Below are 57,671 nucleotides of genomic sequence, written 5' to 3' on the forward strand. Positions count from 1 at the left end.
GTAAAATGACCCAGCCTAAACCCCATAAAATAAACGGGATCATGACGAGATACGGCACGAACATACTGGCTGCCAACTCCAACGCTAAATGACTTCTTGCAGAAAGAGGCTGACTGACCTGAATTTGATAATGTTCTGTTGGTAATACATACATACGCCACACCCCTTGCGTGGTGGAGCGGTCATAAAAACCTGCCTGATCTACATTATGTAATAACAAATTGAACTGATGTTGGGGTTGTTCCTTTTTTTTCCAGACATCAATAAACAAATCTTCTTCATGATAGCGTTTATGAATATCAAAATGACTTTTGATAGGCGCGGGATCATGTGCGACGATCCGTTCCGCAAGGTTCTGCATTTGAGCATCAAGAATTTCATCCAGTTCACCCAATGAAATCCAGTATGCCGTTGCAATTAACACGCAGCCTAACAGTAAACTAAACCCCGAAACAAAGATCAGTAATCTTTTCTTTAAAGATGTTTGTGTTGACATTGCGTGCAGTTGCTGCATAAAACCCTAATCCAATTTGCCTAAACGATAACCCATACCACGAATTGTGCGGATAAAATCCTTACCCAACTTTGCACGCAAGTGATGGACATACACTTCAATAGTGTTGCTATTCACTTCACTATCGAAGTCATACAGCTTATCTTCTAAATTGGCTTTGGAAAAAATCTTATTCGGATAACTGACCAGTGGCACCAGAATTGCCCATTCACGATTGGAAAGCTCCAACTCCAATCCATTCAGTAAAGCAATATGTTGCTCTACATCTAATACAAGATCACCATAACGAAGTACCAACGTTTCACTTGCTGGTACTTCGTGGTTAGTGCGACGTAATAAGGCTTGAATGCGTGCTAAAAGCTCCACAAACTCATAGGGCTTAACCAGATAATCATCTGCGCCCTGATTCAAACCATCTACCCGATTCTGCACCTGATCCCGTGCAGAAATAATCAAAATGGGTAAACTCGGAAAACTTTGACGGATTTTTGCCAACACCTGCATACCATCCATCATCGGCAAGCCTAAATCTAATAGCACGACATCAAAACTTTGCTGCTGTAGAAGCTTTAACGCATCTAAGCCATTATTCACCCATTCCACTTGATAATCATGCAATTGCAACAATGTCTTGCTGGATTCTGCAATCATGAAGTCATCTTCGATCATTAAGATTGTGGTCATTCTGCTTGTCCCGGCTTATGCCTTTCCATCTGGATTGGTTGCACATTGTTTTAACATATCATTTTTATCATCAATCACTTGGGTTTTAATTTCAAGCATCGACAATAAGGTTGGGAATAAATTATCCTGACTACGAAGAGCTTGTTTTTGCTGCTGTAAACAACTGACTTCAGTTGCATTATGCTGTTGCCATGCAGGTGAGAACCACATGATCATTGGCACATGAGTTTGCTGAATTGGAGCAATTGCATATGGTGCACCATGCAAATACATACCGCTTTCACCCGTAGACTCACCATGATCGGATAAATACCAGAATCCAGTTTGATAATTTGGCACATCTTTGATGGTCTGAATGACCTGATTTAAAACATGATCTGTATACACAATGGAGTTGTCATAACTATTCAACAATTCATCTCGGCTACAACCTTGAATGGCATTGGTTGAACACATTGGCTTAAAGGGTTGGAACTGCTCCGTAGAACGTTTGTAATAAGCTGGACCATGACTTCCCATCTGATGTAACACGATGAGTTGTGGTGTCTTATCTTCGGCTGGAATGCTCGCCAAATATGACTTCAAGCTATCCACTAAGACCTCATCCTTACACTCACCTTCAGCATCACACCATTTTTGTTTTAATGGTGCTGGAATTTCAAACTTATGCACACGGTCACAAGTACCTTTACACCCTGAGTTATTATCAATCCACGTCACCTTATAGCCTGCACGCTGTGCAATATCGAGTAAACCTTCACGGTGACTTGCCAATCGCTCATCATAATCCTTACGCGGCATTCCAGAGAACATACATGGCACTGACACTGCTGTTGCTGTACCACAAGAGCTAACTTGTGCAAAACTAATCACATTCTGCTTAGACAATTCTGGATTGGTATTTTTGGTATAGCCATTCAAAGAAAAACTCTCAGCACGTGCTGTTTCACCAACCACCAATACCATTAATTTTGGTTGTGTTGGCTTACTGGTATTAATAACTCGATGTGCATCAGTCCCATAAGTCACTAAGGGTAAATTTTCTTTTGGCGCTTTCTTTTTATAATACGATATAAACGATGCAATCATGTTTTGTGGCGAAATCATCCCTTTCAAATCTCGGTTTCCACGAAAAATGGCTGCAAAATCAACGTAAAATACAAATAATAGACTACAAACAATTGCAATAGAAACAACTGAAGCAATGCCTTTCTTCACGATTTGACGCAGAATAGGCTCTGGTTTGAATTTAACCATTAAAATGGCAATGATCGGTAAAACCGTCATTCCCAAAGTCCACACCACTAAATGCCATGACCATGTATCCTTTGCTTCAGAAATATCTGTCTGCATCAAATTCTGGATCTGATCTGGAGTAATTAAAACACCCAAACTGCTCACCGCATAAGATGCAAAGCCCCCAATAAATACCAATGCAATTGCAATCGGTTTGGCTGTCCATTTCCAGTTCAAAATTTGAAAAAGGAATGTATATGCAGCAACCAACACACCAACTGAAGCAGCAATGAATAAACTAGACTTTATGCCTGTATGTGGGGTAAGCGATTGCATTCGCTCATAAAATGGCACATTTAAAACAGCGGCTAACCATATTGCCAGCAATAGGTTAAACGTGAGTAAAGACATCGATTTTATTTTAAATTTCTGTAGTAACATAACCATCACAATCAAAAAGAAAAATCCTAGCTTTGCTAAGATATAAATTAAAACTTAAACCTGACTTAAAATAAAAAAAGGACGCCGCTTTTGCACCGTCCTTTTGAATTGTTTTTCTAATTAAAATTAGAATTTGAATTCTAAGCCTGTACCGACTACAGGTTGTTTAGTTTCTAAATCACCACGTTCAAGTGTTAAATAACCACCGTAACCATATAACTTCACTTGCTTGCTGAAAGCGTAGTCTACGCCCGCCATAATTTGGTCAGCATCGTAGTCATCTGAGTTGTCTTTAAAGCTGGTCGAGTTCGCACTGTACTGTGCTTTGATAGTCCACGCTTTTGCAGATGGAATGTTATATTCCGCACCCACTAACCAACCATCTGACTTATCAATGTTTGCTGCACGTGCAATTTGTGTAGCTCCATCAGTATCAGAGTTTGGCTTCTCTTCTACTTCAGAAGTTTGATACAGCGCTTTTAATGCCAAGCTGTTGTCGAGCACATTTAAACGACCAATCGCACGTAACGTATTTGCTGCTGCAAATGCAGTATTTGCACCCGTAACACCACTACCCACTTCGGGATTAGTTGCGTTTGTCATACCACGACCTGCAAATGTCGTTGGAACCGCTTTATCGTATGCAACACCCGCCACAAACATTGAGCTGTCATAGACTAAAGATGCTGACCAAGTATCACCTAAACCACGACCCGCTGCTTTAGAAGCACCATTGCCTTTTGCAATGCCACTGTCTTCACCAGTTGCAAGTAAAGCATTAAATTTGATTGCACCTGTAGGTAATGTCAGTGCTGGCGCTTCATAGACTACAACATTTGCAAGACGAGTCTCACCCGTCATAATGCCGGTGATGTCTGCTTTATTTGCAACATAGTTGTTAAACGTATCTACAACACTAGAAAGCTGTTTTAATGGAGTATCATGCGTACCTACTTTCACAGTCCCTAATTTGGCATCTTTTAAACCTACATAACGGTTACGTGCAGACCAATCAGTCCCTTCACCATCTGCGTTAAATGCCCATTCAGCCAAATACACAGCGCTTAAGCGGTCATTTAATTTTTCATCACCTTTTACACCAAGGTAAGAACTGTTTGAACTGACTTCTACGACATCTTTATCTGGAGTACCTGACTTATTGTCTTCTGGTAAATAGTCCACACTCGCATCAATCTCACCATAAAACGTTGGTGCCGCAAAAGTTGAACCCGCTAACAAACTTAAAGCAATCGCTGCTGCAATTTTGGTTTTCATTAATCATTTCCCTGGTGTTAATTTTGTTACAAATATTACATTGCAGTCACATATTACAAAAGGATTAAATTTTTATTTATATATATGTTTTAATACTTTAGGCTAATAACAACCAAACAACTGAATTGTAAGATTATTTTTCACAATCCACCCATCGAAAAATTGTAACAAGGCAGAAAATTGCTATAAAAACGATCAAAAATAGATAATTTGCATAGCCTAAAGCATCACCAACCACGCCACTGACACTGTATAGAATTCCGCTTACCGTTGCCATAACCGCAACCTGAAAAGTGAAATCTGTAGCCGCATACTCAGTACGACTATATTGCATGATCAAGGTTAACATCATCACCAGCAACATAGCGGAAACTGCATCTTCCGCAGCATTAATGGCATAAATCACGATAGACGCTACCGTCTGTTGCTGTTCATATTGATAAGCTAACCAAGCATAAGCCGCTAAAGACATAATTTTAAGCCAAGAAAACAACCACAATGCTTGAGCGCGGCACATTGTTCTCAATAATACTCCAGCTACACCCGCCCCACACAAGGCTGCTATTGCCCCCAATATGGTCACATACACACCTATTTGACTAAAGCTCAAACCCAAATCGACCATTAAAGGTTTGAGCAGAGGCCCTGCTAATCCATCTGCCACTTTAAAGGTCAATAACACCCAAAACCACCGCCATAACACAGGACTGCTGCGGTAATACTTTAAATATTGAGCAATCGCTTTGCTTTTCTGTCGCCATGAAGTTGAGGGCTGATGCATCACCTGAACTTGTGTAGACTCCCGATACAACCATACGGGCAATGTATTCAGTAAGACCAATCCCGCCAACAGCAAAAACGTCGTCTGCCATTCAAACCCATCTAACATCCAGAGCATCGCACCGCCACCGACAATAAACCCCAAACGAGAACCTATCACTTGAAAGGTGTTACCCCAGTGTTGCTGTTCAGATTTTAAAATACGAACGGCTAGTCCATCTGTTGCAATATCCTGCGTCGCACCTACAAAGTTCAAACTCAGTAAAACAATAAAAAATAAGAATAAATATTGAGGTTCATTCAAGGTATGAATAGGTAAAAATGACAGCACAATCAATACAATGACCGTGAGCAATTGTGTCGGAATAATCCAACTTCGATAATGCCCACGCTGATGACTACCTAATCTGTCTATCCACGGTGCCCAAAGGATTTTGATTGACCATGGCAACATTAATAAGCCAAAACCACCAATATGCGCCAATGACACCCCTTCTGCACGTAGAATGACAGGCAGCGCATGTGTCATAAATCCCACAGGCAAACCCTGCGCCCAATATAGAGAGAACAGCAATAAATAAACATTTTGTGCAATAGGCATAAGCCGTAATCCTACGATGGGTTCTTGGTGCACTGCGGTGAGCATTTTTGCACATCGAAGCTCACATTTTGCCAATGAAGCCATTATTTCGAAAGCGTAATATCAAGAAAAACCAAGAATATTTGTCAGGATGACAAGCTCATGTCCGCTTCATATTTTCCTGTGCTACCGCCCCACGTTCCTAAACGAGGCACAGCATTGAGCAAGCGATTTTTCCGACAGCTCTTTCTCGCACAAGGCTGGTCTTTTTCTGGTGAATTTCCCGATTTACCCAAAGCAGTTGCGATTATTTCCCCCCATACCTCCAATATCGATGCATGGCATGGCTTTACTGCACTATTGGGTTTAGGTATTCAAATTACCGTATTCGGCAAACATACGCTGTTTAATACCCCACTGAAACCACTATTAAAATGGATTGGCGTAATTCCTGTTAATCGAACTTCGCCACAAGGGCTAACTGAGCAAATTATCCAAATCATACAAGCGAAAGAGCAAATTTGGATTGGTATGGCGCCAGAAGGAACACGAAAAAATGCCACTAACATTAAGAGTGGTTTTTACCACATCGCAGTCGCTGCGAATATTCCAATTGTCATGTTCGCCTTTGATTATGAAGAGAAAACCATTCGTTGTTTAGGTGTCTTTTATCCAAGCGGTGACTTTAGTCAAGATTTACCGAAAATTTTAGCCTGTTATGCAGGACAATTCTCTGCAAAAAATCCTGAATGGCTGGCAAAACCGTTACAAACTCTCGTCAAAAAGTGACTGGAAATATGTGTCAAAATTTGATCTGATATGCGCAATTTTCATCCTGTTTAGAGTGCAATGTCTCAGCTACGCTTTTTTCAATATGGCCTGATTGGCTTACTCGGTTTTACCCTTGCGGGCTGTGATAAAGCAGCAACCAAACCACCTGTAACCACTCCCATCAAGGCACGTGAACCCGTTATCGCAATTGCTCTCGGTGGTGGTGGTGCCAAGGGTTTTGCACATATTGGCGTACTTAAAGTGCTCGAATCGCATGGCATTAAACCCAAAATTGTCACTGGTACCAGTGCAGGGAGTTTTGTTGGCAGTATTTATGCCAGTGGCAAAAGCCCTTATCAGCTGCAACAGCTCGCACTACAATTACAAGAGTCCGATCTGCGTGACTTGACCCTAAACAGCCAAGGCATTGTGTTGGGGCAAAAACTACAGAACTATGTCAATAAAAATGTCGGCAATCAGCCCATCGAAAAATTTCCGATACGCTTTGCTGCGGTTGCAACTCGCTTAGACAATGGCAAAAAAGCTGACTTTATTTCAGGTAATGCAGGTCAAGCCGTTCGTGCATCCTGCAGTATTCCAAATGTCTTTGTCCCTACCACTATTCGGGGGAGTAAATATGTTGATGGTGGCTTGGTTAGCCCGATTCCTGTGACTACGGCAAAAGCCATGGGTGCAGATATTGTCATTGCAGTCGATATTTCTGCCCGCCCCGTTGGCAATAAACCGCTGAATATGTGGGGTTTACTGGATCAAACCATTAATATTATGGGGCAACAAAGTATTAATACAGAGTTAAATCAAGCCAGTATTGTAATTCAACCTAAAGTTGGGCATGTCGGAACTTTAGATTTAAAAGCCAGCAATGAATCCATTCTTGAAGGTGAAAAAGCAGCACAACTCAAAATTAAAGCGATTGAAACGGCTATTAGTAACTTTAAGAAGTCTCCCGCAGCATTTAAACCTGCACCGAAGGCAAAATTCTAAATAAACACTTTTTTAATATTCATCATCTTAGACATCTGTTACAGTGAATAATGATACCTTTGTAAGCACTATTCACTAACACAATACACGAGTAGATGTATGGAATTTGTTTTTGAACCGTGGCACTGGTTTGTCCTCGGTGTTTTATTAATGCTGTCTGAATTGATCCTTCCTGCTTTCGCAGCGTTGTGGTTTGGGATTAGCGCCATTTTGGTGGGTATTTTATTGTGGATTTTTCCTGCCCTCGACTCAACAGCACAATTGGTGCTGTGGATGATTCTGTCCATCCTTTGCACCATCGCGTGGTTTAGATTCATCAAACCTCTCTCCATTGATAAAACTAAAGCAGGGCTTTCACGCGAAGCAACCATTGGTCAAATCGGAATGGTCATTCAAGTCAATATGGAACATGAACAAATCCGCGTCAGATTTCCAATGCCAGTTTTAGGCTCTGATGAATGGAACTGCCGCACTCTCTCGAGTGTGAATGTTGGTGATCGGGTACGTGTAGTCGATATTCTGGGGAATGATCTTGTGGTACAGCCACATCGTCCAAATCATGACAATCAATAAAAGCGAGTAAAACTATGTCAGCGGGATCTATTATTGTTATTGCGTTGTTGGCTTTTGTCGGCATCACGATTTTTAAGGGGGTGCGTATTGTTCCCCAAGGCTACAAATGGATTGTGCAACGTCTAGGTAAATACCATACGACACTAAATCCTGGTCTAAACTTTGTTATTCCATATGTCGATGAAGTGGCTTATAAAGTCACCACCAAAGATATTGTTTTAGATATTCCCTCTCAAGAAGTGATTACCCGTGATAATGCCGTATTGGTCATGAACGCGGTGGCATACATTAATTTAACTACGCCTGAAAAAGCAGTCTACGGGATTGAAAACTACACATGGGCGATTCAAAACTTGGTGCAAACCTCGCTTCGCTCTATCGTAGGCGAAATGGATTTAGATGATGCACTTTCTTCACGTGACCACATTAAAGCGAAACTCAAAGCCGCCATTTCTGATGACATTTCAGATTGGGGGATTACTTTAAAAACTGTTGAGATTCAAGATATTCAACCTTCTCAGACCATGCAGTCAGCGATGGAAGCTCAAGCTGCTGCTGAGCGTCAACGTCGTGCAACCGTAACCAAGGCAGATGGTGAAAAACAAGCGGCCATTTTAGAAGCCGATGGTCGACTCGAAGCCTCACGTCGTGATGCAGAAGCACAAGTGGTACTCGCAGAAGCCTCACAACGTGCGATTGAAATGGTCAGTTCAGCCGTGGGGGATAAAGAAATTCCTGTTGCCTATTTATTAGGTGAACAGTATGTGAAAGCCATGCAAGAGATGGCGAAATCCAATAATGCCAAGACAGTAGTTTTACCTGCTGATGTTTTAAATACTATTCGCGGTGTCATGGGTCGTAACAATTAATCCGACAGATGATATCCCTTTGCATTTCAGCAAAATAGGCAGTTTATGACTGCCTATTCTTTTTTTTAGAACAAAAAACTCAGAAAACTTTGTGAATTTATGTTTAAATCCCGCGCTTATTTTTAGGATATTGTTTGCTTTTTGTAACTATTTTAACAAAAAGCGGAAATTCCAGTTTGTGATTTAACTCCCAAGGATAAGCGTATGAGTTCACTGAATCCGACCTTAATCACTTTTTTCTTTTATATCATTGCCATAGTTTTTATTGGCTTGATGGCTTACCGTGCGACCAACAATTTTGATGATTATATCTTGGGTGGTCGTAGTCTAGGAAGTTTTGTGACTGCACTTTCAGCGGGTGCATCTGACATGAGTGGTTGGTTACTCATGGGTTTACCTGGTGCAATCTATTTATCAGGTTTATCTGAAATGTGGATTGGTATTGGTTTAATTATTGGTGCTTGGCTTAACTGGCTATTGGTCGCAGGACGTTTACGTGTGCATACCGAAGTGCAATACAACGCACTAACCCTCCCAGACTATTTTTCCAATCGTTTTAATGACCATAAAAAAGTCCTACGTATTGTCTCTGCCTGCGTGATTTTAATTTTCTTCGCGATTTATTGTGCTTCTGGCATGGTGGCTGGTGCACGATTATTCGAAAACATGTTTGGTATGTCTTATACAACTGCGCTTTGGGTCAGCGCGATTGCAACCATCAGCTATGTATTTATTGGTGGTTTTCTTGCTGTAAGCTGGACAGATACCATTCAAGCCACCTTAATGATTTTTGCCCTCGTACTCACACCTATTGTTGCTGTACTCAGCTTTTCTGATACGCAACAACTGACCATGGCTCTTGAAGCTGCTCGCCCTCAAGCAATGAATTTATTTGGTGACTTGAGTACAGTAGCCATCATTTCATTAATGGCTTGGGGTTTAGGTTACTTTGGTCAACCGCACATTCTGGTACGCTTTATGGCAGCAGATTCGGTGAAATCAATTCCAAATGCTCGTCGTATTGGTATGGCATGGATGACCTTCTGTTTAGGCGGTGCGGTGGCCGCGGGCTTCTTCGGGATTGCCTACTTCCAACAACATCCTGAATACGCTGCTGTTGTCAGTGCCAATCCTGAAACCGTATTCATGGAGTTAACCAAAGTTCTGTTTAATCCATGGATTGCGGGGATTGTACTTGCGGCAATTTTGGCGGCTGTGATGAGTACTTTAAGCTGCCAATTATTGGTATGTTCTAGCACCTTAACTGAAGACTTCTACAAAGCATTTCTACGTAAAAATGCTTCGCAAAAAGAATTAGTTTGGGTTGGTCGCCTTATGGTGTTATTGGTCTCTGTTCTCGCCATTTGGATGGCTGGTAATCCTGATGCCAAAGTATTAGGACTGGTTGCTTATGCTTGGGCTGGCTTTGGTGCCGCATTTGGTCCGCTGATTATCTTGTCTTTATTCTGGAAACGTATGACGCTCACGGGTGCGCTTGCAGGGATGCTTACAGGCGCAGTCATGGTTATTGTGTGGAAGAATGCCTTTTCTGCAACAGGTATTTATGAAATTATTCCAGGTTTCATCTGTGCAACAATCGCGATTATTATGGTCAGTCTATTCAGCAAAGCGCCTGAACAAGACATTACTGATCGTTTTGATGAAGCTGATAAACTTTACAAAGCATCAAAATCATAGTCATAAAAAAACTCTATATGACCCACGGGTGATATAGAGTTTCTTGTTCATCATGGATGGTATATTTAGCTTAGAAAATACATCCATCTACTGCTTAAAATTGTCGAGCCAATAAGAATTGAGAAATTTGCTCTAATTCTTGCGCTTGCCCTTCAAAAAACTGCAAAGCTGCAAACGCTTGGTCATGCAAGTTTTGCGCATAAACTTTGGCTGGTTCTAAACCCATTAATGCAGGATACGTCGACTTATCGACCTGTTCATCTTTACCCGCAGTCTTACCGAGTTGTTCTGTATTGGCAATAATGTCTAAGATATCATCTTGGACTTGAAAAGCCAGACCAATATTTTGCCCATACTGACGTAATTGCGGAATCGCAGGATCCGTGCCCTGAAAAATCGTCACCGCTGCCATCATAATTGCCGCAGTAATTAAAGCACCCGTTTTATTACGATGAATGGTTTCTAAAGCCTGCTGATCAATTTGCTTGCCTTCAGCCTGTAAGTCTAGTACCTGCCCACAGACCATTTTTGACGAAGCTGTCGCTAGAATTTGCATTTGCTTAAGTACGATAGACGGGTCAACCGCTTCACCTTGGTCAAATAAGCGGCTACCCAAAACTTCAAATGCCATAGATTGTAAAATATCACCAGCTAAAAGCGCAGTATCTTCCCCATAAGCCACATGACAAGTCGGCTGACCACGTCGCAACTGATCATTATCCATGCAAGGTAAATCATCATGTGCCAAGGAATAGCAATGAATCAATTCTACCGCTACGGCTGCACGACGCACGGCTGCCCTATTCTGATTGGGGCGAATTGCTGCTGTGGCATAACATAAGGCTGGACGTACGCGTTTTCCGCCCAACATCACCGCATGATGCACTGCACTTTTTAACGGCTCTGGTAAAGAAAAAGCCTGTAATGCGGCAAGAAGATCTTGCTGAATCTGCTGTTGCGCTTGATGCAACGTATTATTTTGTACGTCAGTTAAAGATGACACATTTGCCTCGAGTATTTTGCTATACAGCGCCACAAAGATGCTGCATGACCATCAAAGTTCGGATTACTCGTGATTGTACGCTAAATGCGAAGCCTGCCATACACCTTGATCTAGATTTGATAAAAGTTAGTTTGATAAATCTTAATGCTATAGACGGCATACTTCATTTCAGCCAAGCAACTTAAAGTATTCTGCATTAAAACCTACTTCCACTTAGCTCAGACCGTACGTTTCCACACAATGAGAACTCTATTACTTATAAACAAGACTCATGACATCGCTGCTGTTTTGGGTAGGAATAACATTCGGTATGGGTACTATAATACACGCTATTTTTAAGCCCTTTTTTAGCACAATATAGAGCTTGATCTGCCAACTCATAGAATGAGCGAGCAAACATAAATTCCTGAGTATTCACCACACCCACTGAAATAGACAATTCATGCAAAATTTGACCACGGAAATGCTGTCCTAAAATCTCAACCGAACTGCGATAAACTTCTGCCTGCTCACAACCTTGCTGTAAGGAAAAGTTCGGCAATAAAATCGCAAACTCTTCTCCGCCAATACGATAAATATGATGTGCAACTTCAATCGGGCTTACATTGAATAATGTCCGTGCCAAAGCTTTGAGCACATTGTCCCCCAAATTTTGCCCATAGAGATCATTCATTTGTTTAAAATTATCAATGTCGATCAGCAATAGCGTTAGTTCGGATATTGTATGCTGCGTCATGCCATACAAATAATGTTTTAATTTCAAATCAAAAACACGACGATTAGATAAACCCGTTAAATGATCCTTTTCACTGATACGTCGAAGTTCTAAATGACTTGCCTCAAACTGAATTTGCTTATGCATTAAATTGGAAATATCTGAACAACATAATAAAATAGATTGTACTTCACCATTGTCACTATAATTCGGCTTCAACATGACCCAATAATAGCGACCAAACACTTGATATTCAAAGGGTTCGACTGAAAGCCCTTGTCTGAAACGTAATACATTTTGACTAAACACCTGAAAGCATGCTTCAGAAAATTGTGCGAGATTTTGTAAATACATCTGCTCAACTGAAACATCAAAACCACTTGCAAAAAAGCGATTGGCAAACAAAATATCTCCTGTAGGTGAGAGTAATGCGGTTGCCAAGGGCAAAGAATCTAACACTTCATGGGTATTAATATTTAAATTATTTTGAAGAGAATGTGCATTCATAATACATACATTTTTTTAGGTTAAAGCTACGCAAAATGCTAGCAAAAATTAGGCTCTAAACATTCAAATATAAAACGGATAGCTTATAAAAATATAATATATACAAATTTATGAATTGCTTATTCATATTTAAGCAATAACCAATAAAAAAGCCCCTATCAACAAGATAAGGGCTTTAACAATGTGCTAGAAATAGCTTATTTTAAACAATCTTCAGGCACGCGTACCCAGCCTTCCATCAATACGCGAGCACTACGACTCATAATGGCTTTTTTCACCTGCCATTGACCATTTTCCAAGATCGCTTGCGCACCCACCCGCAATGTCCCTGAAGGATGTCCAAAACGTACCGCTTCTCGTGCACCGCCACCTGCTGCTAAATTTACCAATGTTCCAGGAATTGCCGCAGCAGTACCAATCGCAACAGCAGCCGTCCCCATCATGGCATGATGCAGCTTACCCATCGACAATGCACGTACCAGTAAATCGCTATCTGCTTCGGTAATGGCTTTACCACTCGAAGATACATAGGCTTTCGGTTTGGAAACAAAGGCAATTTTGGGTGTATGTTGGCGTGTAGCCGCTTCAGCAATGTCCTGAATCAAGCCCATCTGCTTTGCACCATATGCACGAATGGTTTCAAAACACTTTAATGCCGCAGCATCACCATTAATTGCTTCTTGGAGTTCTGTCCCCGTATAGCCAATATCTTCAGCATTTAAGAAAATCGTCGGAATACCCGCATTAATAAATGTCGCTGAGAATGTCCCCACCTCTGGTACTTCTAGCGTATCCACAACATTTCCTGTTGGGAACATGGCACCACCATCTTCACCATCATCCGCAGGATCTAAAAATTCAATCTGAACTTCCGCCGCGGGGAACGTCACACCATCAAGTTCGAAATCACCTGTTTCTTGAACTTGTCCATTGGTAATAGGTACATGTGCAATAATGGTTTTTTGAATATTGACTTGCCAAATACGTACCGTACATATGCCGTTTTCAGGAATACGTGCCGCATCCACCAAACCATTGGAAATCGCAAATGAGCCCACAGCAGCGGTTAAATTACCGCAGTTACCACTCCAATCCACAAAAGGTTGATCGATAGACACTTGTCCAAACAAATAATCGACATCATGCTCAGCTTGTGTACTTTTCGCTAAAATGACGGTTTTACTGGTGCTTGATGTTGCTCCACCCATCCCGTCAATTTGTTTTGCATACGGATCTGGACTACCAATGACGCGCAGCAAGATTTGATCACGAATTTTACCCGCCACCTGTGCAGCTTCTGGTAAATCATCGCACTTAAAAAACACACCCTTACTGGTACCGCCACGCATATAAGTCGCTGGAATTTTAATTTGAGGAGCGAAAATCATTGTCCTTCTATCCTTCCTGATTCATTTTTTTAACAGATTGCTTCGTTTAAACCTTATCCATCATACTGCTTTTTATGAAAAAAAATTGTCTTGCAGGACTTAAGTATAAAAAATCAACGTTTGATCATTTTTTTTACAGCATGCAGAACGATAGAGTCATTTTTTAAATAAATCTAAACAATTGATTCATCATTCAATTTTATATGTTAAAAAAGAAATACGCATAGTGAAATGATTTGACCGATCGTTCATCTACTAGGCTAAGTGTAATCAATCCTTTACAATCCATATACATTCATCGTCGGGCTGAGAACTTTGAACAATAACTCTTCACAACTTCAGCGTGGCTTAAAGAACCGTCACATCCAACTTATCGCCATGGGTGGCGCAATTGGTACAGGCTTATTCTTAGGTTCCGCACAGGTTATCCAATCTGCAGGTCCATCCATCATTTTAGGCTATGCCATTGGTGGTTTAATTGCATTTTTAATTATGCGTCAGTTGGGGGAAATGATTGTCCATGAACCTGTTGCTGGTTCATTTAGTCATTTTGCTTATCAATACTGGGGCAAATTCCCTGGCTTCCTTGCTGGTTGGAATTACTGGATTCTGTATATTTTAGTGGCGATGACTGAACTCACCGCAGTCGCTAAATATATTAATTACTGGTGGCCTTTTATCCCTGCATGGGCTTCGGTACTGTTCTTCTTCGTTGTCATCACCCTCATTAACTTGGGTAATGTAAAGTTCTATGGAGAGTCGGAATTCTGGTTAGCAATTATTAAAGTTGCTGCCGTCATTTCCATGATTGTATTCGGTTTATATTTATTATTTACCGCAGACGCAAACTCAACGGCTTCATTTAGCAACCTTTGGACACACGGTGGATTCTTCCCGAATGGCTTTGAAGGTCTATTTTATATGTTGGCTTTCCTAATGTTCGCCTTTGGGGGGATTGAACTGATTGGGATGGCAGCAGCAGAAGCTAAAGATCCTGAAAAGACGATTCCTAAAGCCATCAACCAAGTTGTGTTCCGTATCCTGATTTTCTATGTGGGTTCATTGACTATTCTGTTGTCTTTAGTGCCTTGGAACCAATTGGATTTGGGTGGTTTGGACAAAAGTCCATTCGTGATGATTTTTAGCCAAATGGGCATTCAATGGGCCGCGCATTTACTGAATTTCATTATTCTAACTGCGGCTTTATCTGTATATAACAGTGGGATGTATGCCAATAGCCGTATGTTGTTTGGTTTAGCGGAACAGGGAAATGCGCCAAAAGTTTTCTTGAAAGTGAACAAACAAGGGGTGCCAATTCCTGCGGTATTGTTCTCGGCATTGCTCATTTTCGGTTGCGTATTGTTAAACTACTTTGTCCCTGAAGATGCGCTTGGTCATTTAATGTATATCGTTGTGGGTGCATTGGTATTGAACTGGGCAATGATTAGTTTGACACATTTAAAATTCCGTCAAGCCATGAAAGCCAGCTCAACTCTAACTAAATTCCCTGCGCTTTGGTCACCAGTAAGCAACTATTTAGTCCTGATCTTTATTGCAACTGTGCTATACATTATGTGGACGCAAGGCTTTAAAGAGTCTGTACTGATGATTCCAGTGTGGATTGTGTTAATGCTAATCTTCTTTAAAATGATTAAACCAACCAAGAGCTAAGTAACTTTGGGTTGAATTTAAAAAAGTTATTGCCTTGGCAATAACTTTTTTTTTGCTTTAAAATCAGGTACATTATTTCCACTTTAGCGCCCTTAGCTTAACTGGATAGAGCAGTTGCCTCCTAAGCGACCGACGTGGGTTCGAGTCCCGCAGGGCGCACCATTTTATGGTTTATTTTGATTTTAATTGATCTTATTAAATATCTTGTAGACTAATATTTTTACACTACAAAATTTTATATGCAAAACCTTGTACTGTAAAAATGCCCAAGATAGTCAAAAGTCTCACCGATAGTAAGATCAAAAGCCTCAAAGCAGATCCAAACCAGCACCAACGAATTTCAGATGGTTGGGGGCTTTATCTATTCATTCACAAAAATGGTTATAAATATTGGAAGTTTGACTACAGTCGCCCTTACACTAAAACACGTAATACCATTACATTAATTTTGGTATCTACCCAACGACTAGCCTTGCAGAAGCTCACATTAGAAGAGATGAAGCCCATAACCGTGCCAAACATTTAGAGAAGAGAAAAGAGATGATGCAGAGATGGGCTGATTATTGTGGAAAGATAAAAACTGATCGTAACTTTCTTTAATTTTTAGAAACAGTAATTGTTACTATCCCCTCTTAGAGTTAGTTTCGTATATTAAAATATGTTACTATTATTTCAGTAGTAACTTTTAAATTGATTAATTCTTATGAGCAAAAATACCAGTCTTGAAGTCTGTCCAATTGCAAGAAGTCTTTCAGTTCTTGGCGATGCTTGGAGCATGCTAATCTTACGAGATGCACATACAGGTTTTACTCGATTTGACCAATTTCGTAAAAGTTTAGGTATTGCTCCCACAATGCTAACGAAACGTTTGTCTGTTTTAGTTGATGAAGGACTACTTGAAAAACGGCAATATTCTGAACATCCGCCACGTGAAGAATATGTACTCACTCAAGCAGGCCAAGATTTTCTACCAGTTCTGTTTGTGATTGGAGCTTGGGGACGTAAGCATAAACCGTTTGAAAATCCTGAAAAAATGCCTATATTCCTTGATGCTAAGAATGGTACTGAAATTAAGCCTATTGTGATTGATCAAGTGACGGGAGCCGAAATTGGCACTCGAGCTATTCACCAACAAACTGAATAAAGCTAAAAAAGCACTCAATATGGGTCATACTGATCAGTTAAGGAGTTTGGTCATAAACGCCTTAACTTTTTGGTTCTTCACAACCGAGTCTTACATTTTTTAAATCCAATATTTGGAGCTCATCTATTACTTTAGATAAGCCCAAATGAGAAACTCAAAATATATTTTGAGTTCGCAAGAAAGGCATCTTGCGACGCAGTGCGCCTCACCGCAAAACTCGCCAAATACCTTTTATTGATTAATAAATTGCAGAAACTGTACTTTTCCAAAGTAGTCTTTCCTCGAACAATTGCGGATGACGTTTTCACATATCGAATAACATCATGAATTTAAAAAATAAAATGCCAGTCAATTTCTTAACTGACTGGCATGACTCAATATAAGTGCCTTTTTATACGGTTTATTTTAATGATCGATTCATGATTTTATTCGAGTACGCTGCGTCGCATACGTTCCCCAACCACTGCGTAAAACTGACTTGATAAATGCCCATAAGCCACTCTCTTTAGGTTTGGGTGCTTTACCTTGAGCAATACGGTTAAGTTGTCGGGTGTACCACAGCACTTCCATAATTCCAAGATGATCGATTTTTTTAATGCCAGTCTTAATCGGTTGAACCTTTTGTTTGCTATTGGTTCCTGCTAACAAATATTTTGCTGCATCTGGATCTATTGCCATAAGCCTTGCAATTCCGACAACATCAAATGCATTAGATTCTAACGCTTGATTCATTCCCTCCGCACTTCTAAAGCCACCTGTAACCATTAATGGTGTTGTTACACGCTTTCTCACTTTTTCAGCAAAATCAATAAAAAATGCTTCACGCGCAATGGTTGAAGATTTCTGCGGTGCTTTAGCTACACCAGACTCATAAGTACCACCTGAAATTTCAATCAGGTCAATCCCTGCGGCTGCTAATGCCTTAATGACCTCTAAAGAATCCTCTTCAGTAAATCCACCCTTTTGGAAATCAGCGGAGTTGAGTTTTATGGCAATTGGAAAATCTGCACCGACCTGTTTTCGTATTTCTGTATAAACGGACATTAGAAATTTACGACGCTTTTCAGGTGTACCACCCCACTCGTCAGTTCTTAAATTGTGTAATGGTGATAAGAATTGATTAATCAAATATCCATGTGCAGCATGGATTTCAACACCACTGAATCCAGCCTTTTTACATATCACTGCACTACGACCAAAGCGTTGAATAATCTCTATGATCTCATCATGAGTTGCTTCATCGGGAGTCGCAAATAAAGATTGCATTTCAGCCCCAAATGGCACAGCCGATGCAGAAATATTACGGACATTTAATCCTTTTGGTGATTGTTTCCCCGGATGGTTGAGTTGCGCCCACAATTGTGAACCTTGCTCGGTAACGCATTTCGCCCACTTCTTTAAACTTTCAAAATCACGCTCATCTTCAATCACAACATTGCCAGGCTCACCTAAGGCACGTCGATCAATCATAATGTTGCCCGTGATAATCATGCCAATCCCTGATGATGCCCAACGCTGATATAGCCGAACATGTTTTTCGTTTGGATTATTGGAATAACTGGCTAAAGTTTCACTGGTTGCAGCCTTCGCTAACCGGTTTGGAATGATGACACCATTCGGTAAAGTTAAAGGCTGATTCAAAAGATTCGTTTTTAATTGCAGATGAGTCATGGCTTATCTCACACAGTTAAAGAGGGTTTTGAATGGGGTTGAATAAAGTCCACTAAACTTTGAAACTACATCACATCCACAAAATTTCCGGTAATGACAAGGTCTTGTGTTTTAAGTGCAGTTAGAAACGTATTGACACTATCTTTCGCTGACAACACGGCAAAACCCGTACTACCTGTTTTAAAGGTAAAGGTAAAACTTGGAGATTTAGTTTGTCCTGCGTGAGAACTTATCTTGCCATTTTTGACTTCAAAATAACGCCCTTCACCACTTGCCGTCTGGATTTGGAATGTGACATTTTTATCGTTCACATAAGCCGCACATTTCGGATTCTTTTTTACCGCACGCTGCATGAGCTTGGTCAGTATCCACAGCAATAATTTAAATTTCATCATTTTTATCTTCTTGATTCATCAAATTGAATGGACCGAACTCATGGGCATTATTCATCTAAAAACTGTATTGCATGTTTTACGAAGCGTTCAGGGTACTGAAATTGGGCACCATGTCCTGCATCTGGGTAAATAAACAGCTGTGCATTTGGAATATTCAGTGCCATCTGATAGGCATTGATGGTCGGAATCATCACATCATCCACACCATTGAGGATAAAAGTAGGCTGTTTAATCTCACGTAAATGTGCAAATGGGTCTTGTTCATCAAGCTTCGGTAAAAAGTGCATATTGGCTTCAATCTGAGCCTGCATTACGTCGACTGAACTTGCTGGATCCTGATCTTTACGCTCATGACGACGTTGCCAAAAATCACGACCTGCTTGAATTGCTTTTGGTGATCGACCAAAGAATAAAAATAAAAAGTCCTCTTCGGAAGGCACTGCACTGGTGGCATGTTTCAAGACCAAAGCAGGGACATCTGGATCATCACCGCGTGGTTTTCCTCCTCTTGGGCCTGTACCCAAAAGCATTAATTTTCTGACCAGTTCAGGGTGACGACGTACTAAATCCTGTGCCTGAAATCCTCCCAATGAAAAACCAAGTAGATCCACTTGGTTTAAACCCAATGCACGAATCACTGCGGCAGCATCATCAGCCATATCTTCAATGCGAGTACGTGGCTGACCTGTGGATGAAGCGACACCGCGACCATTAAATAAAATAACTTCTCGCCCTGCTGCTAACCCATCTGTAATCAATGGATCCCAATTGTCCAAACCGCCTCGGAAATGCTGAAGAAAAAATAAAGGCGGTTGCTGAGTGTCTGGATTCCCCCAGCGACGATAGGCAAATGTTGCTCCATCAACTTCTATAAACTGGGTTTCAGCTGTTTGATGTGTAATTGCAGTCATCTTCATTGTCCTCATTTAAATATCTGATTGGGTCTAAATTTATTTAGCCAAGAACGTGAGCGTTTGTTTTACAAAATCTTGATTAAACTGAAAGATCCCACCATGTCCTGCATCTGGATAGATAATGAGCGAGCTATTTGGGAGGCGTTTTGCTAAGTCGTAGGTATTCACTGTTGGAACCATACGGTCATGATCACCATTGGCAACTAACACAGGTTGTTGAATCACAGAAAGGTCAGCAGGTTTTTTACTTCCCCATTTTTTGAGTGCTTTAAGCTGAGCACGATAGGCAGAAAGCGTGATTTCTTTATCACGCTTTTCAGTTCGTTCATTAATACGTTGAATAAACTGTTTTGCAGCAGCTTTACCGTTGTCTGTCCGAGTAAAAAATAAATAAACTTTAGGATCTTGGCGAGTCGTCATACCACGGACTAAATCCCAATTTGAAACTCGCCCTACTGTACTGATTCCTATCCCACCTGCGGGGCCAGTTCCCGATAAAATCATTTTACGAATCAAGTTTGGCTGTTTTAAAACAATCTCTTGCGAAATCATGCCGCCCATTGAAAAACCAAATAAATCGACTTTTTTAAATCCTTTTGCTTGAATAAAAGTAATGGCATCATCTGCCATTTGTTCAATCGACTGGGCAGGTTCACCCGTAGAAGCACCAACACCACGGTTATCAAAAACCACCACGTGATGTTTCGCGGCAATACCATCAATGATTCTTGGATCCCAATTGTCTAAGACAGCAGCCAAATGATTGAGAAAAATGACAGGCGTTCCACCATTTTGTTGACCATATTCTCGGTAAGCGAAGTTAACGCCACCTGCACTAATAAATTGAGTTGGTACATTCTTCCAATTTGTATCTTGTTGAGCGTTTTGCCCTGCTTGCGGATTGCTAACAGCACTTGATAACACTTTATGTGCCTGAATTGATGGTTCATTAAAAGAAACCGATGGCACAACTTCTGCCTGAGTTAAGGGAGCACTAAAAATAGATATCGCCGTCAAACTCATAGCAACTGTATTTAATAAAAACTTCATTTCTCTAATCCTCAAATTTAATTCATTGATCTGATTCATCTGTTTTTTTATGAGTGATCTTTCAAAGGGAGAAAAGATAAAAAACAGAGTAAGTATCGATTTAATACCAACTATACACCGGCAAAAATACATTGTCACTATCTTTTTAGTAGTAACTATTTTAATTTTGTATTATGATCAAAACATCAAGGTGAAATTGGTTATCCAATCACCAACATATTACAAGTGAGAAATTTGGTATGACGAGTAAAGTAGTTCTCATTACAGGCGCATCTTCGGGTATTGGTTTAGCAACAGCAGAGCTTTTACATGAGGCAGGATTTATTGTTTACGGTACGAGTCGACGTACAAGTGATGCTTTGCAATATAAATTCCATCTGATTGAGCTAGATGTAAATAATGATGATTCAGTGAATCATGCAATAGAAAAAGTGATTCAGAATGAAGGTCGAATTGATGTTTTGATCAATAATGCAGGATTTGCAATCGCACCAGCTGGCGCTGAAGAAAGTTCTATGCAACAAGCTCAAGCTATTTTTGATACCAATTTTTTTGGTGCTGTCCGGATGACCCGTGTGGTACTTCCAGTCATGCGTGAACAGAAATCTGGACTTATTCTAAATATCAGCTCAATTTTAGGACTTTTACCAACACCTTTTGGTGCGCTTTATTCTGCATCAAAACATGCGCTTGAAGGTTATTCAGAGTCTTTAGATCATGAGTTAAGGTCTCAAGGCATTCGTGTTTCACTTATTGAACCTGCTTATACCAAAACCTCATTAGGAATAAACTTACTTGAAGCAGATGCAAAAGTCTCAGCGTATGACCACATTCGTGAGAAGCTACATCTACAAATGATAAAATCAATTAATAAGTCAGATGATCCGAGTGTTGTTGCTAAGACCATTTTAACGGTCATCAACAGTCAAAACATATTACCCCGCTATACCTCGGGCAAGGCAGCAAAACATTTGAAGAATTTACGAAAATTTGCCCCAGTGAAGATCTTTGATAAATTAATTCAACGCAGCTTGAAAGTTTAATGATGCTTATAAAACGTTAAAACAAAATTCAAAAAATAGAGGTCCTAATATGAAAGCAGCCTACATTAACCGCTACGGCAATATCAATGATGTACAACTGGATGAACAATCCAAACCAGTTCTAACAGAAAATGATGTACTCATTAAAGTTCATGCCGCAAGTATTAACCCACTCGACTTAAGAGTTTTAGAAGGTGAATTTAAGGCAATTCTGCCCGTTCAATTTCCTTTTATTTTAGGCAATGATTTCGCTGGCACAGTTGTTCAAGTTGGGGCAAATGTCACTCAGTTCAAAGTCGGTGATGAAGTGTATGCCAAGACAGATCTGAATGGTGCTTTTGCCGAATATACGGTCGTTCATCAATCGTCACTGGCACTGAAACCTCAAAATATTTCTATGGAACTCGCAGCGTCTCTTCCCCTTGTTTCTTTAACTGCATGGCAAGCTTTGGTCGAAATTGCGAGAGTTCAAGCAGGACAAAAAGTACTGATTCATGCTGGTTCTGGCGGTGTTGGCTCAATTGCTATTCAGCTTGCGAAACACTTAGGTGCGACTGTTGCGACAACCACGAGTGGTAAAAACGCTCAATGGGTCAAAGCATTAGGCGCAGACATTATCATAGACTACAAAACCACTGATTTTGAACAAGAACTTAGAGACTATGACGTAGTGTTAGATACGCAAGGTGGAAAAACCTTAGAGAAGTCTCTAAATGTCCTTAAACGTGGTGGGCGTATTATCAGTATCTCAGGTCCACCAGATCGTGAGTTCGCAGAAGCAATCAAAGCCAACTGGTTACTGAAATGTATTATCCCCTTTTTAAGTTGGTCAATCCGAAATAAAGCCAAAAAAAGAGGCATCACCTACTCATTTTTGTTTATGCAACCGAATGGTCAGCAGCTATCTGAAATTTCAAAATTAGTCGAGTCGGGGAAAATAAATCCAATCGTTGATAAGACTTATGAATTCAATGAAATTAAAGACGCTTTTCAATATGTAAATACTGGACGAGCAAAAGGTAAAGTCGTGTTAAAAATTGCAGATTAATATAAAAACCAGAGATTCAAATAAAAAATAAGGGAGCCAAAGCTCCCCGTTTTTATCGACTCACCAACTTAGATTCGATCCACGGATGAATCTCCCAAACTGACCAACCAACACGAGCAGCTGTTAAATTAGTTTTTTTGGGGGAACGTTGGAGCATACTGTTTATGCTTTTCATTTCTAATGTTTTAAATCGTTGCACGACTTAAACTTGTAATTTGCATGACCATATTCAGTATTTACGAAATAGAAAAAAAAGAGGTAGCGGACAAATTTATTCCGATGAATTCAAGACGTGCTCAAAATTAAATCACTATTTGGCATCAGCAGGTGATAACGATCTATATATTTATTTTATATACAAAAATTTTAAAATTATCCTAAAAACCCCAAAGCCAATTGCCGATATTTATTTCAAAAAGAAAATAAGAAGGAACGCGTATTAACCTCTGGTTCATATCCATTTTGGATATATTATTTGCATAAAATATGATCTAATAATTATAAAAATACAATATACTTAACAAAATATGTTGAGTATATAACATGAAAATATCTTTGCTCATCTCATCACTTCCCACACAGAACACAACTACTCGGATGCGGGTGTGGCGCGCTCTTAAGGCAAGTGGCGCTGCAACCCTTAGAGATGGCGTCTATGTACTCCCGATTGCACATGGCGAGAAATTTGATGCTATTGCCAATGATGTTATTTCTGAGCAAGGAACTGCTTATATATTCCATACAGAGTCCCTTTCAAATCTTGATCTTTCGAGTATTTTCAGTCGAAAAGAAGAATACGATGCTATTTATCAAAAGCTTACAGGATTACGGGATAGCCTGACTCAAGCAGAAAAGAAAGAGCTACTCAAGCAAGTTCGTAAACTCCGAAAAAGTATCGATGCAATTGTAAAAATTGACTATTACCCTGATGAAACTCAAGCACAGGTTTTAAATGAACTTTCATTATTAGAATGCTCGATTGCACATCTGGGCGAAGTCAATGAACCTCATGCAATACAAACCCACATTCAACTTTTAGACAAAGCAGAGTATCAAAACCAGCTTTGGGCAACGCGAAAAAGACCTTGGATTGATCGGCTAGCTTCTGCATGGCTGATTAAGACTTTGATTGATTCCAAGCCTACCTTTATGTGGTTAGAAACTCCCGATGATTGTCCTGAAGAAGCATTAGGATTCGATTTTGATGGCGCAAGGTTTAGCCACGTGAATCATTGGGTCACCTTCGAAGTTCTTTTGCATAGTTTTAATTTAGAAACACCCGCACTCAAAAAAATCGCTGAAATTGTGCATTACCTTGATGTCGGTGGGATTGAACCTCCTGAAGCAAATGGTATTGAAAAAGTCATACAAGGTCTTCGAAGCCAAATCAACAACGATGACCAATTATTTGAATTATCCAATCATATTTTTGATGGCCTCTATGCCAACCTATCCAGAGAATAATCATGGAACAAGAACGGATTACATCCCCTGAAGCAGACATACAAGCTGTTTCATTTTGGCAAGCTTTTCTGTTTTGGCTTAAATTAGGGTTTATTAGTTTTGGTGGCCCCGCAGGTCAAATCGCAGTCATGCACCAAGAGCTGGTGGAACAAAAGCGTTGGATTTCAGAGAAACGTTTTTTACATGCCCTGAACTATTGCATGCTCTTGCCTGGGCCAGAAGCACAACAATTAGCGACTTATATCGGTTGGTTAATGCATAGAACCGCTGGAGGTTTGGTTGCAGGCATTCTGTTTGTATTACCCTCGCTCTTTATTTTAATTGGTCTTTCATGGGTCTATGTCAAATTTGGTGATGTCCCTATTATTGCGGGACTGTTTTACGGGATTAAACCTGCCGTTGTTGCAATTGTTTTTCATGCAACACATCGAATTGGGAGTCGATCACTCAAGAATAAATTCTTATGGCTGATTGCAGCGCTTTCGTTTATTGCGATTTTTTTCTTCAATTTACCTTTTCCTTTAATCGTTTTCTCTGCTGCGATCATTGGATATCTCACCAGTAAAAAATATCCAAGCCTATTTTCTGGCGGAAATACCCATCAACAGAGTAAAAAAGATTATGGGCAGGCTTTAATTGATGATGATACGCCTACGCCCGAACATGCAATCTTTAGCTGGAAACGATTGGGCCGTATTGTGCTAATTGGTGGTCTCCTGTGGTTTCTTCCGATCCTGAGTCTAAGCTTAATGCTTGGGTGGGATCACGCTTATACTCAAATGGCTTGGTTCTTCACTAAAGCTGCCCTGCTCACCTTTGGCGGTGCCTATGCCGTATTACCTTATGTTTATCAAGGGGCTGTAAACTATTACGCTTGGTTAAGTCCGACTCAAATGATTGATGGCTTGGCATTAGGCGAAAGCACCCCCGGTCCGTTGATTATGGTGGTTGCCTTCGTTGGTTTTTTGGGTGCATTCAATCATGCATTATTAGGTTCAGAACATCTATTCTTGGCAGGAGCAATTGGAGCGACAATCGTCACTTGGTTTACCTTTCTTTTTTCCTTTGTCTTTATTCTCGCTGGCGCACCGATTATTGAATCAACGCATAATGAGCTCAAATTTACGGCACCATTAACTGCCATTACAGCAGCGGTTGTTGGCGTGATTCTGAATCTTGCGCTATTTTTTAGTTATCACGTACTCTGGCCAACAGGATTTAGTGGTTCTTTTGATCTTGTTGCTGCATTGATTGCATTTGCTGCTCTAATTGGACTGTTCTATTTTGAGTTGAAAGTGATGTATGTCCTTGCAGCTTCGGCTTTAGTCGGCTTACTTTGTTTTAGTTTTCTCTAATGTAGCTGAATTGAATGAAGGCATTCTTTTGTGGGATTTGATTGAATCAGTCCCACAATATTTTTGAGCCACTTATGTTCTTATTATGCTCTATTCAAGTTGATCATTAGGATTCACCTAAAAAACGCAGCCCCACGCCTGCAATGGTAAAAATATAGTTTGGACTGATGGCAGAATCTCCAATTTTGCTGCGGAGTTTTTTCACCAAGATTCGAAGATAATGGGTATCTTCTTCATGCGTGATGCCCCACAACTTCGTCATAATTTGTTTTTGCGTGACAATCTTCCCCTGATGACGAATTAGCAGTGCTAATAGTTGAAATTCTTTTTTGGTGAGGACAATTTCTTCCTGGGCAAACGTCACCACATGCTCAGCCACATCCACAGATAATTGACCATCATCAAATACAATGTTCTGTTCAGACTGTTGTGGTTTATTGCGAAACATCACCCGAATACGGGCACATAATTCCTGAATGCTAAACGGTTTGGTGACATAGTCGTTTGCACCTGCATCGAGCAATTTAATTTTTTGATTTTCATCAGGACGTGCAGATAACACAATCACAGGAATATCTGACCACTGTCTCATCTCGGTCAACACCTGCTGTCCTTCCATATCTGGCAAACCTAAATCTAAAATCAGTAAATCCGCACCTCGTGTTGCCAAAATTTCTAAGCCTTTCATGCCATTTTCAGCCACCTGCACCTGATAACCTTGCGCACGTAAAGCAATGTCTAAAAATTTTCGAATTTGAGGTTCATCATCAATAATTAAAATTGATGCATTCGGATAGATTGTTTGCGGCATAAAAGATCATTTAACCCTGATATAACGGTAATCGTATGCGAATTAAGGTGCCTTGACCATCTGTTCCAGCAAAAGCTTCAATACTGCCCATATGAGCGCCAATAATGGCTTTGACAATCGCAAGTCCTAAACCTGTACCTGTTTTCCCTCGATCACCGCGTTGCATGGTGTAGAACATATCAAAGATTTGCTCGCGTTCATGTTCAGGAATGCCGATCCCTTGATCGGTAATGTCAATTTGCAGACATTGTTCCTCTTGCTGAATCTTTATTTCAATCGGAACATTCTCTGGTGAAAATTTGGCAGCATTTTCCAAGACATTAAAAATGGCTTGTTCAATTAAAGCAGGATGCACATACAATTGAGGAAGTTCTTCCGCCAAAGCAACCTCAATTTTTACCTCAGGCTGATAGCGTTTAAGCCGTTGCGTTGCCGAGCCAATCAGTTCATCCACACCGATCCAAGCACGACTCAAAGTCAAACCCTGATGACCTAGTCGAGTCATATCCAACAGGTTTTGAATATAACGATCCAATCGTTCGCCCTCGATATGAATGGTGTCTAATAATTCATGGCGATCGCTTTCAGGCATCTGTTCACCATAATATTTGAGCGTATCTGCTGAACCAATCATCGCTGCTAAGGGTGAACGTAAATCATGCGATACCGAAGAAAGCAAAGCTGAACGTAGCTTTTCCGTTTCAGCCACCACACGAGAATTTTCCAACTGTAACGAGAGTTGAACCCGAGCAACAGTTTGCGCAATATCTTCAATCATCAACTCAGTTAAACGTTGCAATTCAAAACTGATGGTTTGAGCATTTTGATGAAAGCGAATCGCAATCACCCCATATTCCTTTACTAGATTCAACGGAATAAACCACCATTCAGAATTGGTCAGTGTGTTGGTAAAGCGTCCACAGGGTTTCGCATTCTTCTGCGTCCAATCTGCGGCTATTTGATCTTTTTCATTTAAAGCAGAGACATCACCCAAAGACTGATTTTCAACTTTTAACCAGACCGTCGCATTTAATGAGGTTTCTAAATGTTGTTTGGCGACGGTTAATACCTGTTCAATATCCACACAGGTCGATAGTTTTCTTTCCAATTCTTGCAACTGTAACGAGACTGAATTTGCAGCACGTAAACTCAATACCTGCGCACGTAATTGGTTGGCTAAACGCCCGACCAGTAAGGCTGAGACAATAAAAGTAATGATGGTAATCACGCCTCGTTCAGCGCTAATCATAAAGGTAAATCGAGGTTCGATAAAAAAATAATTGTAGAGTAGAAAACAGATGAATACGCTGATAATCGTAATCAACATGCGTGCGCGTATCGCAACCAATAATACAGTCACAATAAAAATTAAGGCTAAATCACTATACCCAATAAAATGATCACTGATTGCAGCCACAATCAATCCTAGCAATACAATGATAATACTTTCAAACACTTCACGTTGATTAAACACCAAGCCTTGTTCCAGCCAAGATGAATAAGCCACATTTGTCTGCAAACGCTTTTCATTATTTTTGGCTTTTAAAGGCTGAACAAAGGTGATTTCAAAAGGGTGCTGTTTCTCTAACAGTTGATCGGCAATATGATCTGAAAATAGACGCTGCCATAACGATTTTTGAGGGCTTTTACCAAGTAAAATATTCGATGCACCATAATCATAAGCTGCCTGTAAAATGGTCGATGCAATATGATTGCTATAGAGTAAATAAGTGTCTGCACCAAGCTTACGCGCTAGATTAAAAGCCTTCGTCACTGCAAAAGCTTGGGTCGTTTCAACCTTACTTTTTTGAATCGAAATGACGCTCCACGTTGCATTGCGCCTTTCCGCAATCCGATGGGCACGGCGTACCAAATCTTCAGAGAATTCAGAACCATCTATCGCCAACATGACGTGATTTTGAATCGGAATAATCTGCCCTTGCGCAACAAATTTTTCTCGATAATCAATATCAACCTGCCCTGCAACAGTTTGAATTGCCAGATCACGTAACGCTGTCAAATTCGCAGCTTTAAAAAAACCTTGTAATGCATGGGGTGCAACATCGGCGAAATAAATCTTGCCATGATTCATCCGTTCTAATAGTTCGGGAACAGGTAAATCAACCAGTCGAATATCTTTCAAACGTTTCAGTAGAGCATCAGGTACAGTTTCAGTGACCCGAATCCCCGTAATTTGAAAAACTACATCATTCAGACTTTCCAAATGCTGAATATTTAAGGTGCTATAGACATCAATGCCTGCATCCAACAACTCATTGACATCTTGCCAACGATATTCATGCCGACTATTGGGTACATTACGATGGGCCAATTCATCAACAAGCACTATTTGAGGCTTTAATTTAAGAATTTGGTCGAGATCCATCTCGTCCAACATTCGCCCCTGATATTCCACAGGCTTCCTTGGAATAACATTCAACCCTTGAATCAAACGTTCGGTATCAGATCGACCGTGGGTTTCTACGACCCCAACCACCACATGCTGCCCTTGTTGCATCAATTCATGCGCTCGGGTCAGCATGGCATAGGTTTTCCCTACACCTGGTGCTGCACCCAAGAAAATGGTCAAACGTCCAGATTGTTCACGTTGACTATGTGCCAACCATGCATCTGCTTTGTTATTACGGTCGATCTGCATAATTACGCTCTATCAACGTGTGGTCGATGACAATTGATCTAAGGCTAAATTTAGCTGTAGCACATTGACCCGCGCTTGCCGATAGACGCCGAACTGTGCAGGCTGAATTTGTTGTTGTACCAAATCACGCACTCGCTGCTCAGGTAAATGATGTTGCTGTGCCACCCGTTTCACCTGTAATAAAGCACTTTCAGGTGAAATATCAGGATCAATCCCGCTGCCCGATGCCGTTACCATCTCATTAGGCACTTGTTGCTCAGTCATCTGATTGTTTTGCGCAAACTGTGCAGTTCGTTCCTTGATCTGTTTTTGCAAATCAGGGTTTGAGATTGCTAAATTACTGCCTGCCATGCCATCGACATTGTAACTTACCGCACTTGGTCGTCCATGAAAATATTGTTCACTAACAAAGTTTTGTCCTACCAAGCTTGAACCAATAATTTTACCATTCAGTTCAATGACACTACCATTGGCTTGTTTGGGAAAGATCAACTGCGCAATGGAGACACTTGCTGTAGCGTACAACATGCCTGCAATCAAGAAACCAACTGCAATTAAACCCAGACTCGGACGTAGGACTGAATGTCCTTGACTAGATAATGCTAAGTCCTGTTGATTCAATTGCTCATGACTCAATAAAGTATTCATATCTCACTCCTAAATCCACAATGACACAACAAGGTCAATCAGCTTGATCACAATAAACGGAAAGATCACCCCACCTACACCGTAAATCAGCATATTACGGCGTAACAATTGCAACGCACTGGCAGGTTTGAATTGAACGCCTTTGAGTGCCAATGGAATCAACATTGGAATAATCAAAGCATTAAAGATCAAAGCGGAAATCACGGCACTGCTTGGACTACTAAGCTGTAAAATATTCAGTACCCCAAGTTGTGGAATCGCCACGGCAAACAATGCAGGTAAAATCACAAAATACTTAGAGACGTCATTTGCCAACGAAAAAGTGGTTAATGCTCCACGAGTAATCAATTGCTGTTTACCAATTTCAACCACATCTAGCAATTTGGTCGGATCGGAATCCAAGTCCACCATATTGCCTGCTTCTTTGGCAGCCTGAGTACCCGAATTCATGGCTAAACCAATATCAGCTTGAGCCAAGGCTGGTGCATCATTGGTACCATCACCCACCATTGCGACTAATTTTCCTGCTGCTTGCTCATTACGAATGCACGCTAATTTGTCCTCAGGTCTCGCCTCCGCAATATAGTCATCCACCCCTGCTTCAGCCGCAATCGCAGCCGCAGTCAATGGATTGTCTCCTGTGACCATAATGGTTTTGATGCCCATCTCACGTAACAGTGCAAAGCGCTCTTTAATGCCTTGTTTAATCACATCAGACAGTTCAATCACGCCTAAAATACTGTGATTTGAAGCCACTACGAGTGGTGTTGCACCTTTTGATGCCACTTGTTCGACACGAGTTTTAAGCTCAATGTTGTCCTTAATCTCTTGATGGGTAAAATGAAGAATGGCATCGACTGCACCTTTACGAATCTTTTGTCCCGTAGCCAAGTCCACACCCGATAAACGTGTTGAGGCACTAAATTGAATGAACTCAGCATCTTTCGGCTCTTGGATGCTTTCACCTAACTCTTTCCCAAGGCTGATGACCGACTTCCCTTCAGGCGTTGGATCAGCAAAAGAAGTCAGCATTGCTGCTTGGCGTAACTCACTTGGGGTTACACCTGCCAATGGATAAAAAGCCGTGGCTTGGCGGTCACCATAAGTAATCGTGCCAGTTTTATCCAACAACAACACATCAATATCACCCGCAACTTCAACCGCTTTACCTGATTTGGCTAAGACATTGGCTTTTAAAGCACGGTTCATCCCTGCAATCCCAATCGCAGGCAGCAAGCCGCCAATCGTGGTGGGAATCAAACACACCAACAGTGCAATCAGCAAGACGATGCTAATTTTGATCCCAACCATTGAACCAATAAAAGGTAAGGTTGCTACCACCACAATAAAAGTAATGGTCATGATATTCAGTAAGATACTCAGTGCGATCTCATTCGGTGTTTTCTGACGATTGGCACCTTCCACCAAGGCAATCATACGATCTAAGAAGCTATGCCCTGCCTCATTACTGACTCGAATAATAATTTCATCCGACAAAACCTTAGTTCCACCAATCACGCCTGAACGGTCGGTATTAGCTTCACGCAGTACGGGCGCAGATTCACCTGTAACCGCTGATTCATTGATGGTTGCAAAGCCTTGAATAATCTCACCATCCGCAGGAACAATTTCACCTGCTTTGACGATGACTAAATCATCCTTTTTGAGTAAGTTTGCAGAAATCACTGTCGGTATAGCATTTAAATCGAGAATACGATTTGCAGTTAAATTTTCACGCGCCTGACGTAAAGATGCTGCTTGCCCACGTCCCTTGGCTTCTGCAACCGCCTCGGCATAGTTGGCAAATAAGACCGTGACCAATAAAATCAAACTTAGGACTAAACCAAAACCTAAGCTAGTACTGCCCATCAAGGTTGCGATAATCGTTAAGATTGTTCCCACCCAGACACATGCCATCACTGGATTTTTAAAAGCGTGTTGAGGCAGCAATTTATGGAAAGTTTGCTGAATAATTTCTTTATTCAAAATATCCATGTGTTGTGTCGCATTTGAATGTTTCATTGTGCTTGCTCCACGCTTAGATTTTAATCGACAAATAGTCAGCAATTGGCCCAATCACCAACACTGGCATGAATTGCAACAAAGTCAGAATCAGCACGATTCCAATTAAAGTCAGGGCAAAGGTTGGAGACTCTATGTGTAAAGAACCTTTGCTTTCTGCTGCTTGTGGTTTGGTTGCTAAACTCACCGCGATCAAGACTGGAATGATCAACACGCTATAACGACCTGCCAATAACGCGACACTGGCACTCAGGTTCCACCATAAAGTGTTATCACCTAAACCTTCAAAACCTGAACCATTGTTGGCATAGGCAGAGACATACTCATAAAACACTTGGCTAATGCCGTGAAATGCTGGATTTGAATTGCCTGTAATGGATGGAAATGCAATGGCGATGGCCGTCAAGCCAAGAATGACTACAGGCTGTAACAGAATCACCAGTGCCAATAACTTAATTTCAGTCACTTCAACTTTTCGGCCAAACAGTTCAGGGGTACGCCCTGTCATCAGACCTGCAATAAATACCGCAAGAAATAGGTAAATAAAGAACTGTAATAGCCCACAACCAATCCCGCCCCAAATGGCATTGATCAGCATATTGCACAGTTCAACCAACCCCGTCAGTGGTGAAGCCGAGTCATGCATCATATTGACCGAGCCATTATTCACTTGTGTGGTCAAACTCCCCCACAACGCCGATGCCTCAGCACCGAAACGGACTTCCTTGCCTTCCATCAATGCAGTATTTGGAATCAGTGAAGATTTTTCAGTCCACAGGGTCAATAGCGTTGAAGACAGTGACATCAACAACATCGTGCCAAAAATCATCCACATCAGTTTTTTACGTTGAATAAAGCGCCCCACCATAAACACCGCAGAGAGTGGAATCAGTAAAATCGCGATCATTTCAATCACATTGGACAATGGTGTTGGATTTTCTAAAGGCACACTACTGTTTGGCCCATACCAGCCCCCACCATTACTACCGAGTTGTTTAATCGCCACCATCGGTGCAACGGGGCCCAGTGGAATATGTTGAGTTTTAACTTCTGTAGTTTGGTCTAAAACTTGCGCTGTAGGACCCGCAGAGAGCGTTGCAGGTACACCTTGAAAGGTCAAAAGGACAGAAAAAACTAAGCCGAGTGGAATGAAAAACCGAAATAAAGGTCGGATGATATCCATCCAATAATTACCCAGATTAATGCGATTCCATTTGTTTTGCTCTGAGTCTTCTGCTTGAGCTGATTGTAAAAATAAGGCTCTTAACATGGCGACCAATAAGGCAAGTCCAATAATTGGCGACAAATATTGTAGTCCCACAATCACCGTCATTTGCGATAAATAGGACAGTTGTGCTTGCCCTGAGTAATGCTGTTGGTTGGTATTGGTCAGGAAGGAAATGGTGGTATGTAAAGCCAGATCCCAATTCATATTTGGAATATGGTCGGGGTTTAGGGGTAACCATGCCTGTGTCATTAAAATAGTGACACTCGCCCCAAGCAATACAACATTACTCAGGACAAAAGCACCCAAATATTGCCGCCAGTTCATGCCCACTTGTTTTACGTTTAGAGCAGCATAGATTGGCTGCTCAATCCATTTAAACAAACGATCGCTCTTCATGGGTTTGGCTTGCATCACATCCGCAAGATAGTGCCCGAGCGGATAAGCCAACAATAATGAAAAGACAAATACAGTAATAAATTCCCACATAGCAAATGCCATTTAAAATAGGTCAGCATTAGTATGGAAATTAAGGGCGTAAATTCTCTATATTGAAAAAAGTAAGACGCGTAAATTTTTAAATGATTCATATAACAAATAAAAATTGACTTTAAAAAGATAACCTAAAATCTTCATTAGCCTACATAGATAAAACTTAAATTTGGCATAAGCCAGCATGTCCTATTCCGTTGTAAATGCGTACTAATTCTATTTGAATATAAATTGCCCTTTATCCCTCAATAGCAAAACAAAACATCCGCCTTTAAATTTGAAAATCTAATGTCTAAAACAGAGTAACCAAATTGCTGTGGCAGCATTTACATGTTAAAAATAAAGAACTTTATAATTTTATATATGAATCCCAATGAATAAATATATTGCTGCAACTTTCATCTGCGCAAGTTTGATCAGCCACGCGGCATTTGCCACTTCTCCACCCGCCCCAATTCAACAGCAAAAACAAATCGCAGGTTATTACCAATATCAAGCGGGTGATGTGCAAATCACGGCCCTATTAGACGGCACCAATTTCATGTCACCGAAGCTATTTCAAAATATTCCAGAAAAAGAAGTACATGATATTTTAAAGAAATACTATGCTGACCAAGCCAAAGGCATACAAACCTCGATCAATGCCTTTTTAGTCAATACAGGTCATTCACTGGTTTTGGTAGATAGTGGTGCAGCCAGCTGTTTTGGTCCACATTTGGGTTCAGTGCTCAGTAACTTAAAAGCATCTGGCTATAAACCTGAACAAGTCGATACGATTTTACTGACTCACCTCCACCCAGACCATGTTTGTGGGATCAGCCAAAATGGCGTAGCCAACTTCCCAAATGCTACAGTGTATGTCTCGAATGATGAAGCAAACTATTGGCTAAACCCGAAACAAGTCGACAAAATTCCTAAAGATAAACAAGCTGGCTATGTCGGCACTGTGGAAAAAATTAAACAAGCCATTGCACCCTATCAAGCCAAACAACGCTTCAAAACGTATCAGTTAGGCGATCAAATTCAGGACTTTAAAGTGATTAATACCGCGGGGCATACACCGGGACATTTTAGCTATGAACTAAAAACCAAAGATGAAACTGTGGTATTTATTGGTGACATTGTGCACTCACATACTGTGCAATTCGACAAACCAGAAACTGCGATTGATTATGATATCGACCCGAAAAAAGCAGTGCAAACACGCTTAAAACAATTTGCTGAATATGCTAAAGGCGGACAAACCATTGCAGCACCGCATTTACCTTTCCCGGGGGTTGGGCACATCTATTCAGCAGATGGAAAAAGTTATCAGTGGATTCCTGTGCATTTTAAGGATTAGTCTATAACAAAACACCCTCTCCGTTTAGGAGAGGGTCAGGCAGATGTAAAACTGTTACTTCATCCCAAAAATAAGTTTTAACCCAAGCAAAGTCATAACCCCACCCGCTACACGGTCAAAAATCGCTTTCGATTTTAAATAAACTTTACGTGGACCTTCTGCTGACAAAGCAACCGCGACCAATGAATACCAACCTGCATCAATAAAGAAACACAGCATAGGCAATACCACATAAAAATAGGTCGGAATGTCTTTTGGCAATAAAGCGGTGAAAATGCTCGCCAACACAATCGCAATTTTGGGATTACTCATTTGTGTAATTAAACCCAATCGGTACGCTTGTTTATAGCTCATCGGCTCCGCTGCACCATTCGTGGTTTCCATTGGCTCCTTAGCATGCTTAATAATTTTAAATGCCAGCCAAAGTAAATAAATACCACCACAGATTTTTAAAGCGAGATATGCCGAAGGCACTGCCAATAGAATGGCTTGCAAACCCATCACCGCCAATAACCCGAACAACGCTGCGCCTGTTCCTGTACCCAATGCGGTAAACAAACCGTGTTTACGCGAAATTGCAATTGAGTTTTTCGCCACATAAATAAAGGTCGGCCCGGGGCTAATTGCACCTAACATTAAAGCCAAGGTAATTGAACCTAATATAATGAGCGATTCCAAAGAGCACCTCGATGCATTGGGATAAAAAATGGGTGCATCATTTTAGACAAAATTTGCACCAAAACCTATCAAAAAATACGCTTAGTGCAATAAAAAATACTATAAATCGTATCATCAAAACGGATTGAACCCAATTAAAGGTTGTTATTTAAATACACTTGTAAAGTATTTTATTCATACTGCAAAGATAGGCTTAATTAGAGTAATTACTTAATATAATTTTAATTATCATATATTTAAAATAATACCACATGATTTCTTTATTTTAATCCAATCACTTTTTTCCCCATAAAACCTTTTTTTTAATCAAAATTTCACATTAAATTTTCACATTTCTTTCATAGTATTTTCACACGCGCAATCACATAATAAAAATATGGTTTTATTTTACTTTCCGATAAAAATGACACAAGAGGGTTTATCATGCCGAATAAAAAAACATTCGACGCCAAACAAGCACATCTCTGGATCGTTGGGGGTGGCATTGCAGGTATGGCAGCAGCAGCCTTTGCCATTCGTGATGCGCAAGTCCCTGCCCAAAACATTCATATCCTAGAAGAATTAAATATTACAGGTGGCTCCATGGATGGTGGCACAACACCTGAAGCGGCACATGCATGGGTTACACGCGGCGGCCGAATGCTCACGGATGAAACCTATTTATGTTTATGGGATTTATTTTCGAGCATTCCCTCTTTAGAAAACCCAGACATTTCTGTACGTGAAGAATGTCGTGAGTTTAATGAGCAAGTGAAAACTCACGCCAATGCACGATTAATTGATGCCCAGCACAATATTTTGGATGCGGAAAAATTAGGTTTAAGCAATTTGCATCGAGCTCAAATGCTACGCTTATTAGCATCAAAAGAAGAGCGCATTGGCAGCCGCCGTATTGATGAGTTTTTTGATGAATCTTTTTTTCAAAGTAATTTTTGGCGCATGTGGCGAACCACTTTTGCCTTTCAAAAATGGCATAGCGCGGCTGAATTAAGACGTTACTTCTTACGCTTTATTCAAGAACTGCCTCGCATTCATACTTTGGCTGGGGTAAAAAGAACCAAATATAATCAATATGATTCGATGATTCTGCCTTTACAGCGTTGGTTAGTTGAACAAGGCGTTGATGTGCGCTTTGGCAATTATGTCACCGATGCAGATTTTAGTACGGATGAAACCACGCAAGAACGTCGTGCGACTAAACTTTATGTCACATTACCTGAAGGCAAAGAAGAAATAGACCTGAAACCGCATGATCTTGCCATTTTTACCTTGGGTTCAATCACTGCCGACTCACGTTATGGCGGTAACGATGATGTTCCCGCACTCATTCGAGATCGCCAAGATCATGGCTGGCGTTTATGGGAAACGCTTTCTAAAAAAGCACCTGATTTTGGACGACCGATGAGCTTCTATGGCAATGTGGATGAACACAAGTGGGAGTCGTTCACGCTAACCATGAAAGATGATGTGCTACTAAAACGGATTGTTGACTATACAAGTAATGAACCCGGCACAGGTGCATTAATGACATGGTTTGAGTCAGGTTGGCATTTGTCGATTGTGGTTCCTGCACAACCCCACTTTGCCAATTTACCACAAGGGACTTTTACCCTATGGGGCTATGGTTTCCAAATTGACCATATGGGCGATTACATCAAAAAACCCATGTCCGAAGCCACTGGTCAAGAAATCTTAACTGAGCTAGTCAAACAATTAGGCTTTGACGACATTTTAGATCATGTTTTGGCAAGCACCGATGTGACAACAGCCATGATGCCGTATGCCTCTGCCCTATTTGCTTGCCGTAAACCGGGAGATCGTCCTTGTGTGATTCCGAAAGGGTCACAGAATTTTGCATTCTTGGGGCAATTTGTAGAAATTGAAGATGATGTGGTCTTTACTGTCGAATACTCTGTACGCGGCGCCATGCTTGCGATCTATGAATTTTTCGGCGTAGAACGAGACATCCCTGAAATCTATAATGGTTTGCTCGATCCTAAAGTTGGATTAAAGGCTTTAGAAGCGGTTTTCCACTAATCATTTAGATTAAAAAAAAGAGCGTCTTTCTGATGCTCTTTTTTCGTTTCATCTGTTTTGAATCACTCTTGCCTTCTCAAGTTCAGTGAAACTCATCAAGCTGCCTATCACACTAAGGTTGCGAATGATCGACATGAGACCTTTGGTCACGCGCAACCGACTGATAATCATGATCAGCTACAGGCACTCCCCCAATGACCATGGTTCTAACCATCGTTTGAGGTTTATTCAGCTCATCTTTTGCATCACAAGCTGTGAGCAACCCAGCCAGAATACAGATCAGTATCAAGGATATTTTGTTCATCACATCCCTCTTTTTCTTTCTTATTGTTCATTCAGCATAGCACTTTTATTTTTCCAAGCCTATCAACTTTGTTACAGCTTTTATCCATGAGCATGGCCGTTTTACAGTTTTTTTCTTTATTTAAAAAAGCATCAATTTTTCATAGATAAAACAATACGATAAGTAAATTAAATTAGAAAAACAAAAAGTGATTTACAAAATCTTACAGGACTGAATATTTACAACGGACACTTTTGTCCGTTAAATATTACAACCACCTTGCTAAAAGATATGCATTCATCATGACTATTCGCCAACAGCGTGCTGCACAAAACCGTGAAGAGTTGCTCGAAGCCGCTGTTCAGGTTTTTCGTACTCAAGGCATTAATGCGCCGTTGCAAATGGTGATTGATGCAGCCAATGTCGGGCGAGCAACTTTTTATCGTAATTTTGCTGACCGTCGTGCGTTGGTGATTGCACTCATGGAACAAGCCTTAGAACGTCTTGCAGTTCGTGCTGAAGCATTTTCTCAATATGAAGATGGTTTTATTCGTCTCATTGAAAACCATGTCTATAACTTACCGTATTTAACCGCACTAATGGAATATTGGCGGGTGATTGAGCGTGATGATCCCATCATGGTCGATATCTATGCGCGTCGCGATGCGATTTTACAGCCTTTGATTGATCAGGCTATTCAGCACGGCGTTTGTCGCCCCGATTTGACCACTCAAGATTACGCCATGATTACGGCGATTTTAAGGACTTCATTTCAGGGACTGACCGATATAGAGCAGCAACAACTTGCGCAACGTGCGATTGAGCTCTTACTCAATGGTATTCGGGCATAAAGGTCATCACTTATGACACAACCACCGCGTTTACTCGAACCTGCGCCAAACTGGACAGCTGAAGAAAAGCCAACTCTGCCCGGCTCTCCTGCCGTAATTGCTCACTCCAATACCAAACGTATTCTATATTTTTGTATTGGCTTATTTGTCGCACTGTCTGCAAGCCTCAGTAACGGTTTCATTACTGCGAATTTGCCCTTAATTCAGGGTGAATATGGACTCACTCCTTCTGAAGTGGCTTGGATTCCTGCGGCTTATGTCATGGCAAACGTCAGTTCTAACCTGATTTTGTTTAAAGCCCGCCAACAATACGGTTTACGTCTATTTTCTGAAATTGGCCTACTGATTTTTATTGCGGTTTTGGTTTTACACGTCTTTGTACATACCTTTGAAATGGCGGTATTGGTACGTTTTATTAGCGGCATGGTCGCAGCACCTCTCAGCTCTTTAGGTATGTATTACATTATGCAGGCCTTTAAGCGGGAAAATTTTGGTCGCAGTATCTATTTGGCTTTAGGCTTCCAACAACTCGGTATTCCCTTGGCATGGATCATTTCTCCATACCTCATTGATGTGAATAACTGGAATGTCCTGTATACCTTTGAAATTGGTTTAGCGCTCTGTTGTTTTGCCATGGTCGTTGCGCTGAAACTCCCGCGCAGCTTACGTGTCGCTGTTTTTGAAAAGCAGGACTTTTTCACCTTTGCCCTGCTCGCACCCGGCTTTGCCTTTTTGTGTATTGTACTGACCCAAGGGCCTATCTTGTGGTGGTTTGAAGTGAAGTGGTTGGCTTATTTGCTGATCGCAGGATTCAGCCTGATTGTGATTGGTTTGGTCTACGAGCATTATCGGGTCAATCCACTGATTATGACGCGTTGGCTAGGTGCAGCATCCACTATTCGCTTTATCATCGGTGCTTTTGCTATTCGCTTTTTAATGTCCGAGCAAAGCTATGCCGCAGTCAATTTCTTAAAAACTATGGGTATGGGCCCTGATCAATTTGTGCCGCTCTATGTGGTGATCTTTTTAGGCATTGTGTCTGGAACCTTATTTAGTGCGATCACCTTTTCACGTGAACGGATTATTTGGCACTTACTATTAGCAGAAGCTTTGGTATTGATTGCTTGCGGGTTGGATTTCCACCTCACCAGCGATATTCGCCCTTCCAACTTCTACGGCAGTCAGTTTTTGGTGGGCTTTGCCAGTGGAGTATTTATTGGTCCATTGCTGGTTACAGGAATTTTAAGCGCCATGCAAAAAGGCCCCACCCATATTGTCACGTTTATTGTTTTATTTTCAGCGACCCAAACTTTTGGTGGCTTAGTCGGTTCATCCTTTTATTCCACCTATCAACAAGTCCGCACCCAGAACTATCGTGCCGAAATGATTCAACAACTGCCCGAAACCAATCCGTTGATTGCACAGCGCCTTTTAGCGTATCAGCAAAGTTCGCATAGTTACACGCTCGATCAGCAGTTAGAGCAGCAACAAGCCTTAAAAAATTTAAATCAAGTGGTGACTCGAGAAGCCCAAGTACGTGCCTATAACGACGTGATTAGCCTAAATGGCGTTGTTGCGATGCTGCTATTGCTGTGGGGCACATTCCTGATTGCACGGAATCAATACCAACTGCGACAACAAGCGAAAATCGGTCCTACCTAATGTCACCGCTCCCTATTTATTGAGAAATTGTTATGTCTGAAGATCAAAAACCAGCAGCTCCTGCTGAAACAACCGCAACGTCTGAAGATGCCTCTCAGCCTGAACAGCCAGCGGCAGCGACAACAGCGATTACACCGCCTTCAAGCAAACTGATTCCAACAGCAAAACGTACCTTGATTTTGATGTTTTTAGTACTGATCGTCGGTATCGGGATCATTTTATGGGCATGGAAAATTGGACCTTTTGACAGTGCAGTTGAGTCCACTGACAACAGCTATGTCAAAGGCAAAACCACGGTACTTTCTTCACAAATTAACGGCTACGTGAAAGATGTATTGGTCAGTGATTTTGATCATGTCAAAAAAGGACAGGTATTGATGCATATTGATGCCACCACCTATGACCAAAAAGTCACGCAGGCTGAAGCTGGCGTGGATCAGGCGCAAAATAACCTATCGAATCAAACGCAAAGTATAGCTCAGCGTAAAGCCGATATTGTTGCGGCAGAAGCCAAAGTCGAACAAGCTCGAGCAGCCTATCAATTGTCACAAGCACAACAGCAGCGCTATCAACAGTTGGGCGACACAGGTGCAACGTCTAAATCAGAACAAGACAAAGCAGTTGCCGACACGCAAAATAATTTAGCCTTATTGCAACAGGCGCAAGCCAATGTATTGGTGGCAAAAGAAGCGCTCAAAACCGCACAAGTGGCTGAAACAGGACTCAAAGCACAAGTGACCAATGCTGCGGCACAACTGGATCAAGCTCAAACTACCAAAAATTACAGTAGCATTATTGCCCCGATGGATGGACAACTAGGTGAAGTCAATCCACGTGTAGGACAATATGTAGCAGCAGGCACACAATTGCTCTATCTGATTCCGCAGCAAACTTGGGTCACTGCGAACTTTAAAGAAACTCAAATTGCTAACATGAAAATTGGGCAAAAAGCATGGTTTACGGTGGATGCTTTAAATCATCAAAAATTTACAGGTCATGTGGAACAAATTTCCCCTGCCGCAGGTTCAGAGTTCAGTGTGCTTAAAGCCGATAATGCTACGGGCAACTTTACCAAAGTGGTACAACGTATTGCTGTACGGATTGCAATTGATCCGAATCAAACAGACATAGAAAATTTACGTCCCGGCATGTCGGTGATTAGTTCGGTCGATACCCACTCTGCACAGCGTTAATTCTGTGCAGAAACCACGACTTTTCACTTACACTATGCCTTGAGCCCAATTGATAAAAATCCTATGTTTAACCAGATTGCCCAAACCATTCCTTATCAGCAGATTACTGTCGAAGGATTTGAGATCAGCATCAAACGTTTAGACCTAGTCCATCCGCAAATCTCAGGCAATAAGTTTTTTAAACTCAAATACAATCTGTTAGCGGCACAGCAACAAGGCTATAAAAAACTGCTGACCTTCGGTGGCGCTTATTCCAATCATATTGCCGCAACGGCTTATGCAGCACAGTTATTTGGTTTTGAGAGTCTGGGCATTATTCGAGGTGAAGAGCTGGCCAGCAAACCCTTAAACCCCACTCTAAATACGGCGCAACAATTTGGTATGCAGTTGCAGTTTGTAACGCGTGAAACCTATCGGCAAAAGCAAAGCCCAGCCTACTTAGCACAGTTACAACAAGATTACCCTGACTATTATGTGATTCCTGAAGGAGGGACAAATCCCCTTGCCATTCAAGGCTGCACAGAAATTCTCTCTGATATGGATCGACAAAATTTCGATCTGATTTGCTGCGCAGTCGGTACAGGTGGCACCATTGCAGGCCTCATTGAAGCCAGTACTTCACAACAGCAAATTTTGGGCTTCTCCGCGCTAAAAGGCGATTTTCTTACAGCAGAAGTGCAGCAACTCACCCAAAAACATAATTGGCAAATTACCGATCAATATTGTTGTGGCGGTTATGCCAAAACTACGCCTGAACTACTGCAATTTATTCAAGACTTTGAGCAGCAATATGACATTCCATTGGAACAAATTTACACAGGCAAAATGCTATTGGGCTTAACCGATTTAATTCAACAAGGGATATTTCCAGTAGATCATCGTATTTTGGTGATTCATTCAGGTGGGTTACAAGGTCGTTTAGCCGCACTTTAGATAGTCCTGAAAAAGCAAAAAAGATGGTCTATAATGCCCTGCTTTATTCTCCCGCGAGTGTGTCATGTCCACAAATCAATATGATGTCTTAGTTTTAGGTGCTGGTGCATCTGGCTTAATGACAGCCTATATGGCAGCTCAGCGTGGACGTAAAGTCGTAGTGGTAGAAAAAGCCAATAAAGTCGGCAAAAAAATTCTTATGTCGGGTGGTGGTAAATGTAACTTTACCAACCTTTATGTCGAGCCAAGCAACTTTATTTCACATAATCCGCACTTTGTAATTTCAGCCCTGACCCGCTATACCAATTGGGATTTTATAGGCCTAGTTTGTGAATACGGCATTGAATATGAAGAACGTAAACATGGTCAGCTTTTCACCCTAAAAGGTGCCAAAGAAATTTTAGCTATGCTGTTGAGCGAGTGTGAAAAAACAGGTTTGGTCGATATTAAAACCAATTGTGAAGTGAAAGCCATCACTGCACTTGATCAGCAAGGTTTTCAAATTGCCACGACACTGGGTTATTTTGAAGCTGAATCTGTCGTGGTTGCATCAGGTGGTTTATCCATTCCAACTTTAGGCGGTTCTGGCATTGGTTATGAAATTGCGAAACAATTTGGTCATCATGTATATCCAACTCGCGCAGGTTTAGTGCCTTTTACCTTCTCGGATAGTTTTAAAGAAGTGACCACTCGCCTAAGTGGCAACGCGGTCGATGCAACTTTATCAAATGACTTAAACGCTTTCACCGAAGCCCTTTTATTTACTCATCGTGGGCTCAGCGGGCCAAGCTCGCTACAACTATCGAATTATTGGGATGTGGGACAAAGTTTCAAAATTGACTTTCTACCAAGCGTAGATTTGCACGATTACTTAAAAGCCAAGAAACACAGTCAACCTAAAGCGTTACTTCGTACTTTACTGGGTGAACATTTCCCTAAAAGTGTAGTGGTTGAACTACAAAACCTCATTTGGCCTGAACTGGCTGAAACAGCAATTGGTCAGCTTTCTGATGAAAAACTCGAACACATTGCAACGCGCTTGCATGCGTTTGAAGTCAAACCATCAGGAACAGAAGGCTACCGTACTGCTGAGGTGACTTTAGGTGGCGTAGATACCACTGAAGTTTCATCGAAAACCATGGAAAGTAAAAAGCAAAAAGGTCTGTACTTTGTCGGTGAAATATTGGATGTCACAGGACATTTGGGCGGTTTTAACTTTCAATGGGCATGGTCATCTGCACATGCTGCTTCGGAATATGTCTAATCGTTTTATATAAAAAACAGGCAGTGTAAATTTGCACTGCCTGTTTTCATTAGACCCAGCCTATCATCAATAGACTGAAATCTCATCCGTTACTCTAAATAATCAGTACGCAGTAAATGTACTTGCGGATTGGCATGCACACGCTGAATAGCTTTTTGCATTTGATCTAAACTTTGTTGTGTATCGGTCACTACATTCAAACGGGTCAATAAAAATTTTAACATTGGAATTCCCTTCATTTTATCTTTTTAGTTCTAAATCTAATTCAGAAATATGTCAGCCGTATTAAACTAAATACTAAATGATGCTGAACATTTTCTATCAATAACACAATCAAATTTAAAATGCGACTCTCTCAGCATAAAGTATTAGAATTCCTGTTTTGTCGAATCCTCTGCTTCATTGGCATTGGAATGCGCCGATTGCTGTGCAAAAATAAATTTATAAGCACTCACTAAAAATCCAAAGGTAATTCCCGCAATAATGATTGGGGCAATGATCTTATTCGGTACTTTATTCTTCATCCTCTTTCCTCATTTACAAGATCGATCAGTCTAAGCATGATCGATCTCGACAAAATTCAACACGTTATTTCGGGTCATCTTTTGGCTGAATATCAATATTCCCTTCAGCTTCACCTGTAGAACCATACGGGTTATTTAAAGGTTTATGCTCAGGGTCGACCAGTAGATCATCTGGTACAACCTGATCCGTAGATGATGTTGCAGAGGGTTGTTGCTTGACCTGAGTAGATGCCATTGGGTTTGATGTTTTCGGTTGTGGATTGGGTTGCTTCGCCTGCTTTTTCGCACAATCAATCAATTCAGTCAAAATTCGCTCCGCAGGTTGACGTCCCCCAAGACCAAAGGCAAGGGCAAATGCGACGGCGACAGCGCCCAAGGTTAAACCAAAAGCCAAGTTCACAATCGAATCAGCGATTCCCATCGCTCTTAAGCCCATAGCAATGACTAATCCCATAATGAGCACACGGACCAAATTGGCTAACCAAAGCGAACTCTGATATTCACCGCGTTGTACGATATTTGCCACCAAGTTTGCCAACCAAAATCCAATCACTAGAATAACTGCACCTAATAGAATATTGGCACCAAACTGAATAAACATGGAAATCAGTAGGCTGACTTGCTCTAAACCCAAACGATTGGCTGCTTCTGATACTGCAAACAACATAGTAAAAAATACAATGAAATAACCCACCACGCATGAAATTTTTGTGGTGCCTAAAAAGCGCTGTAAGTCGAGTTTGGCAGGAATGTCATCAACACCTGTCCCAGAGACGATATCTACCACCAAATTTGCCACAAACCGCGAAACCACATAGGCAATAATCAGAATTAGCCCAGCTGCAATAATTTGCGGAATTGCATTCATAATTTCGTACAACATGGCAGTAGCAGGTTGTGAAATTGAATCAATACCCAAGGCTTCAAATGCGATAATTAAGGCGGTAATAATAATAATTGCAAATACAAATGAGCCCAATACATGCGCTAAATTCGAGTTCTTAAACAGTCCGATTTTTTGTGCTTGCTTCTGTAAATCTAAGCCTTGCACCAATCCTTCAAGAATGCCTCGAACAATTTTTGCCAAAATATAGCCAACAAATACAATCACGATGGCAATAAATAAATTAGGTAGATATGAAATGGCTTCATTCAGCATATTTTGAATTGGGAACAGCAAACCATTTAAACCTAAAATCGAAAGAACAATCGGTAAAAATAATAATAAAATCAGCCAGTAAACGATCTCACTGATATTTTGGCTAATGGGACTAACCCCCACATCTTCACTCAGTTTTTCATCGAGCTGAGTTCGATCCAGTAATTTCTTCAGTCCAACTTTCACCAAGTTGGCAAAAATCCAACCAATAAAAGCAACCGCTGCTGCGGCCAAAAGCTGTGGAATAAACAACAAGAACTGTTGGATCATATTACTGAATGGACCACTCACACTGGTCAGATTCAAGACATTCAGTGCTCCAATCACGGCGATCAGCAGCACAATCCAAAAGACTATTCTAGACACGATGTTTTCAATATTGGAACGATGTCCCGTTGCACCAGAAAGCTTTTCATTGGTGCCTAATTTAGATAATACTTTTTTTACCGCGGCGGCAATGACTAAAGCAATCACCCAACCAATGAGCAAAATAGCGACAGCAGATAAAATCGGATGCAATTGATCCCAATAATACATCCCATTCATTTCAGGGGTTCTCATTCCCCCTTCAAAAAATTCATTCATGTCTATTCCCTCTTCTTATTTCTGTTAATGACTGACGCCATTAGGAGCTTGATTGTTGTATTCATAAAAAGCATGGAGGTACTTCATCACATTAGGATTTGTATTTTTTTTAATCAACAAGCATATGCAGAATTACAACAAAAGGGCACATTCCAATAGCAAAAAAGCTCTGGCTTATTGAGCCAGAGCTTTTATTTTATAGACAGCATTCCGTTAAATTATTCGTTTCAACTCAAGCGAACCCACCCTGAATTATTGCATCGAACCCCGTCTTCAAGCATTGCTTCAAAGACATTCCCCGTTGCACATTCTTAACTTGGCGTTCCGCTTGAGAGCATATACACCACAAGTGCCAAGAAAAAAATACCGACTAAGATTAGCATGTACACTGGTAAGCGTTTTTTTTGTCTTATTTCTTCAGCACTCGTGACATGAGGCGGTTTATTGAAATCATGTACCATGTTCCCCTCACTCAATTCATCCCTTGTTGAATTTTTATACTAACAACAAAAAGTATGAAATTGTGTGACAAAGCATTATGTGATCGTGAGCGCTTGTAAATTACCTCTAGAACGAGCAGCTTAGCTTTTATTTTGGCTTAGCATCACGTCGCTCTTTTAGAAAATCCCATGCAGTAATTGTGACTGCCCCTGTTCAATGGTCATTTCATGTTCATCCTTTAAATTCACACCAGAAAATTGTAATTGTTTGGACTTAGACATCAGGGCAATCAGGCGTTGTACCGCCGTCACTTCATCCAAGCCTGCTGGGCGCACATTAGAAATACAATTACGCATAGCATCATGGCAACCTTTTTGAGCTTGCCAAGTGTAATAAATACCCATGCTATCAGGGGAACTCAAACCCGGACGCTCGCCAATTAACATGACTAACATCTGCGCATTTAAGATTTGCGCGATTTCATCCCCCAAAGCTACTCGACTTCCTGTTGCAACAACGATGGGAGCCACAGACCAACCTTGCTGGGCACAGGCATCGAACATTTTCGTGATAAAACTGGCTGCATTGTCTTCAATGGCACGTGCCGATAAGCCATCACCTGCCACAATTAACACATCATATTGCTGTTGCACAGATTGCATTGCTGTGAGCATTTGCCGTGAAGTCTCAGAAAGTTCCCGCCCTAAATCAGGACGTTTCAAATAAGTATCTTTATCGACTGCACAACTGCTGACTTGCACAAAAGGAATGGTCTGCTGCTTAAGTTGCTGGCTTAACAATTCAAGATCAAGCGGCTTTAATACGGCATCTTTGGCTTGAGCATGGGCCAATTGAAATTCTAATAGTGGACGAGTCGGAAGGCTTCCACCTGTTCGCCCCAAAGCAATTCGGGCATCGGTAAACTGTTTCAGTTGTTCCCAACGGTTTTGTTCAAATTGCTGCGGATACTGCACATCATAATGTAGTTTCATCCATATCTCCCCGAACTATGACATCAGCAAACGTGAGAACTTTTCTGGCATGTGCTGTGGCCATTCCAGCTTTGAACACTGCTGTTTTAAAATACCCTGCTGCTCCAACCAATTGGCAAATTCAGGTGCTGGCGCAAGTCCTAAAAGCTGACGAATGTATAAAGCATCATGGAACGATGTGGTTTGATAGTTCAACATCACATCATCCGAACCTGGAATGCCCATAATAAAATTAATGCCTGCATTGGCTAATAAAGTGAGCAAGATATCCATGTCATCCTGATCTGCATCGGCATGGTTGGTATAGCAAATATCGCAGCCCATCGGGACGCCCAGCAATTTTCCACAGAAGTGATCTTCCAAGCCCGCACGAATAATCTGTTTACCGTTATATAAATATTCAGGGCCGATAAACCCCACCACAGTATTCACTAAAAATGGCTTGTACTTGCGCGCCACTGCATAGGCTCTGGCTTCAATAGTTTGTTGATCTACCCCATGATGGGTTTGACTTGAAAGCGCACTGCCCTGACCCGTTTCAAAGTACATGACATTTTGCCCTACAGTTCCCCGCTTCAAGCTCAATGCCGCGTCATAGCCTTCTTGGAGTAACGCTAAATTAATCCCAAAGGCGCTATTGGCTTGCTCTGTTCCTGCAATCGACTGAAACATCAAATCAATTGGCACATTTTTATTGGCCAGTTGAATACCTGAACTTACATGCGTCAGTACGCAAGATTGGGTTGGAATCTCGTATTCGTGAATAATGTAATCTAGCAGCTTTAATAATTCTGACAGGTTTTGCAGGTTATCAGTCGCAGGATTAATCCCAATCACCGCATCCCCATTACCATACATCAGACCATCCAAAATACTGGCAGAAATCCCTAAAACATCATCGGTGGGATGATTGGGTTGTAAGCGTGTCGACAAATGCCCTTCTAAGCCAATAGTGTTGCGAAACTGGGTAATCACACGGCATTTTTTTGCCACCAGAATTAAATCCTGATTACGCATAATCTTGCTCACGGCAGCCACCATTTCTGGCGTTAACCCAGCTTGTAGTGCAGTCAATTTTTCCGTAGTAGCATCGGCACTCAGTAACCAATTACGCAAGTCACCTACTGTAAAATGCGAAATTGGATAGAATGCATCGGCATCATGTTCATCTAAAATCAGACGGGTCACTTCGTCCTGTTCATACGGAATCAGTGCTTCATTCAAAAACTGTTTTAAAGGTACATCTGCCAAACACATTTGTGCCGCCACACGCTCTGTTGCATTCTGTGCTGCAATACCCGCAAGCTGATCTCCTGAACGCTCAGGCGTAGCCTTTGCCATCAGCGTTTTTAAATCTGAAAAAACATAATGTTGATGAGCAACATCTATCCGATAAATCACGGCTCACACTCCTTATGTATTAAGTTCTTGTTCTGCTGCCTGAATATTGGCAAATTCTTCTTCTGGGGTGCCTGCGACCAAATGATGACGGCTATACAATAAGAAATAAAGAATAAATACAGCATAAATTGCGGCTGCCATAAACCACACTTTCGGATCCACCACAAAACCTGCAACCGTCGCTATAGCAGCTAAAACTAAGGCAATCGAAGCGGTGACAATTCCACCAGGTGCTTTATAAGGACGTGGCATATTCGGTTTTGCAATTTTTAATTTGATGTATGCCATCATCATTAACACATAAGAAATGGTGGCACCAAAGACTGCCATCAAAATCAGCAAATCGCCTTCACCAGATAAAGACAGCATAAACCCAATCACTCCAGGAATAATGATGGCTAAATGGGGTGCATGGTTTTTATTTGTTAATGAAAGTTTATTGGGTAAATAACCTGCGCGAGACAGAGCAAAAATTTGGCGTGAATAGGCATAAATAATCGAGAAGAAACTGGCAACTAAACCTGCCAATCCGACAAAATTAACAAAACCTGCTAACCAAGTATTTTCGCCATAGACCACTTTTAAAGCATCTACCAATGGCGCACCTGACTCTTTTAAGGTATCTGCTCCTGCGGCACCCGCACCCAAAAATAAAATGGCTAAGGCAAACACCGCTAAAATCAGCATTGAACCAATCAAACCACGCGGTAAAGATTTATGTGGTTCTTTGGCTTCTTCTGCCGCCAAAGGTACACCTTCTACCGCCAAAAAGAACCAAATGGCATAAGGCACAGCCGCCCAGATGCCTAAATAGCCCAAAGGCAAAAATGCACTTGCTCCAGCCGCATCGGTTTTGACAGGAATATTGAGTAAATTCTGACTGTCAAAATGTGGCACCATCGCCACAATAAAGACCAGTAATGCTACGGCAGCCACGGCGGTAATAACGAAAATAATTTTTAAGGCTTCTCCTGCACCTTTAAGGTGAATGCCCATAAAAAACAAATAGCAAAGTAAATAAACGAACCAGCCGCCTATCCCAAATAAGGACTCACAGTAAGCGCCAATAAATACCGCAATTGCTGCAGGTGCAATCGCGTATTCAATCAGGATTGCGGTTCCTGTTAAATAGCCACCCAAAGGTCCAAAAGCTGTACGAGCAAAACTATAACCGCCTCCCGCTGTCGGTAACATAGTCGACATTTCCGACATGGCTAAGCACATACATAAATACATAATCGCGACAATAATGGTGGCAATAAACATCCCGCCCCATCCGCCTTGCGCCAAGCCAAAGTTCCAGCCTGCAAAGTCACCAGAAATAACGTAGGCAACGCCTAGCCCTATAAGCAATAGCCATCCAACAGCGCCTTGTTTAAGTTTGCGTTGAGCAAAATATTCTGTATTGGAATGATGTTCTGAATTGCCTTCTGCAACTACACTTTTAACATTTGACATAGGCACCTCGCCCTCGCTTGATGCTAAACACAGATGCATAAGCCATACCAATTTTGACTTTTAGTTCAAAAATTTTGTATTCATTTATAAAAACAGCAGCTTATTTCGCTCAAGAATAGAGCCATTTTTAGCGGTATAATAGACAAGGTTACCGCAACGCCAGCCTCAAAGAATATGTAACCAATCTGCCTCAATACCACGAAACTAGAGTATAATTATCCACCTCATTTTAAATGCTCCTAATCTTTATGGCGTATAGTCAACAAAGTGTCACACTTGATCTTGACACCGACGTCACACATCAATGTTCACTACACTACACACGTGATCAGCATCTGATTGGTATTATTGAATTTACCAAACCTAGCTATGTGCTGAAATGGGGCGATTTAGAATATTTTCGTCGTCGCACTGAAGAGTTTTCAGTCATGCCCTTTCCAGAATGTGTGAATGCCATGGTTGTTGATATTCGCAATATTGCCGCATTCTTGGACAATGAAGTTCCAATTCTGCCTTGGCGCTTACTGGAAGAGGATTGTCCTGTGCGATTAGTGGTTCCACAAGACCGTCTGGAATATTATGCAGGTCTGTTTGAACCCATTTGGCTCAGTACAGATTTAGACAGTGCCATTTATGAAATTCGTGATTTTATGGATATGTTCGTGCACTAAATTGTAGTGACAAAAAAATCCTCCCAAATGGAGGATTTTTTATTTCTCATTCAATCGACTCATGATCGAATAGCATGATTTTACCAATAATTTTCAACTGCAATATTGCCTTCACCACGGCGGTTCATGGTTAAACCACGAGCTTTCAACGCCTCTTTAGTATCTTCTACCATTTGTGGATTACCGCACAACATTACATGACTGGTCACAGGATTCAGTTCGCAGCCAACAGCCCGTTCCAATGCACCATTCTCGATCAATATCGGCAAACGATCATGCAACACGGCTTGCGGATCACGGGTCACAATCGGCACAAATTTAAAACCTGTATGGCCTTCTCCGAAAGTTTCTGCAATCTCTTGAATACGTTCGACATAAGCCAATTCGGAAGCAGTACGAACACTGTAGACCAAATGAATTTTTTGATATTTGCTCCACGTTTCGAAGTCTTGCAGCATGGAAACAAAAGGTGCCAAGCCTGTGCCTGTCGCCAATAACCATAAATCCTGAGGTAAGGGCAATTGGTAACGGGTAAGGGTTAAAAATCCGTAAGGGATTTTTTCTAAATACAGTTCATTGCCCACTTGTAAATGCTGCAAGTTGGATGTAAATGCTCCATCTGGCACTACAATTGAAAAAAATTCTAAGGTTTCGTCAAACGGTGAGGACACAATTGAATAAGCACGAACCACCAATTCATCCCCGACTTTTAAGCCAATGCGGGCAAATTGACCTGCGGTAAACTTAAAATGTGCAGGACGTGTCATGGTGAAACTAAATAAAGTATTGGTCCAACGCTGTACAGATAAAACCTTTTCTACGCTAAATTTTTCAATTGACATGATTTCGACGTGGCATCAAAGACTGTGCTCATGTTAGCATGACAGCATAATTTATTAATATTTTTTAAATGTTAAGGCTACATTCATGCGCATGACTTTACGCCAATTGGCTGTTTTTGTAGCAGTCGCTCAAGAAGGCACCGTGACCAAAGCCAGCGACGCGGTGAAGTTGACTCAAAGTGCTGCAAGTATGGCACTGGCAGATCTAGAAGATGGTTTAGGGGCTCCGCTATTTGACCGTTTAGGCAAACGTCTGCAATTGAATGATTTAGGTCGTTTTCTATTGCCACAAGCGCTTGAAATTTTAGGGCGCTGCGAAGCCTTTGAACAAGCCGCTAAAGGCGAATTACAAAGTATCGATTTGCGTTTAGGGGCAACCTTAACCATTAGCGACTACTTAATGCCTGACCTGATGGCTAATTTTTTACAAATTCAACCGCAAGCGCATTTACAACTTCAGGTTGGAAATACGCGCCAAATGATTGAAGCAGTGAATCAATTCCAATTAGATCTTGCTTTGATTGAAGGTTCTTGTCATTTACCACAGCTCCAATGTATCCATTGGCGTGATGATGAACTGGCAGTGTGCTGTGCACCTAACCACCCTTTAGCACGCTTAAATCGTGAACTCAGCCCTGCTGACTTTGACAATGTAGAATGGATTCTACGTGAAGAAGGCTCAGGTACACGTGAAGTCTTTGATAATGCGATCTTACAAGACTTACCAGATGCCAATATTCGTCTCACCCTTGGACACAACGAAGCGATTCTTAAAATTGTTGCGGGTGGTTTAGGCATGTCGTGTATTTCTAAACTCGCGATTGAACCTTTACAAGAAAAAGGACATTTGGTGGTTCTGAAAACACCATTCTGGCAACTTTCACGACCTTTATTCATGTTGGTGCATCGCCAAAAGTATCAAGGACCCGGTTTAAAAGCCTTTATGAAATTCTGCGAAGGTTAATCACCTTCATCGTTAAAAATGCTCCTCACATGGAGCATTTTTTATTCCAAAATTTATCTTCCAAACTGCTTCTCACACGGTTCACCATCGTGATTGCCATCCATTTGTGTATTTGGGCAATTTCTTAAGAAAAATACAGCTTCATCATAAGATCGCATTTGACTACAGTGGGTCCGTCCGTCACATTTAAAATGCGCCAGTTGCTCATCCTTTTGTACCTTTGCAGCGTGAGTCGTTGTAACGCCAAAGGATGATGCTGTACTCACCTGCTGAACATTAACCGCATAACCCACTTTATCCAAATTTTTTCTGCCCTGCGTTGAAAGAATTCGGTCGGGTAAATCACCCTGTGCTTCTCGCTGTTGTTCTACAATTCTTTTTTGCTGTTGTATCAATTGCTCGGCTCTCAATTGTTTAGTAATACGATAATCCTGAACTTTTTGATAGGCCACAAAACCTAATCCAGCCAATAAGATCAGGATGAATAAAACGATATATTTGAAGCGCGATACAGATTTCTTGGGTAGAATAATTTTCTCTGAAATCGGTATCGTTCGATATACAAAGCTATGCTGCTCGATGAGGAGTGAATCATCCTCTGGCTTTAGATCTAAACGTACAATATCTGAGGCTTTAAACTTTCCTTGTTCTTCCACAACTCTAAACTTCAGTTGTTCTCCCATATTTGGCTTAATGTGCCAGCTTGGGAAATCTTTAATATGGAAAAAAATATCTTCCGATTCATCTGCGACACGAATAAAACCAAAACCACGTGCCGAATTGTAGTTTTTAATCTTCCCCTCAATAAACATAATTCGCCCTGATCTTTTTTATTTTTTTTATTGTAATTAATAAAAAAGAGACCCTAAAGTCTCTTTCTTCAATTTGAAATGAAATAAATCAAACAGTTCGTGATCAACGTCTAAAGTTTGTCAATAAAGCGGATGTAATCGATTTATTGTGTGTCGACACTTTAGACTTTTTCGCTTTGGCAGAATTGTCTGCTACACGTTCAATTTTAATTGCTTTGAATTTATTGCCATTCTCGACGACTAAAAATTTCACACGCTCATTGCGTTTCGGCTCACCATCTGCAAGCGGAAAATCAGAGATATGAAAGAAAATATCTTGCTCAGGCGTCGTAATAAAACCATAGCCTTTATCTGCGTTGTATTGGGTAATTTTCCCTTGTTGAAATTCAGATTTCATTCATTTCCACCTATTCTGTCAACATGCTGGATATAGTATATAAAAAAGAGGCTGTTACAGCCCCCCTTTCGAGCCATAACATTATTAATCTTTTTGCACTGAGCCAAAAATTTTGTCACCCGCATCACCTAGACCTGGCACGATATAGCCTTGCGCGTTTAAGCCGTCATCGACAGAAGCGGTGAAAATGGTCACATCTGGGTGTGCAGTTTCCACTTTTTTAATACCTTCAGGTGCCGCCACCAAAACCATGACACGAATGTCTTTACAACCGCTAGCTTTTAATACATCAATGGCCGCAACTAATGAAGAACCCGTTGCCAGCATTGGATCAATGATCATGGCAATACGGTTTTGTACATCTGGAACCAATTTTTTATAGTAAGTACGCGCTTCTAAAGTTTCTTCATCGCGCTCGAGGCCCAATACTGAAACTTTCGCACTTGGAATCAGGTTTAAGAAACCATCCAACATGCCAATCCCTGCACGTAGAATTGGCACTACAGTAATTTTTTTACCCGCAATACGTTGTGTCGTGACTTTACCTGCCCAACCATCTACTTCATGATCAACGACAGCTAAGTCTTTGGTCGCTTCGTAGGTCAGCAACATCGTCACTTCCTGTGCCAATTCACGGAAATTCTTTGTACTAATATCAGCACGACGCAATAAACCCAGTTTATGTCGAATTAGAGGATGACGAATTTCATGAATAGCCACGGGAGTACACCTAAAAAAATCAAAAACATTATTCATCTTATTATAAATGTTTTTTATAAATCTTATAACAAAAAAAGCCCCCGACTGGCGGAGGCTTTTTAATTAACACAATAATTTTTTCAATTATTGACGCGTTAACATGAAATGCAATGGAGATAAAATCTCAGCTTGTAAGGCCAGTTTAATAATTGGATCTGGATAAATACCAATCACCAATACTGCAAGTGCTGCGAGTAATACCATGATACCACCCACTTTTTGACCCCAGTGATCAACAGCATCAATACGTGGTGTTTCTGGCGGAGTCATATACATCACAACCATTACACGGAGGTAATAGTACAAACCAATACCTGAACCAACCACAATCATTGCAGCCAAGAACCAGTGTTGAGTTGTTACAGCAGCCATCACTACCAAGAACTTACCAATGAAGCCCGCTGTTAACGGAATGCCCGCTAAAGACAACATCATCACAGTTAAAGTCGCTGTTAATACTGGACGGCGCCAGAATAAACCACGGTAGTCAGCCAGACTTTCTGCTTCATCGACGTTGTTGTATGGGCTAGACATTAATGCCACAGCACCAAATGCACCAATGGTCGTTAACACATAAGTAATGACGTAAACTGATACGTTACCAAGGCTTGCATAGGTCATGCTGATTAAACCAATCAACAAGTAACCAAAGTGTGCAATCGATGAATAACCCAGAATACGTTTCAGGTTCACTTGACGTACCGCCAAGAAGTTACCCACCAAGATTGAAAGCACTGCAATGATGGTAATAATCGTCACTAAAGACTCAACCAAAATTGCGCCTGAAGTCAGCAAGTAACGTACAAATAGACCAATCGTCGCAACTTTCGCTGCTGTTGCAAGGAAGGTTGCAATCGGAGCTGGTGCCCCTGCATAAACGTCTGGTGTCCATTTGTGGAATGGTGCCAATGAAAGCTTAAAGCCCACTGCAAAAATAATCAGTGCTAAACCAAGAAGTACCATTGGTTGATGAATATTTTGCATTAATGCTTGGAAAGATTCGTAGAAAGACAACGAACCTGTATAAGCATAAATATACGCCATTCCCATCAGCAGCATTGCCGAAGCTGTTGCTGAAAGAACCAAGTATTTAATACCCGCTTCTAATGAGTTTGCACGTTGATGTGTATAAGCCAACATACCGTAAACAGGAATCGACATTAACTCAAGGCTAATGAAGAAAGATGCATAGTGTGAGCTTGCCACCATTAACATTGCACCCGCAACCGAGCACAGCATTAAGATATACAGTTCTTCACGGTTATCTTTATAGCTTTCAATATATGCATGTGACAACGTACAACATGCAAGTGATGCAATTAAGATCACCAATTGGTAAAGCATGGTGAACGGATCCACCATGAACATACCCATCACGTTTGATGGTGCAAATTGCCCACCAAACATGTTGAATAAAATATTTGCCGCAGCAAGGTTTAAGCCAACCACAGAAGCTGTTGCGATTAAATTATGGTTACGTTTAATCGAAGTGAGGACCATCACAACGACCGCGGTCAACGCCACGATCATTACAGGAGCTAATGGCATAAGCTCAGAAAAAGACATTGTGAAGTTCATGGCTTATTGCATCTCCACATTTTCGAGTTGAACAGATGCTTGATGCACAACGTCAACGACTTCTTGAACTGGAATATAGCTGTTTGCTAACCACGCCATACTTGAATTTGAAATATCAAGGAAGGATTGTGGGTAGAGACCAAGCCAAAGCAGACCAAACGCACAAATGAGCAAAATACCAACTTCACGTGCATTCAAATCTTTCAGTGGACTTGCGTAATGTTGTTTCTGCTCTTCATTTGGCGTACCAAATAAAGCTTTGTGAATCAAAATCAGACCATAAAGACCTGCGAATACTAAGCTGATTGCAGCTAAAATTGTGAATACAGGGAACTTCGCATAAGAACCCATCAAGATTAAGAACTCACCAATGAAGTTACCTAAACCTGGAATACCCACCAACGCTGCCACGAAGAACATCAAGAAGAATGAAAGGTATTGGAATTGACCACGAATACCACCCATTAAACGCATGTCACGTGTATGTAAGCGCTCATAAACCTGACCACACATAATGAACAGTGCAGCAGAAGATAAACCATGCGCCAACATCATGATCATCAGACCTTGGAAGGTCAAAATGTTACCTGCATACAATGCAAGTAAGATGAAGCCCATGTGTGAAATTGAGGTATAAGCCAACAGACGTTTCATGTCGGTTTGCTGGAAAGCACACCAAGCACCATAGAAAATGCCAATTAAACCCATGATGATTGCAATATCGGCAAACTGTGCAGACGCCGCTGGGAAGAATGGAATTACAAAACGGAGTAAACCGTACGCCGCTGTTTTAATCAAGATACCGGCTAAGTCTACAGAACCTGCTGTAGGTGCTTGCGCATGTGCATCAGGTAACCAACCGTGTAATGGAAACACTGGAAGTTTAACCGCGAAACCAACAAACAAACACAACATGAAGGCATAAGCCACCGCTGGAAGCTGAGCATCAAGCGTATTCGCCACACCTAACAAGTAGTTGTAGTCGAAGCCAATCATGCCAGTCATCATGTATCCATAAACCACTAGGCCTAGGATACCAATCAGCATAATTAAACCAGCAACTTGCGTATAGATGAAGAACTTAGTTGCAGCGTAAACACGTGATTTACCATCTGCACCACTGTGTCCCCAAAGTGCAATCAAGAAGTAGATTGGAACAAGCATCATCTCCCAGAAGAAGAAGAACAAGAACAT

At 41.2% G+C, this 57,671-nt stretch carries 52 protein-coding genes, 1 tRNA gene and 1 pseudogene (2 of these 54 only partly in view); 22 read left to right on the forward strand and 32 right to left on the reverse strand.

The features are described from left to right. From E0H87_RS08165 to E0H87_RS08185, 5 genes are all read right to left on the reverse strand, one after another. Positions 1-496, reverse strand: partial view of a sensor histidine kinase gene (locus E0H87_RS08165; protein WP_131323323.1) — the start only. It extends 836 nt beyond the left edge of the window; the window shows 496 of its 1,332 coding nt (coding positions 1-496); the start codon lies at positions 494-496; the stop codon falls past the left edge of the window. A gap of 24 nt (positions 497-520) precedes the next feature. Then, positions 521-1,198, reverse strand: a complete 678-nt coding sequence (locus tag E0H87_RS08170; protein ID WP_131323127.1) for a response regulator transcription factor — start codon at positions 1,196-1,198, stop codon at positions 521-523. A 15-nt stretch (positions 1,199-1,213) separates the two neighbouring features. Next, positions 1,214-2,875, reverse strand: a complete 1,662-nt coding sequence (locus tag E0H87_RS08175; RefSeq protein ID WP_131323128.1) for a phosphoethanolamine transferase — start codon at positions 2,873-2,875, stop codon at positions 1,214-1,216. A gap of 126 nt (positions 2,876-3,001) precedes the next feature. Next, the gene (locus E0H87_RS08180) at positions 3,002-4,150 is read right to left on the reverse strand and encodes a porin (RefSeq protein ID WP_131323129.1); all 1,149 of its coding nucleotides are present in this window, start codon (positions 4,148-4,150) and stop codon (positions 3,002-3,004) included. A gap of 133 nt (positions 4,151-4,283) precedes the next feature. Continuing rightward, entirely contained in the window at positions 4,284-5,531 is a 1,248-nt protein-coding gene (locus tag E0H87_RS08185) for an MFS transporter (protein WP_131323130.1), read from the reverse strand. Between the two features lie 141 nt (positions 5,532-5,672). On the opposite strand from E0H87_RS08185, the gene E0H87_RS08190 reads away from it, so the two are divergent. From E0H87_RS08190 to putP, 5 genes are all read left to right on the forward strand, one after another. Beyond that, a complete protein-coding gene (locus E0H87_RS08190; protein ID WP_131323131.1) occupies positions 5,673-6,299 on the forward strand; it encodes a 1-acyl-sn-glycerol-3-phosphate acyltransferase in 627 nt (208 codons plus the stop codon). 60 nt (positions 6,300-6,359) lie between these two features. Then, positions 6,360-7,286, forward strand: coding sequence for a patatin-like phospholipase family protein (locus E0H87_RS08195; protein WP_131323132.1), 927 nt, complete (start codon positions 6,360-6,362; stop codon positions 7,284-7,286). 99 nt (positions 7,287-7,385) lie between these two features. After that, entirely contained in the window at positions 7,386-7,859 is a 474-nt protein-coding gene (locus E0H87_RS08200; RefSeq protein ID WP_131323133.1) for an NfeD family protein, read from the forward strand. Between the two features lie 14 nt (positions 7,860-7,873). After that, positions 7,874-8,728, forward strand: coding sequence for an SPFH domain-containing protein (locus tag E0H87_RS08205; protein ID WP_131323134.1), 855 nt, complete (start codon positions 7,874-7,876; stop codon positions 8,726-8,728). Positions 8,729-8,932: 204 nt separating this feature from the next. Further along, on the forward strand, positions 8,933-10,426 hold the full coding sequence (putP, locus tag E0H87_RS08210) for a sodium/proline symporter PutP (RefSeq protein ID WP_131323135.1): 1,494 nt from the start codon (positions 8,933-8,935) through the stop codon (positions 10,424-10,426). 94 nt (positions 10,427-10,520) lie between these two features. Here the strand turns inward: putP and E0H87_RS08215 are convergent, their stop codons facing one another. From E0H87_RS08215 to prpF, 3 genes are all read right to left on the reverse strand, one after another. Then, positions 10,521-11,429, reverse strand: coding sequence for a polyprenyl synthetase family protein (locus tag E0H87_RS08215; protein ID WP_131323136.1), 909 nt, complete (start codon positions 11,427-11,429; stop codon positions 10,521-10,523). A gap of 256 nt (positions 11,430-11,685) precedes the next feature. Continuing rightward, positions 11,686-12,651 carry a GGDEF domain-containing protein gene (locus E0H87_RS08220; protein WP_131323137.1) on the reverse strand — a complete coding sequence of 322 codons (966 nt, stop codon included), beginning with the start codon at positions 12,649-12,651 and terminating at the stop codon, positions 11,686-11,688. A gap of 197 nt (positions 12,652-12,848) precedes the next feature. Continuing rightward, on the reverse strand, positions 12,849-14,039 hold the full coding sequence (gene prpF / locus E0H87_RS08225) for a 2-methylaconitate cis-trans isomerase PrpF (RefSeq protein ID WP_131323138.1): 1,191 nt from the start codon (positions 14,037-14,039) through the stop codon (positions 12,849-12,851). Positions 14,040-14,354: 315 nt separating this feature from the next. On the opposite strand from prpF, the gene E0H87_RS08230 reads away from it, so the two are divergent. The 4 genes from E0H87_RS08230 to E0H87_RS08240 all read left to right on the forward strand — a co-directional run bounded on the left by E0H87_RS08230 (position 14,355) and on the right by E0H87_RS08240 (position 16,854). Further along, the gene (locus E0H87_RS08230; protein WP_131323139.1) at positions 14,355-15,710 is read left to right on the forward strand and encodes an amino acid permease; all 1,356 of its coding nucleotides are present in this window, start codon (positions 14,355-14,357) and stop codon (positions 15,708-15,710) included. An 86-nt stretch (positions 15,711-15,796) separates the two neighbouring features. Beyond that, a tRNA-Arg gene (locus E0H87_RS08235) sits at positions 15,797-15,872 on the forward strand. A 100-nt stretch (positions 15,873-15,972) separates the two neighbouring features. Further along, positions 15,973-16,236: an integrase arm-type DNA-binding domain-containing protein gene (locus E0H87_RS16345; protein WP_413773114.1), complete on the forward strand. Its 264-nt coding sequence runs from the start codon at positions 15,973-15,975 to the stop codon at positions 16,234-16,236. Between the two features lie 177 nt (positions 16,237-16,413). Further along, a complete protein-coding gene (locus E0H87_RS08240; RefSeq protein ID WP_131323140.1) occupies positions 16,414-16,854 on the forward strand; it encodes a winged helix-turn-helix transcriptional regulator in 441 nt (146 codons plus the stop codon). A gap of 417 nt (positions 16,855-17,271) precedes the next feature. Here E0H87_RS08240 and E0H87_RS08245 read toward each other — a convergent pair whose 3' ends face one another. The 4 genes from E0H87_RS08245 to E0H87_RS08260 form a co-directional block, all read right to left on the reverse strand. Beyond that, on the reverse strand, positions 17,272-18,525 hold the full coding sequence (locus E0H87_RS08245; protein WP_131323141.1) for an NADH:flavin oxidoreductase/NADH oxidase family protein: 1,254 nt from the start codon (positions 18,523-18,525) through the stop codon (positions 17,272-17,274). A gap of 65 nt (positions 18,526-18,590) precedes the next feature. Then, positions 18,591-18,920, reverse strand: a complete 330-nt coding sequence (locus tag E0H87_RS08250; RefSeq protein ID WP_131323142.1) for a helicase — start codon at positions 18,918-18,920, stop codon at positions 18,591-18,593. Positions 18,921-18,967: 47 nt separating this feature from the next. Next, positions 18,968-19,831, reverse strand: a complete 864-nt coding sequence (locus E0H87_RS08255; protein WP_131323143.1) for an alpha/beta fold hydrolase — start codon at positions 19,829-19,831, stop codon at positions 18,968-18,970. 39 nt (positions 19,832-19,870) lie between these two features. Continuing rightward, positions 19,871-20,884, reverse strand: coding sequence for an alpha/beta fold hydrolase (locus E0H87_RS08260; protein WP_131323144.1), 1,014 nt, complete (start codon positions 20,882-20,884; stop codon positions 19,871-19,873). A gap of 239 nt (positions 20,885-21,123) precedes the next feature. Here E0H87_RS08260 and E0H87_RS08265 point away from each other — a divergent pair, with 239 nt between their 5' ends. Together E0H87_RS08265 and E0H87_RS08270 are read left to right on the forward strand one after the other, a co-directional pair. Beyond that, on the forward strand, positions 21,124-21,927 hold the full coding sequence (locus E0H87_RS08265; RefSeq protein ID WP_131323145.1) for an oxidoreductase: 804 nt from the start codon (positions 21,124-21,126) through the stop codon (positions 21,925-21,927). Positions 21,928-21,976: 49 nt separating this feature from the next. Continuing rightward, on the forward strand, positions 21,977-22,975 hold the full coding sequence (locus tag E0H87_RS08270) for an NADP-dependent oxidoreductase (protein WP_131323146.1): 999 nt from the start codon (positions 21,977-21,979) through the stop codon (positions 22,973-22,975). 52 nt (positions 22,976-23,027) lie between these two features. Here the strand turns inward: E0H87_RS08270 and E0H87_RS16290 are convergent. Next, positions 23,028-23,202: pseudogene (locus tag E0H87_RS16290) on the reverse strand (AlpA family phage regulatory protein). A 316-nt stretch (positions 23,203-23,518) separates the two neighbouring features. Here E0H87_RS16290 and E0H87_RS08280 point away from each other — a divergent pair. Next, entirely contained in the window at positions 23,519-24,439 is a 921-nt protein-coding gene (locus tag E0H87_RS08280) for a chromate resistance protein ChrB domain-containing protein (protein ID WP_131323147.1), read from the forward strand. Between the two features lie 2 nt (positions 24,440-24,441). Then, a complete protein-coding gene (chrA, locus tag E0H87_RS08285) occupies positions 24,442-25,794 on the forward strand; it encodes a chromate efflux transporter (RefSeq protein ID WP_131323148.1) in 1,353 nt (450 codons plus the stop codon). A 106-nt stretch (positions 25,795-25,900) separates the two neighbouring features. Here chrA and E0H87_RS08290 read toward each other — a convergent pair whose 3' ends face one another. From E0H87_RS08290 to kdpA, 5 genes are read right to left on the reverse strand one after another with little or no spacing between them, the layout of a single operon-like run. Then, on the reverse strand, positions 25,901-26,605 hold the full coding sequence (locus tag E0H87_RS08290) for a response regulator (RefSeq protein WP_131323149.1): 705 nt from the start codon (positions 26,603-26,605) through the stop codon (positions 25,901-25,903). Positions 26,606-26,615: 10 nt separating this feature from the next. Further along, positions 26,616-29,264: a sensor histidine kinase gene (locus tag E0H87_RS08295; protein ID WP_131323150.1), complete on the reverse strand. Its 2,649-nt coding sequence runs from the start codon at positions 29,262-29,264 to the stop codon at positions 26,616-26,618. A 12-nt stretch (positions 29,265-29,276) separates the two neighbouring features. Then, a complete protein-coding gene (kdpC, locus tag E0H87_RS08300) occupies positions 29,277-29,912 on the reverse strand; it encodes a potassium-transporting ATPase subunit KdpC (protein WP_131323151.1) in 636 nt (211 codons plus the stop codon). 9 nt (positions 29,913-29,921) lie between these two features. Continuing rightward, complete coding sequence (kdpB, locus tag E0H87_RS08305) at positions 29,922-31,934, reverse strand: potassium-transporting ATPase subunit KdpB (RefSeq protein WP_131323152.1); 2,013 nt, start codon at positions 31,932-31,934, stop codon at positions 29,922-29,924. A 16-nt stretch (positions 31,935-31,950) separates the two neighbouring features. Further along, positions 31,951-33,648, reverse strand: coding sequence for a potassium-transporting ATPase subunit KdpA (kdpA, locus tag E0H87_RS08310; protein ID WP_131323153.1), 1,698 nt, complete (start codon positions 33,646-33,648; stop codon positions 31,951-31,953). A gap of 376 nt (positions 33,649-34,024) precedes the next feature. On the opposite strand from kdpA, the gene E0H87_RS08315 reads away from it, so the two are divergent. Continuing rightward, positions 34,025-34,993 carry an MBL fold metallo-hydrolase gene (locus tag E0H87_RS08315; RefSeq protein WP_131323154.1) on the forward strand — a complete coding sequence of 323 codons (969 nt, stop codon included), beginning with the start codon at positions 34,025-34,027 and terminating at the stop codon, positions 34,991-34,993. A 54-nt stretch (positions 34,994-35,047) separates the two neighbouring features. Here the strand turns inward: E0H87_RS08315 and E0H87_RS08320 are convergent, their stop codons facing one another. After that, entirely contained in the window at positions 35,048-35,629 is a 582-nt protein-coding gene (locus tag E0H87_RS08320) for a LysE family translocator (protein WP_171458362.1), read from the reverse strand. Positions 35,630-36,094: 465 nt separating this feature from the next. On the opposite strand from E0H87_RS08320, the gene E0H87_RS08325 reads away from it, so the two are divergent. Further along, positions 36,095-37,708 (forward strand): oleate hydratase, encoded by a 1,614-nt coding sequence (locus E0H87_RS08325; RefSeq protein WP_131323156.1) that lies wholly within the window; start codon positions 36,095-36,097, stop codon positions 37,706-37,708. A 112-nt stretch (positions 37,709-37,820) separates the two neighbouring features. On the opposite strand, the gene E0H87_RS08330 is transcribed toward E0H87_RS08325, so the two are convergent. Beyond that, positions 37,821-38,012 carry an NF038215 family lipoprotein gene (locus E0H87_RS08330; protein ID WP_131323157.1) on the reverse strand — a complete coding sequence of 64 codons (192 nt, stop codon included), beginning with the start codon at positions 38,010-38,012 and terminating at the stop codon, positions 37,821-37,823. 281 nt (positions 38,013-38,293) lie between these two features. Between E0H87_RS08330 and E0H87_RS08335 the strand changes: the two genes are divergently transcribed. From E0H87_RS08335 to E0H87_RS08355, 5 genes are all read left to right on the forward strand, one after another. Next, positions 38,294-38,842: a TetR/AcrR family transcriptional regulator gene (locus tag E0H87_RS08335; RefSeq protein WP_131323158.1), complete on the forward strand. Its 549-nt coding sequence runs from the start codon at positions 38,294-38,296 to the stop codon at positions 38,840-38,842. 12 nt (positions 38,843-38,854) lie between these two features. Next, the gene (locus tag E0H87_RS08340; RefSeq protein ID WP_131323159.1) at positions 38,855-40,504 is read left to right on the forward strand and encodes an MFS transporter; all 1,650 of its coding nucleotides are present in this window, start codon (positions 38,855-38,857) and stop codon (positions 40,502-40,504) included. A gap of 32 nt (positions 40,505-40,536) precedes the next feature. Then, complete coding sequence (locus tag E0H87_RS08345) at positions 40,537-41,697, forward strand: HlyD family secretion protein (RefSeq protein ID WP_131323160.1); 1,161 nt, start codon at positions 40,537-40,539, stop codon at positions 41,695-41,697. Positions 41,698-41,760: 63 nt separating this feature from the next. Beyond that, positions 41,761-42,630 carry a 1-aminocyclopropane-1-carboxylate deaminase/D-cysteine desulfhydrase gene (locus E0H87_RS08350; protein WP_131323161.1) on the forward strand — a complete coding sequence of 290 codons (870 nt, stop codon included), beginning with the start codon at positions 41,761-41,763 and terminating at the stop codon, positions 42,628-42,630. A gap of 64 nt (positions 42,631-42,694) precedes the next feature. Next, positions 42,695-43,894 carry an NAD(P)/FAD-dependent oxidoreductase gene (locus E0H87_RS08355; protein WP_131323162.1) on the forward strand — a complete coding sequence of 400 codons (1,200 nt, stop codon included), beginning with the start codon at positions 42,695-42,697 and terminating at the stop codon, positions 43,892-43,894. 89 nt (positions 43,895-43,983) lie between these two features. Here the strand turns inward: E0H87_RS08355 and E0H87_RS16235 are convergent, their stop codons facing one another. From E0H87_RS16235 to eat, 6 genes are all read right to left on the reverse strand, one after another. Next, a complete protein-coding gene (locus tag E0H87_RS16235; RefSeq protein ID WP_264757384.1) occupies positions 43,984-44,118 on the reverse strand; it encodes a hypothetical protein in 135 nt (44 codons plus the stop codon). A gap of 144 nt (positions 44,119-44,262) precedes the next feature. Continuing rightward, a complete protein-coding gene (locus tag E0H87_RS16055; protein ID WP_165493949.1) occupies positions 44,263-44,418 on the reverse strand; it encodes a hypothetical protein in 156 nt (51 codons plus the stop codon). A 64-nt stretch (positions 44,419-44,482) separates the two neighbouring features. Next, complete coding sequence (locus E0H87_RS08360; protein ID WP_131323163.1) at positions 44,483-46,162, reverse strand: mechanosensitive ion channel; 1,680 nt, start codon at positions 46,160-46,162, stop codon at positions 44,483-44,485. Between the two features lie 617 nt (positions 46,163-46,779). Next, positions 46,780-47,595, reverse strand: coding sequence for an ethanolamine ammonia-lyase subunit EutC (gene eutC / locus E0H87_RS08365; RefSeq protein ID WP_131323164.1), 816 nt, complete (start codon positions 47,593-47,595; stop codon positions 46,780-46,782). Positions 47,596-47,610: 15 nt separating this feature from the next. Continuing rightward, positions 47,611-48,996, reverse strand: coding sequence for an ethanolamine ammonia-lyase subunit EutB (locus E0H87_RS08370; RefSeq protein WP_131323165.1), 1,386 nt, complete (start codon positions 48,994-48,996; stop codon positions 47,611-47,613). A 12-nt stretch (positions 48,997-49,008) separates the two neighbouring features. Continuing rightward, a complete protein-coding gene (eat, locus tag E0H87_RS08375) occupies positions 49,009-50,454 on the reverse strand; it encodes an ethanolamine permease (protein ID WP_131323166.1) in 1,446 nt (481 codons plus the stop codon). Positions 50,455-50,702: 248 nt separating this feature from the next. On the opposite strand from eat, the gene E0H87_RS08380 reads away from it, so the two are divergent. Continuing rightward, complete coding sequence (locus tag E0H87_RS08380; protein ID WP_131262592.1) at positions 50,703-51,125, forward strand: hypothetical protein; 423 nt, start codon at positions 50,703-50,705, stop codon at positions 51,123-51,125. Positions 51,126-51,205: 80 nt separating this feature from the next. On the opposite strand, the gene E0H87_RS08385 is transcribed toward E0H87_RS08380, so the two are convergent. Continuing rightward, on the reverse strand, positions 51,206-51,967 hold the full coding sequence (locus E0H87_RS08385) for a ferredoxin--NADP reductase (protein ID WP_131323167.1): 762 nt from the start codon (positions 51,965-51,967) through the stop codon (positions 51,206-51,208). An 85-nt stretch (positions 51,968-52,052) separates the two neighbouring features. On the opposite strand from E0H87_RS08385, the gene gigC reads away from it, so the two are divergent. Next, on the forward strand, positions 52,053-52,931 hold the full coding sequence (gigC, locus tag E0H87_RS08390) for a LysR family transcriptional regulator GigC (protein ID WP_131323168.1): 879 nt from the start codon (positions 52,053-52,055) through the stop codon (positions 52,929-52,931). 53 nt (positions 52,932-52,984) lie between these two features. On the opposite strand, the gene E0H87_RS08395 is transcribed toward gigC, so the two are convergent. The 5 genes from E0H87_RS08395 to nuoM all read right to left on the reverse strand — a co-directional run. Beyond that, a complete protein-coding gene (locus E0H87_RS08395) occupies positions 52,985-53,743 on the reverse strand; it encodes a cold shock domain-containing protein (protein WP_131323169.1) in 759 nt (252 codons plus the stop codon). Between the two features lie 103 nt (positions 53,744-53,846). Beyond that, complete coding sequence (locus E0H87_RS08400) at positions 53,847-54,140, reverse strand: cold-shock protein (RefSeq protein ID WP_131323170.1); 294 nt, start codon at positions 54,138-54,140, stop codon at positions 53,847-53,849. A gap of 84 nt (positions 54,141-54,224) precedes the next feature. Continuing rightward, complete coding sequence (gene upp, locus E0H87_RS08405; protein ID WP_131323171.1) at positions 54,225-54,860, reverse strand: uracil phosphoribosyltransferase; 636 nt, start codon at positions 54,858-54,860, stop codon at positions 54,225-54,227. A 123-nt stretch (positions 54,861-54,983) separates the two neighbouring features. Further along, a complete protein-coding gene (nuoN, locus tag E0H87_RS08410) occupies positions 54,984-56,477 on the reverse strand; it encodes an NADH-quinone oxidoreductase subunit NuoN (RefSeq protein WP_131323172.1) in 1,494 nt (497 codons plus the stop codon). A 3-nt stretch (positions 56,478-56,480) separates the two neighbouring features. After that, positions 56,481-57,671 carry the 3' portion of an NADH-quinone oxidoreductase subunit M gene (gene nuoM, locus E0H87_RS08415; protein ID WP_171458363.1) on the reverse strand. 417 nt of this gene lie beyond the right edge of the window, so the window shows 1,191 of its 1,608 coding nt (coding positions 418-1,608); the start codon falls outside the window, past its right edge; the stop codon is at positions 56,481-56,483.

Source organism: Acinetobacter sp. ANC 4178 (genome assembly GCF_004331175.1).
Classification (GTDB): domain Bacteria; phylum Pseudomonadota; class Gammaproteobacteria; order Pseudomonadales; family Moraxellaceae; genus Acinetobacter.

Bases quoted from the DNA above. Each gene is read 5' to 3' on its own strand.
- E0H87_RS08190 (WP_131323131.1), top strand. From the start codon at position 5,673: ATGTCCGCTTCATATTTTCCTGTGCTACCGCCCCACGTTCCTAAACGA.
- eat (WP_131323166.1), bottom strand. From the start codon at position 50,454: ATGTCAAATGTTAAAAGTGTAGTTGCAGAAGGCAATTCAGAACATCAT.
- kdpA (WP_131323153.1), bottom strand. From the start codon at position 33,648: ATGTGGGAATTTATTACTGTATTTGTCTTTTCATTATTGTTGGCTTAT.
- kdpC (WP_131323151.1), bottom strand. From the start codon at position 29,912: ATGAATACTTTATTGAGTCATGAGCAATTGAATCAACAGGACTTAGCA.
- E0H87_RS08195 (WP_131323132.1), top strand. From the start codon at position 6,360: ATGTCTCAGCTACGCTTTTTTCAATATGGCCTGATTGGCTTACTCGGT.
- chrA (WP_131323148.1), top strand. From the start codon at position 24,442: ATGGAACAAGAACGGATTACATCCCCTGAAGCAGACATACAAGCTGTT.
- E0H87_RS08250 (WP_131323142.1), bottom strand. From the start codon at position 18,920: ATGATGAAATTTAAATTATTGCTGTGGATACTGACCAAGCTCATGCAG.
- prpF (WP_131323138.1), bottom strand. From the start codon at position 14,039: ATGATTTTCGCTCCTCAAATTAAAATTCCAGCGACTTATATGCGTGGC.
- E0H87_RS08175 (WP_131323128.1), bottom strand. From the start codon at position 2,875: ATGTTACTACAGAAATTTAAAATAAAATCGATGTCTTTACTCACGTTT.
- kdpB (WP_131323152.1), bottom strand. From the start codon at position 31,934: ATGAAACATTCAAATGCGACACAACACATGGATATTTTGAATAAAGAA.
- E0H87_RS08200 (WP_131323133.1), top strand. From the start codon at position 7,386: ATGGAATTTGTTTTTGAACCGTGGCACTGGTTTGTCCTCGGTGTTTTA.
- E0H87_RS08220 (WP_131323137.1), bottom strand. From the start codon at position 12,651: ATGAATGCACATTCTCTTCAAAATAATTTAAATATTAATACCCATGAA.
- E0H87_RS08340 (WP_131323159.1), top strand. From the start codon at position 38,855: ATGACACAACCACCGCGTTTACTCGAACCTGCGCCAAACTGGACAGCT.
- E0H87_RS08380 (WP_131262592.1), top strand. From the start codon at position 50,703: ATGGCGTATAGTCAACAAAGTGTCACACTTGATCTTGACACCGACGTC.
- gigC (WP_131323168.1), top strand. From the start codon at position 52,053: ATGCGCATGACTTTACGCCAATTGGCTGTTTTTGTAGCAGTCGCTCAA.
- E0H87_RS08240 (WP_131323140.1), top strand. From the start codon at position 16,414: ATGAGCAAAAATACCAGTCTTGAAGTCTGTCCAATTGCAAGAAGTCTT.
- E0H87_RS08265 (WP_131323145.1), top strand. From the start codon at position 21,124: ATGACGAGTAAAGTAGTTCTCATTACAGGCGCATCTTCGGGTATTGGT.
- E0H87_RS08270 (WP_131323146.1), top strand. From the start codon at position 21,977: ATGAAAGCAGCCTACATTAACCGCTACGGCAATATCAATGATGTACAA.
- E0H87_RS08205 (WP_131323134.1), top strand. From the start codon at position 7,874: ATGTCAGCGGGATCTATTATTGTTATTGCGTTGTTGGCTTTTGTCGGC.
- E0H87_RS08355 (WP_131323162.1), top strand. From the start codon at position 42,695: ATGTCCACAAATCAATATGATGTCTTAGTTTTAGGTGCTGGTGCATCT.
- E0H87_RS08260 (WP_131323144.1), bottom strand. From the start codon at position 20,884: ATGAAGTTTTTATTAAATACAGTTGCTATGAGTTTGACGGCGATATCT.
- E0H87_RS08385 (WP_131323167.1), bottom strand. From the start codon at position 51,967: ATGTCAATTGAAAAATTTAGCGTAGAAAAGGTTTTATCTGTACAGCGT.
- E0H87_RS08330 (WP_131323157.1), bottom strand. From the start codon at position 38,012: ATGAACAAAATATCCTTGATACTGATCTGTATTCTGGCTGGGTTGCTC.
- E0H87_RS08395 (WP_131323169.1), bottom strand. From the start codon at position 53,743: ATGTTTATTGAGGGGAAGATTAAAAACTACAATTCGGCACGTGGTTTT.
- E0H87_RS08255 (WP_131323143.1), bottom strand. From the start codon at position 19,831: ATGACTGCAATTACACATCAAACAGCTGAAACCCAGTTTATAGAAGTT.
- E0H87_RS16055 (WP_165493949.1), bottom strand. From the start codon at position 44,418: ATGAAGAATAAAGTACCGAATAAGATCATTGCCCCAATCATTATTGCG.
- E0H87_RS08360 (WP_131323163.1), bottom strand. From the start codon at position 46,162: ATGAATGAATTTTTTGAAGGGGGAATGAGAACCCCTGAAATGAATGGG.
- E0H87_RS08280 (WP_131323147.1), top strand. From the start codon at position 23,519: ATGAAAATATCTTTGCTCATCTCATCACTTCCCACACAGAACACAACT.
- E0H87_RS16235 (WP_264757384.1), bottom strand. From the start codon at position 44,118: ATGTTAAAATTTTTATTGACCCGTTTGAATGTAGTGACCGATACACAA.
- E0H87_RS16345 (WP_413773114.1), top strand. From the start codon at position 15,973: ATGCCCAAGATAGTCAAAAGTCTCACCGATAGTAAGATCAAAAGCCTC.
- E0H87_RS08295 (WP_131323150.1), bottom strand. From the start codon at position 29,264: ATGCAGATCGACCGTAATAACAAAGCAGATGCATGGTTGGCACATAGT.
- E0H87_RS08290 (WP_131323149.1), bottom strand. From the start codon at position 26,605: ATGCCGCAAACAATCTATCCGAATGCATCAATTTTAATTATTGATGAT.
- E0H87_RS08170 (WP_131323127.1), bottom strand. From the start codon at position 1,198: ATGACCACAATCTTAATGATCGAAGATGACTTCATGATTGCAGAATCC.
- E0H87_RS08350 (WP_131323161.1), top strand. From the start codon at position 41,761: ATGTTTAACCAGATTGCCCAAACCATTCCTTATCAGCAGATTACTGTC.
- eutC (WP_131323164.1), bottom strand. From the start codon at position 47,595: ATGAAACTACATTATGATGTGCAGTATCCGCAGCAATTTGAACAAAAC.
- E0H87_RS08345 (WP_131323160.1), top strand. From the start codon at position 40,537: ATGTCTGAAGATCAAAAACCAGCAGCTCCTGCTGAAACAACCGCAACG.
- E0H87_RS08400 (WP_131323170.1), bottom strand. From the start codon at position 54,140: ATGAAATCTGAATTTCAACAAGGGAAAATTACCCAATACAACGCAGAT.
- E0H87_RS08315 (WP_131323154.1), top strand. From the start codon at position 34,025: ATGAATAAATATATTGCTGCAACTTTCATCTGCGCAAGTTTGATCAGC.
- E0H87_RS08335 (WP_131323158.1), top strand. From the start codon at position 38,294: ATGACTATTCGCCAACAGCGTGCTGCACAAAACCGTGAAGAGTTGCTC.
- E0H87_RS08180 (WP_131323129.1), bottom strand. From the start codon at position 4,150: ATGAAAACCAAAATTGCAGCAGCGATTGCTTTAAGTTTGTTAGCGGGT.
- E0H87_RS08245 (WP_131323141.1), bottom strand. From the start codon at position 18,525: ATGACTCATCTGCAATTAAAAACGAATCTTTTGAATCAGCCTTTAACT.
- putP (WP_131323135.1), top strand. From the start codon at position 8,933: ATGAGTTCACTGAATCCGACCTTAATCACTTTTTTCTTTTATATCATT.
- E0H87_RS08185 (WP_131323130.1), bottom strand. From the start codon at position 5,531: ATGCCTATTGCACAAAATGTTTATTTATTGCTGTTCTCTCTATATTGG.
- E0H87_RS08325 (WP_131323156.1), top strand. From the start codon at position 36,095: ATGCCGAATAAAAAAACATTCGACGCCAAACAAGCACATCTCTGGATC.
- nuoN (WP_131323172.1), bottom strand. From the start codon at position 56,477: ATGAACTTCACAATGTCTTTTTCTGAGCTTATGCCATTAGCTCCTGTA.
- E0H87_RS08320 (WP_171458362.1), bottom strand. From the start codon at position 35,629: ATGTTAGGTGCAATTAGCCCCGGGCCGACCTTTATTTATGTGGCGAAA.